The following is a 57,671-nucleotide window of genomic DNA, read 5'->3' as shown; positions in this document are numbered from 1 at the left end:
GCGTATTGGTACCACGACAAACCCATCGATGCTCTTCCCCCTCTCTTCCTTTGGTGCCGTATTTTATCGGGAGGTGAATGAGTTGCGTGAAGTCCAGCAAGAAATTAACCGCATTCAAGCCTTTTTGTTACAACGCCAACAAGAGGATGGCACTTGGCGCTTTTGTTTGGAAAGTTCACCGATGACAGATTCTCACATGATCATCCTATTGCGCACGCTGGGTATTCATGATGAGCGTTTAATGGAAAAGCTCACTGCTCACATCAGGTCTCTCCAACACGATAATGGGGCATGGAAGCTGTATCCTGACGAGCATGAAGGCCATCTATCTACGACAATTGATTCGTATTACGCCCTTCTGCTATCAGGCAAATACACGAAGGACGAACCGAGAATGGCTCTGGCTCGCTCGTTTATTTTGGAAAAGGGTGGGCTGACACAAGCGAACATGCTGACCAAATTCTCTACAGCCTTGACAGGCCAATACCAGTGGCCCTCGCATTTTCTTGTTCCCGTCGAGATTGCTCTATTGCCCCCGAGCTTCCCTGTCAGCTTTTACGATTTTGTTGGCTACGCACGTGTCCATCTTACCCCCATGATGCTTGTGGCTGATCGCCAATATGTAAAAAAGCCTGACGATGCGCCAGACTTGTCCGATTTATACGCAGATACACCAATCACTCGCGGGCTATATCCGCATCGCGTCCTAGATCATTTCCTCAAAGAGGGCCAATCCTTCCTCGCTACCATCCACGATTCCTTGCAGCGTCTCCCCTTTTTACCCGGACAACTACACAAGCTCGCCCTACGGCGCCTGGAACAATACATTCTGGCGCGAATCGAGCCGGACGGAACTCTGTACAATTATTCGACCTCTACCTTTTTCATGATATTTGCGCTGCTCGCTCGGGGGTATTCTCCGAAAGACCCACTCATCCAAAAAGCGATGCAGGGACTTACGAATAGTGTCTACGAATATAAAAACGGCGCACACTTGCAGCTAGCTACCTCAGCCGTCTGGGACACGGCGCTCTTGGCTTCTTCTCTGCAAAAAAGCGGACTTTCTACTACACATCCCGCGATTCAAAAAGCAAATCGTTACCTTCTCCAAAAGCAGCAGCATACGTACGGTGACTGGAAAATCCGCAATCCAAAAGGAAAGCCTGGCGGTTGGGGCTTTTCTGACTACAACACCATGAACCCGGATATTGATGATACGACGGCAGCTCTGCGCTCTCTGCGCCTGCTCGCCCGTACGGATATAACAACAGCAGCCGCTTGGAATCGCGGTCTCGAATGGCTATTATCCATGCAAAACGACGATGGGGGCTGGCCCGCTTTTGAACGAAATACAGATGCTGATTTCATTCGCCACCTGCCGATCGAAGGTGCCGATACCGTCAGTACAGATCCCTCCTCTGCCGATTTGACAGGGAGGACCTTAGAGTTCCTCGGAAACTATGCCGGACGAACATTGACTGACCCACATGTAGAAAAAGGAGTCCGCTGGCTTCTCAGACATCAAGAGTCCGACGGCTCCTGGTATGGACGTTGGGGAATTACTTACCTATACGGTACATGGGCTGCGATTACCGGGCTGATGGCGATTGGCTTTTCCCCTACTGATCCCGCCATTCAAAAAGCGGTTGCGTGGCTGGTTGCCATCCAAAATCCCGACGGAGGCTGGGGAGAATCTTGCCAAAGCGACCAGAAAAAAATGTACGTCCCCCTCGGAGCAAGCACTCCCTCGCAGACGGCATGGGCAATCGATGCACTGATAGCCGTGTCACCAATGCCGACAGCAGAGCTTCAACGAGGGATTCACTATTTGCTCACTCACAATCAAGCAAATGATTGGACGACTCGCTACCCGACTGGCGGGGGACGTCCTGGCGGCACTTACTTTGCTTATCACAGCTATCGTTGGATTTGGCCGTTGCTGGCTCTGAGCCACTATCAGACGAAATACGCGAACACGTAAAGAACACCTCTACCCTCTTCGCAAGCCAAGGTCTAACGGCTGGAGAGGAATCTGGGGGGAATAAATCACGGTGTGTGGCGGCGTATCAAATATAGAGTAGCAAGAAAGGACATCGGTGTCCCCAATCAGCACAATCGACGACTTCGTTACACCACCAAAGCTGAAATCACCGACGTCTATTTTTTTATTCGTCACCTTCATATTCATGGAACTTTATCTCCTTTTCCTAAAACTCGGGCCTATCCATACATCGTATGCTGCTTACATTGATTCGGTCGCAAAAACAGGTATGAACACCCAATGGCCTACGACATACAATACAGAGAGGATCTCTCCCAAAAGGATGTGCCGAACATGCCAGCATTCGTTGGAGTCATCAATGTAAACAACGTGGGCGGCGTTTTCAATGTCGGAGACGTCCGTAAAATCGCACCTACCACTTATGCCAAAACCTTCGCGGGTGGAGGATCATTCAATTCTGGTACCAATCTGTCCTTTAAAATTCCACGTAGCGTCGTCTACGTCAATGAACAATCCGATAATGATATCCCGCTTTTTGTAGAAGAAACGAACGATTTCAGGGCAAAGGGACGAGATTTCGCATGAATTTTTTTGTGACGCAACATATCGTAATCAATTCGCTCAAGATCGAAGGCATAAGCAACTCTTCGGTGTGCCAAATCGGAAGCGCAGGGATTATCAAGCCCGTTTCCAAGCTGTACAACACCGGCGGATTCACAGAACCAGCTCCACAGGTGGGGCCTCTGCCCACAAGCGGTTTGGAAGAATTCGTGCCCCTCATTCCATTGGTTCAGCCTTCACCTGTTCGCTCTGGCACTCTTAGATGAAGAAGGATGGTCGTCATGTACATGGATCCCGAAATGATGCAATATTTTCAACAGTTACATGACTATATACAATTGCAAAACGATAAGATCGAGAAATTGAAGCAAATGATTGAACAGCTGCAGCAAGATGTAAATGATCTCAAGGAAAAACAGATTCCTTCCGTCATCAAAAACGAGTACAAATTCGATCTGCTAAAAGTTGAGCGACTGGAAGGAACTCTCAATATCGGCTTAAACCCGAAAGGAAATGATGCAGGAATCGGTGATTTTTCCATCAATCAATCGATGGATGTCCCTAATCCGCACCAAAGCAATGCCCCACTTTTTGACCGTGTCCAGAGAGAAATTTATCAATACTTGGAGCAAGATGCCTACCTCGTTCTTGAAAGAATCGAAACTGAGTGCAACTATCCACTGGATAATAATTATCGTGCCTTTATCTTGGATGACATTAAAAAGCAGATCGACCAACGGATTAAGTATTACCTGAGCGAGCTCCCCACCGAAGAACTAGAACCAGAGCAGCTCGATGCTTTCGTGCAAAATACGGTCCAAAAAGTGAAACGGGATATCAACAAGACCTGCGAAACATTCGTGAAAAATTTGCCTCGTGAGGTGAACGAACCATGATGAGGTATCAAGTGATAAACGAAGCCATTTGTGTAAAGAAGGTCTCAATCAGTGCTCTCACTTCTGCCGCTTCCTTGTTTATTGGGGACACACAGACAGTAGACCTCAGAGCGATTTATGAAACGCCACCCGAAAAAATGATTGTCGGAGCCTCGATCCCGATTGCTACTGCGCTGCCTGCTTCATAAGGAGGGTTGTCACCATGTACCGAAGGACCAGTCATGTCCGTAAGCTGGATGTTCTCTCGGTCGATACCTCATCTGTTCTGCAAATAGGTGATTCCCGGCAGATTGATGCTGTCGCAAACATATTAGCCGTCCAACGTGAGCAGGCCATCTTCTATGAAAATGAATTTATGTTTGAGAATTACTCGGCCTTTTCCGTTCCTTTAACTCCTCCTAGTCTCTCAGATCCTATTTGCATCGATACGTTTCACGACTGCCCGTACATTTTCATTCGAAAAGTGGAAGTCCCTTTCTTAGCAGGATCCTCCGTTGTCCATGTTGGTTCGAACGAATCCATAAAACTCGAAACACGAGTCGTAAATATTCGTCACATTTTCCAAGAAGAGCCGAAAACTGGAGGGAGGGGGTAAGCTGTGCCTTCTGTCATTGGAGCTGTCAATATCAATAATAATTCGGGTACAGTTAACTTCGGAGATACGCTCAACATATCGCCAAAAACAGCCGCCAAGACATTCTCCGGTTCAGGAGGCGGCAACACAGGTAACGTCGTCAACACGCTCAATGGTGTCAACGCAACGAATACACTGGACCCCAATGTCGTCGATCAACCGATGTTTGGGAACATCTAATCCCTGCAGTGTTAATGGCTTTTCATTGACACTGTTTTTATTTTGGCTAAAAAACGAAACAAAAAAGGAGGCACAAGGCCCCCTGACTACAATATTTCAATATAACCTTCTGTTCCATGCACGCGAATTCGTTGCCCGTCTCTTATCAGAGTGGTAGCATTTTCCACACCAACAACTGCTGGCAAGCCATATTCACGCGCGATAACTGCCCCATGGGTCATCAGTCCACCCACTTCGGTGACAAGACCTTTTATGGATACAAACAACGGTGTCCAGCCAGGATCAGTAAAGGAGGTGACTAATATATCTCCATCTTCTAGATCAGCATCTTCCATGTTTAAGATGACTCGTGCTCGCCCCTCTATAATCCCGGAAGAAACAGGTAGACCTACAATCGCATTGGCTGGTATATTTTCCCGTTTATACTTACCTGCAATGATTTCACCATCAGACGTGATTACACGTGGGGGAGTCAGTTTTTCAAAAAACTTGTAATCGTCTTTTCGTTTGCTGATGATCTGAACATCCAAATTGTTTGTGCGTACAACCTCGTGAAGTTCTTCAAAAGTGAGGTAGTATATATCTTCTTTTTCATAAATAACGCTTGCTTGTACGAGTTGCTCGGCTTCTTTCAGTAAAGCCTGCTTATTAACGAAGTAGCGATTCACCATGCCGTATTTTGGATATTCTCGGTAGCCGATGAAATTCCGGATGAGGTCGATCATTTGTTTTGTTTCTTTGGCTTTTTGTTCACCATCCGGTAATTGCTTCAATCGATCTAATAGCTCTTGCTCTTTTTCCAAAGCTTCCCGTCGCCCTTGTTCGAATTTCCGATTTCCAGCATTCGGCTCAAAGTTTTTAATGTTACCTAGAATCATAGGGACAAGCGTCATTGGTTTTTCACTCCAACGCGTTTTCGTTATATCGATTTCTCCGGCACATCGCATTCCGTATTTCGTGAGATAAGCATAGATTGCGTCTTGTGTTTCCTGTCCACCTTCAAACTGAACCAGTTCATCCAAAAAGTTATCTTCTTTTACATGCTGTAAGAAATCAATTACTTCTGGATAAGGGCGAACGACATCTGCAACATCCATGAGTGCCAGCCCCATTTCCGAAGTAATATTGTGTGTCACAGATTGAGAAAGCGTGTCTGCTACGTTTTTTTCCCCCAACCACTCGTTCATTTTTTCGTTGATCCATTTTGAAGCATTCATAGCAGCCGTAATCACACCTATGTTTTGTGGATCAAATAAAATCTTCTTTAATTGCTGGATGTCTTCTCTAATAAAATCAAATAAATCCGGTCCTGATTTCGTTTGGATGTTATGCTTTACCTCTTCGATCGATGCTTGACTACGCTTAACCAAATCAGAAACAATTGTCGGATCGTTTTCGAATTGTTCTTGAAAACCCAAAGATGACATACCTTTCTTGCTTTTACCGGGACTCTGTTCTATTTTATCTATGGGTAACAATGGTATAAAATCTCCTCGCTCTAATACGGTCATAAGCGCGTCTTTTATAAGCGGATCGGATTGTCCCAGGGTATCTAATATGAGTTGTCTGCTGTCAGGTGAAGCTAGCATATTTGTAACATCAACAAACAGCCTTCCACCCGCTTTTCGCATAGGGGCAGGAGTCGTTAACAGGAAAAAAGACAGTCCCAATGGTTTCATGGGGTCAGTCATCATTTGTTGATGACCAACAGATACATAGACATGATTTTCTTGATCATTCGCTTCAGGGATGGGGTATAAAGTCGTGATGGGACGACTCTGGACAATAGAAAAAGTATCATCAACCAAACACCATTCGATATCTTGTGGGCAACCAAAATAAGCTTCGATCTGTCTTCCAATGCGTGCCAGTTGTAATATTTGTGGTTCAGTAAGTGTTTGGGTCTTTTGCTGATCAGGATCGATCTGCTGTGTCTCTGTTCCACCTTCTTTTCGTCCATAGATAGCCAATTTTTTGGTTGCTATCCTCTTATCGACGATTTCCCCTTCCTGCACTTTATAACAATCAGCAGATACCAGGCCAGAGACCAGTGCCTCTCCAAGTCCAAAACTGGCGTCGATTGATAGCAACTTCCGGTTGGAAGTAATGGGATCAGCGGTAAATAAAATACCGGAAGCCTGTGGGAAAACCATTTTTTGAACGATAACGGATAAATAAACGTGACGGTGGTCAAATCCATTTTGCATCCGGTAGATTACCGCGCGATCCGTAAATAGGGAAGCCCAACATTTGCTGATGTGCTGCAATATTGCTTCTTTGCCAATAATATTTAAATAGGTGTCTTGTTGACCTGCAAAAGAGGCATGTGGTAAATCTTCAGCAGTCGCACTGGAACGCACTGCATAAGCATGCTCCTTTCCGAATTGGGAGAGATAGTGAGTAACGGCTTTCACAACATCGGAAGGAATTTCTACTTCCATAATGATTTGTCGAATCTTCCTGCTGATTTCACCAATTTGATCTCGATCTTGTACTTTTAGCATGGCTAGTCGATCCAACAAAGCATGATACGTTTCGTTTTGTTCGATGGCCTTTTGATATCCCACTGTTGTCACACAAAATCCTTCCGGTACTTGTATTCCTTGAATTTTTGACAATTCCCCTAAATGTAACCCTTTTCCGCCAACGAGCAAAAGCTGCGTTTTTTCCATCTCCTGAAAACTGAGAACCAATGAACTCATTCAATATCTCTCCTAACCATTAAATTGAGAAAAAACATTTGACAAGAGTTCACCAGCATGGTACGATTATGGTGTAAGATGCTATATTTATGACTACATATACAAAAAACAGTCGTGATCTGATTATATCATCGTGTCTGTTTATGTGCAATAAAAAAGAACCTGGTAGACATATCCAGGTTCTTTTTTGATTTTTACACGCTCGCTTTAAATGTTGTTTTTCGTTCGTTCGCAGCTCCATCACGCATCAAATAGATTTCTAACACCCCGTCTTGATACTGGGCCTTCATCCCTTTTGAACTAACGGAAACCGGTAAAGCCAGCTTGCGATAAAAGGGGCCATAGCTTCTTTCCCCTTGTGTACGGAGACCCTGGTGCTCACTTTCTTTGATGATCCCCTTGACCTCCAGCAACCGTTGGTCGGAGAGGGTAATCTCCAGACTATCGCGATCGAAGCCCGGCAGTTCACAGGAAACAATGACCATTTGCTCTGATTGGAAAATATCCGAGGCTGGGGAAAAATGCGAATCGTCTACCTGCATGAAACGCATCGGTTTTTCCTTCGTCTTTTTTTTCCCCTTTTTCACGGGTGGTACATTTGGCGCGGCGGCGGTGGCCGTCTTTTGTGCTGCTTGCTTATTGAGCGTCGCGATATTCTCCCAAAAGTTCGTATCCAGCACCTGCCCCATCTGGCTCAATGCTTTCCACGGATGATCTGGGTCAATGCCGAGCTTGGACAAACTTTCGGATGCTTTTTGTAACTGTTTCATGGTCTCTTGCAGGTTTTTCATCACTTCCGCACTCCCTCCCCAGCAAAGGCAAGACTGTCTTGGTACGATAGAATATGTGCTTTTGCCTGGGGGGTGTGCTCAAGATCATCCAGTTTGCCCTACATCAGCGCTATCTGTAGCTGGTGTAGGCGGAGCCAAAATATCTGGTGGTGGCATATTACTATCCGTCGACTCAGGATTGGATTCGCCGCCATTTCCATCTGGTACAGTCGGCGGTGTTACAGGCTCCCGTGTTGATTCTGACGCCGGATTTGGTGGTGGTGTGGCTGGTTTTTGTGTTTTTGGCTGCTCTTTTGTACCTGTCGTGGGCTTGGGCTTTTGAGCTGGTGTTCTCTTCTCTGCTTTCATTTCGACCTTGGCTACTTCCGCTACAGCTGCATCACTGAGCTGTTCGCTTAGTCCAGCTACACCCACTTCTGTTTGCAAGGCAGTTCGAACAGCTTGCATGTTCTCCCTCGGCCACAAGGAATAAGGAGAGCTCCAGATCGCCCCATTATCCAAAGTAACCATGTTGCTTGACGAAAAGGTGGCAAAATCGAGTGCCAATCCTTTTATTTGGTTTTGTGAGAGATCGGTTTTGATATGTTGACCAACGGTATCCAATACGGCTGTCAAACTCGATATCCCATCCAGAGACATGCTCTTTTCTGCCACAGCTCGGATTACCTGCTGCTGTCTGCGATTGCGATCGAAGTCGCTCGAGTTGTAAGCGTCTCCACGTCTGTCGATGCGATGACGGACGAAGCCGAGTGCCTGCTCTCCGTTCAATACTTGTTTCCCTTTTTTCAAATTACGGTATACACCTTGCTTCGGCAATTCGTATACGAGATCGCGATCTACATCAACCGTAATCCCGCCCAGCTTGTCAATGACTGCTGTGAAGCCCTCAAAGTCAAGCTGCACGTAATGCTCAACCGATATTCCCAGCATGTGATTCAATGTTTTTTTGAGCATCGTCATGCCATTTTCTGTAACAGGTTTCCCTTTGATTTCCGCATCTTTCCTGATATTTTCCCCTAATGCAAATACTTCATTGACCTTGTGATAGCCTGGATATCCTGGGATTTGAACGCGGGTATCACGGGGCAACGATACCATGCTCAGCTTTTGCGTAACCGGATTGGCGACTGCGACGACGAGGACATCCGTGTTCAACATGCCGATGTTTTTGCGCGTATCCACCCCGACGATGACAAAGGCGATTGATTTCTTTTGTTCGTACGGCTTTTCTACTACAGGTTGATCCGGTAGCTTGTAAGGGTCTTGCGTTACGATGTCCAGTGTCTTGTTAAACTGGTTGAGGGCGAAGCCTGCTCCTACGGCCAACAAACAGAGGAATAAGCAACCCGCCAAGAGCAGATACATCCGCTTGCTTCGCTGGCCACGCTTGATTCGTTTACGCGGCTGTTTTGCAGGAGCTTTAGGCTTGTCATTCTTGGCTTGCACGTTCGGTTCACTCCTTTTTAAAATCACGGGGTCCATAGTGCTTTGGGCTTTTCATTTTTCAATATATTCTGGAAAACTTTTGTCCTATTTTACCACAATCTTCCGGCAAAATGTAGAATCCTGCCGATTCAACTCGATCGGTTTTCCCTGAGAGTTCTTGCACTTGCGAATCGAAACAGGTAGTCTAAAACTGAGGAAAATCAGATATGAATAAGGGAATCGGAGGGACTTGAGAGTGGAACACATACAGGTGCTGATCGCAGGTGGCGGCATCGCAGGGTTGTCCGCAGCAATATGGTGCCAACGATTAGGTCTTTCTTGTCTTCTTATCGAAAAAACGGATAGACTCGGCGGCCAATTGCATCACATTTACAACGAGATTACCGACTTTCCGCCCCTTGTATACGACCAGGGAGCTGCCCTTGTAAAGGTACTGATCGCACATCCTTTCATCCAGCAGCCAAACATACGATTGAACGAAGCCATACTTTCCATTGATCGGGAAACGAAACAGGTAATCACTTCGAAATCCGTTTATCGTGTCGACACTCTACTCATCGCCACAGGAGTTGGCTGGAATGAAATACCGGCCCTAGCTGATTGTCCGAGCGTCCTGACTCCTTGGTTTTCTACAACTGCCCAAGCGCACACCATCACCGGTCAAGATATCGCCGTTATTGGCGGCGGAGATCGAGCATTAGAGAGTGCAGCAAATTTGAGCTTCCATGCCCGACAAGTTTATCTGTTGGTTCGGAGCAGTGAGTGGCGTGCTCGTCCCGAATGGCAAAAGAAAATCACAGGCCTACCCAACATCCAAGTCCTGTGGGAAACACAAGTAACTGACTATCAGGACGAAGAGGCACGGACGGTTCTGACACTCACCTCTACGCGCACAGGCAATCCAGAGACGATCGTAGTCGATTGGATTCTGCCACGAATTGGTGTTCATGGAAACACAGCGGGTCTCGAAGGCTTAGACACGTTTGGTGATGACTATTTGCAAACAGATTCGTATCAACGAGTGAACTCTCCATGGATATACGCAGTCGGAGATGTGAGCAACGGAGCCGCTTATGCGAGTTTGGCACTGGCAGTTGGTCAAGCGATGAAGGCAGTCAAGCATATTTCCTTGCAAATTCAAAACAATAGATCAATGAGCCTGTAGAAGGAGAGCTTTGCATGTACGCTTTTTACGACGATTTCGGCTTACCTGTCAAGCTAACCTTTTCCCCCGAAGAGTATCGTAACCACCAAGCAGGTCACGTGCTGATCTTCGCTTTTTATCAGGGAAAGCTGTTATTTACTCGCCATCGTACACGCGGTGTAGAGCTACCAGGGGGAAAAGTAGAAGCGGGTGAAAACAGCCTGGCCGCAGCAGTTCGAGAGGTCTATGAAGAAACCGGCGCCATTCTAGAAGGGATTGAGCGCATCGGACAGTACACCATCGACAACTCGATGCGAAAAGACATTTATATCGCAAAGGCAGCGCATTATACGAACCAGCCAAGCGGCTCAGATGTGCTTGCCACCATTTTATTTGCGGATATCCCGCGAGATGTAAAAGGCAATCAAGAGTTTAGTCGCATTCTGCAAGATGATGTGTATCCACTCGCACTCGAACGAGCTTTACGTCATCCCTTTGCGGAGTCCTAGCCATCATAAACAGGTTCGTCCCTGTCGCTCCCCGGTATTGTACTCGGTGAGAATGACCGACAGAGACAGCCTGTTTATTGTTTTTCCTTTTCCTTCTTTCCCGACAACACACGCTTGACGAGCTCATTTGGATCAAAGCCATACTTTTCGATGGCTCTCTCACGTTGTACCTCGTGTACCGTTTCTGGTTCAATTCCCAGTACCTCTGATATTTGCCTCCACCCATTCGTCTCGCTGTCTTTTGTCCCTTGTCCTTGCTGCTCGACCTGCTTGGGCTTCAAGAAAAAGATCGCAAGCACGGCGAAAACGAGCGATAAACCTGCGATTGATAGAAACATGACTGTCCGAGAAATCCCGAGCAACCAGGTAAAAATAGGTGGGCCGATCGCAACACCGATAAAACGGACACCGCTATACAAAGAAGTAATCATGCCTCGCTCTGTTTTTTGTACGGCCCCAACGATCATGGAGTTCAAGCACGGTAAAATCATTCCCGTCCCCGCGCTGCCGATGACCAAAATGCCAATCAGGACATAAGCCCCTTTGACAAAGCTGGCCAGAATGTAAGACGTAGCCAGCAAAAACATACCGATAATCACAAACAGACGCATCAGCTTCAGCTTCTTTTTGATGATGATTCCTGTCACATATGCCGCGATACTCATCATAAGCAAGGGAATCGCCAAAAAGAAGCCTTTAATGACACCATCGATCTTGTATTTTTCCTCCAGTAAATCAGACAGGTAAAACAGGACACCAAACAACGTGAACAAGCAGATGCTCCCAATAAAAAACGCGGGGACAAGCCATTTTCCATGCTGTTTAAATACCTGCGCGATCGAATGCATGTACTGCTTGACGGGGAGCGGCTTCTTATCCTGTTTCTTTTCCTTGGTCAGAAATAAAAACATCAGGAGAACGACACCGCAAATAATTGGAAAAGCTAAAAAGACCATGTACCAAGAAATGAGAGCAAGCAAGGAGCCAAAAATCGGACTTAATACTTTTCCCATCCCGTTTGATGTCTCCAACAGCCCCAATGCCCTACTCTCCGAGGCACCATCGAACAGATCCCCTACCAATGCCATTGCAATGGGCGCTGTCCCGGCGGCCCCGATCCCCTGCAAGACTCGCCCTCCCATGATAGCCATATAGGGTTGATCTATCCACAACGCGGCAAGCCCTGCAAGCAAACCACCAAGACCGTACAAGGCAAGGGAGATGATAATGACAATTTTTCTCCCAAATCGATCTGACAAATAGCCGGCAAAAGGAATAACAATACCTGCTGCAATCGAAAAAGCAGTGATCAACAAGCTCGTCTGTAAGGCGGTGAGCTTCATTTCTGTTTTCATTGTAGGCAGTACAGGGATCAGCATCGAGTTGCCTAACACCATAACTAATGGAACCCCGACAAGCCCAATCAGGTTTTTCGCATTTTGTGCCATACGAAACTCCTTGTCTTACGCATAAGCGCTACCGTCCCAGCGCAACGCGTTAATAGTCTCCCAGTCAGGTTCAACGCCTATTCCCACGCCAGTAGGAAGCGTCACTTCGCCATTTATGGGTCGCAGCGGAAACAATTGTGAAAACGGGTTCTCCATGACATCCCATTCGACAGGCTCAATCGGATCGCTATCCATCTTGGTCCATGCCAGCAAGCACGCCTGTGCAAATAACGTATACAATCGTGCCAGTGATCCGTCAAAGGAATGTGGAGACACGCGATAGCCAAACTGACGGGCCATTTGTAGATGCGTTCGATAATCGTCAATGCCCCCCGTATGCATCAGGTCAGGCTGAGCAATATCGATGGCGCCCCCCTCATACAAGGGCAAAAACTGTGCGCAGCGAATCAAGTTTTCTCCACCAGCAAGCGGGATGGATAATGACGAACGAAGCTTGATATACTCGTTTGTACGATCCATGGGCATCGGCTCCTCCAGCCAAAGCCAATTTCCATAACGGGAAAAAAGCCCTTCCCACTTCCTTGCAGTCGCACTGTCGTAGCTCTGATTGGCATCTACCGCTACTTGAACTTGTTCGGGAAGCAAATTCATCAGTTTTTCGATGTGCGTCTGATCCTCTTGAACAGAGCGTCCGCCAATCTTTACTTTCACCATCTTGAAGCCGTCGTCGACTTGCTGGCTGACTTGCTTCCATGACTGCTGCATCCAGTCTTCTGTTTCACGGTAGGATTGGAGGGAGGCATAAACCGGAATACCAGAATGAATCTGGCCTCCCCACAGTTGACAAACAGATAGCCCCGCCGCTTTCGCCAAAATTTCCGTAAGTGCCATACTGACACCTGAAGCCGATCGCTGATGCCACTTTCCTATGACATCGACAATGGCTACTCTGTTGTCCACCTGCTTACCCAGCAAGTACGGAATGATGCGCTCACAAAAGCCCTTATGGAGCGTCGGCAGCCAGTCGATAATTTCTCCCCAGCCATCTATTCCAGCCCTTGTGATAATCCGAATGAGATAACTGGTTCGATAACGCTTATACCCATTCGCATCGCCGTAAGCTTGCGATAGACGATGCAGTAGCGGATACGTTTCCACTCGCTCAATTTGCAGGTCAATGACCGCTATCTGCTCATGAGTAGTCATCCAATCCCTCTCGTTCTGCTTGCTCTCCTTCGTAATCGTCATAGGAGAGGAAGTTTCCTTTCCCTTCTCCTTTTCTCATGTACTCCTCATACGTCCCGCTTCTCATAAAATGCACACTGTCCGGTCCATGATAGCCTTCAATATCGGTATAACCGATTTCCTCTACGGCTTCTACAAAGCCATCCGGCTCATTGCTCTCGATATACATTTCGTCGTAATCCGTTTTGTCGGGTTCCTGGTACGAGAAAGGCGTGCTGGATGTCCCCCATGACTCGACAATTTGCCAAGCATCCTCACCGTCGAATCCGTTCTGGCCTTCTTTTTCATCCAGAGATGTACGACCGAACGGCGGCTGCAAAAATTGTTCCTCAATCGGACGCGACTCGTTGATTGACGGCGCTGGTGCATGCTCCTTGCACGTTTGTGCCTGAGGCAGTGCTTCCAGTCGCTCCACAGGTATTTGCTCTCCACAGACCGTACACAGGCCGTAGGTGCCTTCCTCCATACGCAGTAGCGCCTGATCAATTTCTTTTAATGTCTCACGGTCGAGACTGTCTAGGGCCAAATCTTTTTCCCGTTCAAACATCTCACTGCCGATATCTGCCGGATGGTTATCGTACATGGCAAACTCCTGCAAAGAGGTTGTCATCGGTTCTCTCATGCCATAATGGTCCTGTACGCGGTCTTCCAGTTCTTTTTTCTGTTCCAGCAGCTTTTCCCGGAAGCTGGCCATCATCTTTTGGTCCACGCTGTACACCACCTTTGTTTGGTTTCCTCAACAGGTAGTATGTCTTGGTCCCGTAGGAAATATGACCAACAAAACAACCATATCCACCTTTATGAAAAGCATCATGATGTTTTTCACAGCAAAAAACCTGCCACCCCCAAAGGGAATGACAGGTTAATCAACCGATTTTTATTCTGTTACATGTGCGTAGTGTTGTTCTACGATATCTGCGCAACGTACGCAGAGCGACGCGTGTGACTCGCGAGTGCCAACATCCGGTTTCACTACGCGGCAACGCTCGCATTTTCCACCGTCTGCGGCAGAGACCACAGCAGCAATTCCTTCGAGTTGTACCGCTTCTGCCGGTGCAGAACCGCTGTGTACATCCACGTGAGCCACGATGAACAGGTCAGCCAGATCGTCCATTGCTGCCAATGTTTTCGCAACATCTTCCGTTTGTGGGTACAGAGCGAGCTTCGCATCAACGGAGTTACCGAACACCTTGTTGCGGCGCGCTTCTTCCATGGCTTTGAGAACCTCGTCTCGGATCGCCAGGAACGCATCCCATTTGCTCTCTGCTTCTGCTGCAAAGCTGAGATGTTGTTCGTCGCCTTCTGGCATATCCGTCAACTGCACACTCTTCTCTTCTACGCCTGGAATGAACGCCCACACCTCATCGGCTGTATGCGGCAACAGTGGAGCAACCAGCTTCACCAGACTGAGCAAGCAATCGTACATCACTGTCTGTGCAGCGCGTCGTTTCAAACTATCTGGCGCTTCTACATACAGGCGATCCTTACAAATGTCCAGATAGAACGCGGACAAATCAATAACGCAGAAGTTGTGAACGGCATGGAAAACGGTATGGAACTGATATTCATCGTACGCTTTGCGTGTACGCTTCGCTACTTTTGCCGCTTTCGCCAGAACATAACGGTCCAGCTCTCCCAGCTCTTCGTACGCTACGCGGTCTGTTGCTGGATTAAATCCATCCAGGTTACCCAACAGGAAGCGGAACGTATTGCGGATTTTGCGGTACACCTCAGCGATCTGATTCAGAATCGCATCGGAAATGCGCACATCAGCCTGATAATCAACAGAAGCTACCCACAGACGCAAGATGTCTGCACCCATCTTATCAATTACTTGTTGAGGCACGATGACGTTACCGAGGGATTTGGACATTTTGCGTCCTTCTCCATCCAAAGCAAAGCCATGGCTCAGAACGGATTTGTAAGGAGCTGTGCCATACACAGCAACACCCGTCGAGAGAGAAGAGTTGAACCAACCACGATACTGGTCAGAGCCTTCCAGGTACATGTCAGCTGGCCAAGCAATGCCTCTTTCGCGCAAAACAGCCTGGTGGCTGGAACCGGAGTCGAACCAAACGTCCATAATATCCGTTTCTTTGCGGAAATCATTGCAATCGCATTTGGTGCAAGAAAGCCCTTCTGGAACGAGCTCATTTGCTTCACGGGAGAACCATACTTTCGATCCTTCTTTACGGAACAGATCAGCAACATGGTTGATCGTCGTGTCGTTAATGATTGGTTCGTTACACGATTTGCAATAGAAGATGGGAATCGGTACACCCCATACACGCTGACGGGAAATGCACCAGTCGCCACGATCCGCAATCATGTTTGCCAGACGAGTTTCTCCCCAATGCGGAATCCATTTTACATTTTTAATCGCTTCGAGCATTTGCGCACGGAATCCGTCAATAGACGCGAACCATTGCTCTGTCGCGCGATAGATTACCGGTTTTTTCGTACGCCAGTCATGTGGGTAGGAGTGCGTGAAGAAACTGAGCTTCAAGAGTGCTCCGTTTTCTTTCAGCTTTTCTGTAATCACTTTGTTGGCATCTTCGTAGAACAGACCTTCAAAGCCTGGTGCCTCATTGGTCATTTTACCTTCGTGATCTACTGGGCAAAGGACACCCAAATTGTATTTTTGACCAACGTTAAAGTCATCTTCCCCGTGTCCTGGAGCAGTATGAACGCAACCAGTACCTGCATCCAAGGTTACATGCTCACCCAGGATGAGTGGAGACTTGCGATCGTAGAACGGATGCTGAGTTTCTACGCCTTCCAGATCTTGACCTTTAAAGGTTGCGAGAATCTCTACGCCTTCCCAGCCAATTTCTTTGCTCGCAGCTTCAATCAGACCGTTGGCTACCAGGAATTTGCGGCCATCTACCTTCACTACGTTGTACTCGAGTTCAGGGTGCAGGCTGATCGCAAGGTTTGCTGGCAATGTCCACGGAGTCGTTGTCCAGATAACAACGCCAGTTTCTGTGTCCAGCTTGCCTTTTCCATCTGCTACCTGGAAGCTGACGTATATAGAAGGAGAGCGCTTGTCTTTGTATTCGATTTCTGCGTCAGCCAAAGCAGTCTCAGAAGACGGAGACCAGTACACGCAGCGCAGACCTTTGTAAATATAACCCTTTTTCGCCATTTCACCGAATACACGAATTTGGTTGGCTTCATACTCAGGCAGGAGTGTCACATAAGGGTTTTCCCAATCTCCACGAACGCCCAGACGCTTGAATTGGTCGCGTTGCTTGTCGATGTAGGACCAAGCATACTCTTCACAGCGCTGGCGGAAATCGTTCACTTCGATGCTGCGGCGATCCAGCCCTTGTGCATTGATAATCGCTTGCTCAATCGGCAAACCATGTGTATCCCAGCCTGGGATGTACGGCGCATAAAAGCCTGCCATGGATTTGTAGCGAACGATGAAGTCCTTGAGGATTTTGTTCAGTGCGTGACCGATATGGATGTCTCCATTCGCATACGGAGGTCCATCATGTAAGACAAAAGACGGGCGGTCTTTCGTACGATCTAACACTTGTTGGTAAATATTTTGCTCTTCCCATGCCGCTTGCATCTGTGGCTCGCGGCTTGGTAAATTTCCGCGCATGGGGAAATCTGTTTTTGGTAGCGCTAAGGTTTTGCTGTAATCCATGGCCTGATTCACTCCTTAAATAAATAAAAGCTTTCACTCATCCCATAAAAGGGACGAGAGAAAGCTCCCGTGGTACCACCCTGATTGAACAAACCCGTACGACAAAAAAGCCTATATCGGATTCGTTCCACTTCACTCATTCGTAACGGGAATGACGCGCTCACTTACTCACCTGTTTCACCATCAAGGTTTTTCTGGGCTTTCGGATATTGAACTCCCGGGTGATTTTCTGCGAAAGCAACTGGCCGGGTTTTCACCTTTTCCCGACTCTCTAGGCAGTGCTGGCTCACGTACTCTTCCCGTTCATCGTCTATAATTTGTGTGAGTCTGTTCAACTACTATAAGTGCTTTATTTCGAAAAAGTTGTCTTTCATTATAATACCATCATTGCTCGAACGTCAATGATTTATTCAACTGTTACAGGCGAATCAACTTGTGGCTGTTCAATGCTATCCCAATCGCCATTCTCCAGCATTTCCAACTGCGCTTCCAAAAGCGTCCGAAAGCGCATGCGGTAAACCGAAGCACGTTTTTTTAATTCTTCGATTTCGATCGCGATTTTGCGCGACTTCGCCAGTGCTTCATTGACAATTCGGTCTGCATTTTTCTCGGCTTCTTTTAAGATGAGCTGTGCTTCTTTGCGGGCATTCGACTTCACGTCCTCCGCTGTCTCCTGCGCCACCAGAATCGACTTGCTCAAATTTTCTTCCAAGCTCTTATAGTAATCTACGCGCTCATTCAAAATGGCTACGCGCTCTTCCTGTTCTTTTTTCTCTTTTATCAAGAGCTCAAAATCTTTGATCACCTGATCGAGAAATTCATTCACTTCGTCAATGTTATACCCACGAAAGCCTGTGCTGAATTCCTTATTGTGTATATCCAACGGCGTTAATGGCACATGAACCCCCCACTTTTCCCGATAATTCGTCTTCAATCATTTCGACAGAATTAGCTGTGTTTCCTGCCGTATTTTACAAATTTTTGAGCCTTGGTCCATCTTATGTAACCAGTCCGACAATCATGCGAAGTCTTCCACTGCGTGTTGGACCTGCTACCTCAAGAATTTTGAACCGACCATAGCCTGCAAGAGATACCATATCACCCATCTGGAGTTGATAAGATGGGTCTTCGATTACTTTCCAGTTGATTTTTACTTTTCCCGCTCGAATTGGCACCAGTGCTTTTGCGCGAGACATATTGTGTACTTCTCCAATGATCGCGTCAATTCGCGGTGATGGCACGGTAATCGTTTTCTCTACAAACTTGGGTGCAGGCGGTGTAAACGCCTCCCATGCTACCCGCTCAAACTGAACAGATGTCCGATGAATTTGCGTCACCTGCGCACAAACAAAATCAGCGACTTCCTCTGCTACAATCGTGTAGCTGCCAGCTGAATCTGTCAGCATATCTCCGAATTTCTCCCGCTTCATCCCGACGCCCAGCATCGCCCCCATCACATCTCGATGCTCCAGCACATGAAAGCGCTGATCAGCCTTGATTGCCAATAAGGTAAGGCGATAATCCTCAGGCTCAACAGGGAGGTACTCCGGATGGATGATAATCCGAACACGCTCGGCACCCTCGTAGCCTCCATAGGGAGAAACCTTCACATCTCTTACTTGTGAAGATAGACTTTCAAAAATCATCAATTGCCTCGGGTCTACAAAATCAGTAAGGCGCATGGCCTGCGTCCGCTCTACTTGCGTCAGCATTTCCAGCGCCCGTTCAACAAAGGGACGTTCTTCTTTTGAAAAATGGTCAAATACGCTCATCGTATCACTCGCCTAGAACATGATTTGTTGCAAAATGGCGAATAGGCCAGATTGGGCAAAGCGCAGTGCAATCAATGCGACAATGGGGGAGATATCGATGAAGCCGAGCGATGGGATAAACCGGCGAAATGGAGCCAAATAAGGCTCAACCAGTTTTTCCAGTAACTGACCGATGCCTGTACCTCTCATTTGAGGAACCCATGACATCAAAATGTAAGCAATAATCATGTATTGATATACCGTAAAAGCAAAATTTAAAACCGAAAAGACAGCAATCATTTGCTCACCCTTTTAATTTCGTCTTAATTGGCTACTCTTCCAACACACTGGAGATCGTACCCTGAATATCTACATGGTCAGGCGTGCACACGAAGATCGTGTCTCCGACCTTTTGGATATCACCGTTCAGTGCGTAGACCGTCCCGCTCAAAAAGTCGATAATTCTTTTAGCTTGGTCTTTTTCCACACGATGGAGGTTGACCACAACCGGTCTACGATGACGCAGGTTGTCTGCGATATCCTGTGCATCGCTGTAATGACGGGGTTCACAGAGAATCAAACGGATTCCCTCCTTTTCCCGTGCTTGAAACGGTACCACGTTGTTAGCTCGGCCGATCGCTGGTTGGCGTTTGTGCGAGGACTCTTGCTCTTCTCTTTCCTCTTCCACCGTTGTTGTCTCTTCGATGTATTCCTCGTTTTCTAACCCCAGAAACCCCATCAATTTATTCATAACACCCATACTCTTCCTCCTCTCTTACTCCGTGGTTTGGTCTGTTTTCCTTTACTCCGGCTTGACCAATACCGATCCCAAACGAATATATGTAGCTCCCTCTTCAATGGCCACTTCAAAATCACTAGACATGCCCATGGACAGCTCTTTCACCTGTGCGTGTGGGAGTGCCATTTCGTTAATCCGTTGCTTCCACTCATAGAGGCCACGGAACACCTTCCTGGCTTCCTCTTGGTTTTCGACAACAGGCGCCATCGTCATTAATCCGACGATACTTATATGTTTCATATTACTGGTTTCGCGCAAAAAAGCCAATACGTCATTGGGACTAAGCCCAAATTTTGTCTCTTCGCCGGATATATTGACCTGCAAAAAGCATTTTACGACATGATCCAACGCTTCACCGCGTCGATTTAGCTCTTGTGCCAAAGAAAGTCGGTCTAGAGAATGGATGTACGGGAATCGTCCTACAACTTCTTTTGCCTTGTTCGTCTGGAGGTGCCCGATAAAATGCCAGATCCCTTTATCGCCGTGTAGCTCGTGCTTGGGCAGGGCATCCTGCACGCGATTTTCGCCGATATTCTCTACGCCTACCGCAAGCAAGTCCCCAATGGCATCTGCGTCGACATACTTGGTCACGGCAATAATTTTTACTTCCTCACGTTTGCGGTTCGCCCGATCGCAAGCAGCCTGAATTCTTGCTTCGATGGATTGTAGTCGTTCTTTTAACAATTCTTGTTCCTTGGTCATAACGAACCCTTCCCTTTCTTCTACAGGTTTTCCTTCCAACCGATATAGGAAGCCATGCGTCCAGTAGTCCCTTGTATCCCCGCTTCCTTGCGATGAGAGAAAAACAAGTCTGTTCTGCAGCTTGTACACCAATCCGTGGATAAAATATTGCCTGAAGAAATTCCTGCTTCGAGCAAAATCTCTGTGTTTAGCGAACGAAGGTCCAGCATGTATCGCTCCCCTGCGGAGGAGATGACTGCTTTTTCCCATTCGGCTGCACAAGTACGTACCTGCGTCATGATTCGCTCATCGACTTCATAGCAACAGCCGCCAATGGATGGGCCAATTGCGACGCGAATGTCCTCTGGCTTTGCCTGATAGTGCTTCGTCATGGCATTCACCATTTCCTCGGCAATACGGCCCACTGTCCCCTTCCAGCCTGCGTGAGCTAGTCCAATTGCTCCCGAATGGGGATCCAGAAAATAGAGGGGAACACAATCAGCATAAAACGAGGTCAGCATGACTCCTTTTTCAAGGGTAAACAAACCATCCGTTGCAGATATGACATCCTCTAGACTTTCTTTTCCCGCACCGCCTGCTGTGACCTGACATACCCGATTTCCGTGCACTTGATCGGCGCATGTCCACGCCGTAAAAGACATCCCGACTTGTTCTGCCAGCTTGCGTCTATTGGCTACTACGTTCGCAGATTCATCACCCACATGCAGCCCCATATTAAAAGACCCGTACGGTTGTTCACTTTCCCCGCCTGAGCGAATAGTAAACCCCGCCACTAATCCAGGAAATTGTTGCTCCCACACTGTTAACGATAAGATTGACTTATCCTCTACCCTGACAAAAGGTTCTCTCATGTTGTCACCTTCCTCATATGGCTAATCATACCATAGCCGAAAAGAAAAGAAAGGCTATCCGTGCCTTTCTCCCTTTACGCGTTAGTATTCTTCTCCACCAGAAGTTTTTACTTCAACTTTAAGTGCTTCTTCCATCCGAACAAGCACCACATCTTTCCCGATCTTCACAATATTGCGCCAGGGTATGACATAATCATTCCCGGCAGAAAAGAAGCCGAGAAACTTGCCTGGTCCCGGTACGACGATAGCCTCTACACGACCGTGACGCAGATCGATCTCCAAATCTGAAACTTGCCCAAGCCGCTTCCCATCGAGAATATTTACCACTTCTTTGGTCTGGAAGTCAGAGATTTTTACCATTCTTCCTCACCTTCTTTTCTCCGTTACTTTCAGTATATGAGTCCAATGAGGAATATGTCCGCTTCTTTGGCAAAAAGTAAGGCGATTGAAAACTAACTTTTCCGCTCGTACAAAAAACCCGAACGGTACAAGACCGCCGGGTCGCCTATTTGGTTTCTCCTTACGATTGAACGTGCTTTTGCATATGGGCAATTGCCGCTTTTTCTAAGCGGGATACCTGAGCCTGTGAGATACCGATTTCCTCTGCTACTTCCATCTGCGTTTTTCCTTCGTAAAAGCGCATGGATAATATCATTTTTTCTCGGTCACCTAGCCGCTGCATTCCCTCACGAAGCGCAATTTCCTCTACCCACGTGACATCTTTGTTCTTCTCGTCACTAATCTGATCCATGACGTAAATCGGATCCCCGCCATCCTGATAAATCGGTTCAAACAATGAAACCGGATCTTGGATCGCATCGAGTGCAAACACGACGTCTTCTTTGGCTACGTTCAATTCCTGAGAAATCTCGATAATGGTAGGCTCTCGCGAATGTTTGTTGGTCAGATTGTCACGCACCTGCAAGGCCTTGTACGCGATGTCTCGCAAAGAGCGGGAAACGCGAATCGGATTGTTGTCCCGTAAATAGCGTCGAATTTCTCCGATGATCATCGGTACGGCATACGTGGAAAACTTCACGTTTTGTCCGAGATCAAAGTTGTCGATCGCTTTCATCAATCCGATGCAGCCCACTTGAAACAAGTCATCCACGAACTCTCCGCGATTGTTGAACCGTTGGATTACGCTAAGCACCAGTCGCAAGTTGCCGTTGACCAGCTTCTCGCGGGCAGCCAGCTCCCCACTTTGCAGGCGCTCAAACAATTCCCGCATCTCTTTGTTTGTCAACACCGGAAGCTTGGAGGTATCTACCCCGCATATCTCTACCTTATTGCGCGTCACGTCTTTCCCTCCTCGAAGCAAGAAAAAAGTCCCTAACCCGGTTGTCTTGAAAGGCCGCGTAACTGACGCGTAGCCGACCAAGAAGGTGGCAAAAACCACCATCTGTTTCGGTTTAGGAACAGTATCCCCCCAAGCTGGGAAAATATGCGTTAGACCATCTTGTTGAATTCTTTTCGTAACCGTTTTATAATTCGCTTTTCCAAACGCGAAATATACGACTGTGAGATACCCAACAAATCCGCTACATCCTTCTGTGTCTTTTCCTCTTCTCCCGCTAAGCCGAAGCGCAGCTCCATGATAATTCTCTCGCGGTCAGACAGCTTATCCAGTGCTTTTTTCAGAAGCTTTCGATCCACTTGATCCTCAATGTTTTTATAGATCGTGTCATTCTCCGTACCCAAAACATCTGAGAGCAACAGCTCATTGCCATCCCAATCAATGTTAAGCGGTTCATCAAAAGATACCTCTGAACGAATTTTATTGTTGCGGCGAAGATACATGAGGATTTCGTTTTCGATACAACGAGATGCATACGTTGCCAGCTTGATGTTCTTGTCTGGATCAAAGGTGTTTACTGCCTTAATCAAGCCAATGGTGCCAATGCTGACCAAGTCTTCAATATTAATTCCCGTATTCTCAAACTTGCGGGCAATGTATACGACCAGACGAAGATTGCGTTCAATTAGCATACCGCGGACAGCCGGATCACCAGAAGGCAGTCGTCCGAGCAGTAGCTCCTCTTCTTCCCTGGTCAACGGTGGAGGCAATGCTTCACTCCCGCCAATATAATAGACTTCTTCGGCGCGTACACCAAGCCAGAGCAAGATTCGGTACCAGGTCAATTGGAGTTGTAGGCGAAGTTTTACATACATGATTAGCCCTCCTGTTTGAGAATAAAGGTTGATTCTTCTCTTATTTCCTGATTAAAGATGACTTTTTGAACATCCGCTTCATAAGCTTCCATCATGGCTGGGTGCACGATGGCCTGATACTTGCCGTCAGCGGCCAATGGGATCGGGTTAAGCCCGATTAACACCCGCTCTGTTTCAAAACGAATCCCGTCTTGCACGACCATGACATGGTCTGGTTTGATTGCGAGCAAAAAATCCATACCTCTTGACACGCTGCGATACGGGATCAAGCGTATCCGAGACTGCCATTCCAGCGGCAGATGGTCCCAAGATCCGTCTAGCTTCTCCCACACTCCACCGTTTTCATCGGCTTGTCGGAGAAGCGACGGCGGAAGCAAATGTGCGAACATACGATTCTCCATAATCATGACGGGTATGCGTGTAATCGGCTCATGGAGCTGGTTTCCTGTATCCACAAGTCCACGGCAAATGACTTTTTCCCCTGCCAACGTAGCGACGACATCGACGAGAAAGGTTTCGATTCTTCGCGGCTCCTGGATTGCGCGGTAGCTCTTTTTCCCAAGGAAAAAGATCAGGATAAAACCGATCAGGACAATCCCAAAGGTTGGCTTGAACCCAACACCAAACCCATCATTATGCGTGACAACCAGTCCATTCACAATTTCACTCTGCGGTGCCATAAAATACTGTAGACCAAGCACTCCCCCTCCGAACACAAATGCGACAAAGTAAAAAATGATCAAGTTTTGCGCAAAGGACAACAACCTCCTGTTCCCAAAAGCAATCCACAGCATGATGACAGAAAAGAGCAGTTTGACCCACCATTGATACATCGGAGAAAACACAGGAAAAAAGAAAAAGACCAGATACACGGAACCAAACAGGGAGGCAAGTATCATTCTCCACCACACCATGCGCTCTTTACGAAAATAAGCAGTAAACCAGAGTAACAAGGTATCAATAGCCACATTCAGGAGTAGAATGATATCAAGATACACAACCACTTGCTTTCCCCCTCATCTTTTGAGCGACTTGGCAGCAAGTATATGTCCTAGTAAAAATGGTAAATAGTAGGACGACTTCTATCAGTAAAAGCAGTATATATCAATGTGTATGTAAAGTCTGTCAATTCTTGACGGTGTTTTTTTGGTTTTTTTGTCTAACATTTTTTCATCCAATAAACGAAAAAAAGCCTTGTCCCCACTGACGGGAACAAGGCTTTTGACAGTCGTTTATCGCTTTAGTTTTTGTTGCGGCGGCGATTGCGCAGGAATGCTGGAATATCCAGATTATCCAGGTTGCCCATGGAGAAGAAGGACTTATCTTCCTCTTCTTCCTTCGCACGGCTGTTATTCGTATTGGAAACTGGTGTCGGACGATTGCCAGGCGTGTTGACCGCCTGTTGTTGACGGCGAGGAGCTTCCGGAGCCCGTTGAGCATGCTCGAAGCCTGTGGCAATAACTGTCACGACCAATTCATTTTTCAGATCCTCGTTAATAACCGCACCGAAAATCATGTTAACATCTGGGTCAGATGCAGAAGACACGATGTCGGCTGCTTCGTTTACTTCGTACAAGCTCAGGTTGGTACCGCCTGTGATATTCATCAGAACACCGCGCGCACCATCAATCGAAGTCTCAAGCAGTGGGCTGGAAATGGCACGGCGAGCTGCTTCAGCCGCACGATTTTCGCCGCTGCTTACACCGATTCCCATGAGAGCAGAACCGCGCTCAGTCATGATCGTCTTCACGTCAGCAAAGTCCAGGTTGATCAGTCCAGGTACAGCAATCAGGTCGGAAATACCTTGAACCCCTTGTCGCAGTACGTTGTCAACTTCGCGGAACGCTTCGAGCATTGGCGTGTTTTTGTCAACGATTTCCAACAGGCGGTCGTTAGGAATCACGATCAGTGTATCTACTTTTTCTTTCAGAGCAGCGATACCGATCTCACCGTGCTGGGAACGTCTGCGACCCTCGAAAGAGAATGGACGGGTTACTACACCAACGGTAAGAGCGCCCATTTCCTTAGCGATCTCTGCAACAACAGGTGCAGCACCAGTACCCGTACCTCCACCCATACCGGCTGTTACGAATACCATGTCTGCTCCACGTAGAGCGTTCTCAATCAGATCGCGGCTTTCTTCCGCCGCTTTTTTACCGATCTCAGGGTTCGCACCTGCTCCAAGTCCACGTGTTAGCTTTTCCCCGATTTGCAGCTTGATATCTGCACTAGAGAGCTGAAGTGCTTGCGCATCCGTATTCAAGGTGATGAACTCTACACCTTTCAATCCGCCTGCGATCATGCGGTTTACTGCGTTACTACCGCCGCCTCCGCAACCAATGACCTTAATTCGTGCAAAGGATTCCATATCCATATCAAATTCCAGCATATTGCTAGTCCTCCCCAATTCAACATAAGAAAAACTTCGTGGCTACAGAAGCCTGTCAACTGAACACAATGGAACGAATCAATACCCGACTTCGTCATTGTAGTTAAGCTCGGTAAAGCGAACTCCATTAGATAAATTCGCTGAACCAGTTTTTTACTTTTTCCATCAAACCGCCGCCTTCTTTTGGCTTGGACGAGACGGTTTGCTTCTGAGTGCCCTTGAATGAGGGGGTCACGCGAATGCTGCGGCGCTCCATCAACTGCAAGGCATATTGAATCAAACCTACCCCAGTGGTGTAGGCAGGATCTCTCACTCCGATGTAATCAGGAATCGCAATTCGAACAGGTGCGTCCAATTCTTCTTTTGCCAATTCCAACATGCCCGGCATGGCTACGGTACCACCCGTAAGAACATAGCCACCTGCAATTTCGTCGCGGTAGCCTAATTTGTATACAGCATCCTCGACTAATTGGAATATTTCCGCAGCGCGCGGCTCGATAATATTGGCCAAATCCACTTGCGTAAATTGCTTCTCGACTTCGCTGCCAATCCGGTTCACCTTGAACTTCACATCTTCGGATGCTTCGTCAATAAGGGCACAGCCGTTCTTGGTTTTCACACGATCTGCCACATCTGTATGCGTGCGCAGCCCCAGTGAGATATCGCTCGTAATGTGGTCGCCACCGATGCCGATCACGGTGGTCGCTGCCAGTTTCCCCTGCTCGAATACACCGATCGTGGTAGAACCCGCACCGATGTCGACAAGAACGACACCCATATTTTTGTCATCTTTGGATAGAGCAACAGTGCTAGCCGCAAGCGGTTGCAAGAATATTCCAGCTACACGCAGATTGGTTCGTTGAGCACAGCGAACGATGTTATGTACGACCGTTTTCAATCCGGTCACAATGGTCCCTTCCATTTCCAGTCGGACACCAATCATCCCACGCGGGTCCTTAATGCTCCCTTGTCCATCAACGATGTACTCCTTTGGGACTACCTCGATGATTTCACGGTCTGGAGGAATAGCCACGACCTTCGCTGCCTGAATTACGCGTTGAATATCTTCTTCTCGTATCTCACGGTCTTCGCTGGATACAGCGACAACCCCTTGGGTTTCATGCAGATCGATATGGTTTCCAGTGATCCCCACATACACTTCTTCGATTGAAACGCCAACCATGCGCTCGGCATGATCAACCGCTTCTCGGATGGCATGCACGGTTTGGTCGATGTCTACAATCACGCCCTTCTTGATGCCTTCCGAGTGTGATTGTCCGACGCCGATGATGTTGATGGAACCGTTGTTGATCTCTCCGATCATGACGCGTACTTTGGATGTTCCAATGTCTAGGCTGACGATGAATTCATTGCTTACCAAACCTGTGACACCTCCCCTGCTACGTCTTTTTTCTTGCTAAAGTGAGAACACCTGCATAAATTATTCCACACAGGACAACCATTCCCTTTTTTTCTTATTGATTTTTTGTAAAAAAATGACCATCTTCCCATTTTTCTTTGCGTTATTCTTGCTGATTGATCCATTTGGATAGAACAATTCTCCTAATGACAGCGAGATTGTTGAACAAGCGGACCCCGAAAGCCACGATCGCAGCCAAATACAAATCAATCCCCAAGAACCCTCCGATGAAGGCCAAGCCTGCTGCAAAAAGTGTGTTGAAAAAGAATCCAGACATGAAAATACGAACGTTAAAAGTACGTTCTAAAAACGAACGAATCCCCCCAAAGATCGTATCCAATCCAGCCAAGAGGGCTATTGATAGATAGCTGCTATACTCCTGGGGCACACGCCAATCCAGCAGGAAGCCGACAACAAGACCGACAATCAGTCCGATAAGCGGGAGCCACATGGTTACGAATCTCCTTTTTCTTTCACAGGTTTCATAAATTGAATGACACGTGTTTCGTTATTCGCTGAGATCATCAGCTTGTCCCGTTTTTCGGCCAGCACCTTCTTATTCGCCAGCTGAAAGTTCTCCTCTACGCCCTCCAGCTTCAATGCGGACAACAATACTTCAGGTTCCCCCAATGCTTTTATCTCATACGGAGCCCTAATCGTCCTGGTATCGATTTGGATGACGTCTCCCACATTGCGGATCGCAGTGGTAGCAATCAGTCGATGACCATTAATGGAAACTCCTTGTGCTCCGTTTGCAAACAGGATATTTACCAACCAGCGCAAATCTTCATCGTCAATCGTATAGTCACCTACAACTGGCACAGGCATATGTTCATCCATTGCTGGTTCTTCAGGCGTATGGGCATCGACAACATCAATAACGATGCCTTCTCCCTCCATCCCTACCATACCAGCCATTCGGCGAGTCCGTGCCAACTCCTCTTTCATAACGGAGATACTTTCATCTTCACTGAGTGAGGTTTCGTATTGGTAGTACAGCTGATTATACTTTGAAATGTCTGCGAGCAGGTTTTTGTGTTTCTCCAGTTCTTTTTGCAACGTGGTCCGAAGTTCCGCGATGCTGCGAGACTCTTTATGAATAGGATGAAGACTGCTTCGTAATTGCACAGTCAACATCACACCTATGATAGCACTAATAATGGCAAGAATAAATGTGATTTTACGGCTTTTTTGTAACATAGGTAAACGCATCCTTTTATTTAGGAGTGTTTCGTTTTCGCGTCACCAACAAAGGCAGGCAGCTCGACTCGCTCTTTTTTGGCTACGCTTATTTGGACAAAATCTTGCAAGGAGTGCAAAACACCTCCCGGCAAGTTCAACGCACTGTCTAGTGTGTCGGGATTTCCGATCGCTGTTACTACGAATGGAGCGGCCGACTTGATGCCGTTTACAATGATCGTCGGTCCAATGCAACGGATCTCGGAATTACTCACCACTCGCTGGCCGTTAATGCTGATCGCCTCTGCTCCTGCTGCACGCAGTTCATTGACGACCAGGCGGACATCCTGCTCATGTACGATGTAGTTCGCGATGTCTGCGCTGTTCGCTGCATTCTGGCTATCCTGCATCGTTATGACGATACCTGGCCCTTGGACAGCGACTACCCCTGCCAGCATCCGCGCTGCATCCAGTTGACTGAGTGTCTCGGCAGCCTCCGATTTACGCTCCGCCATCGCTTCTTCCACTTTTCCCACCTGACGCTGCAAATCGAGCAGTTGATTTTCCAGATGCCGATTTTGCTCCTTCTCAGCCAAAATTCGGTCATTCAATTGCGTTTCCTGTTGGAACAGCTGATCATTCAGCCGTTCTTTGCGCGTAAGCTTGTTCGTTTCGAAGGAAGTGGCCACTAGAAAGCCGGTAGAAAACGTCACGATGGTTAAATACAAATGAAATTTGCGACGACGACTCATTGTCTACTTTCCCCTTTTTCATTTACTGCTGTGGTTGCTCTTGCCCTTCCTGAATAGGAATAGCCCCTTGAGCCCCGTACGGAATAAACCATGGCTGCTCAAACAAAGAGAGCACCCCTTTTGTATCTGGCGGCAATTCTTTCACGATCGTCGGATACCAGTTCATCATCTTGTCCAGCTTGTAGATAACGCTTCTTACTTCATTCCCGTCTCGCATGTACAGCGTGACGCGTTGCTTGTCGTATACCGTTGGCGTCAGTGTAATATCCGAAATCTCGGCGAGTACATCTGGCGATAATTTCGATAGCGACTTGGCGAGATGGGGAAGGAGCTCAGGTGAGGCCCACGAGCTAATCAATGGCCTGTCCACTACGCGCTTAGCAAAATTAACCTGTTTGAGCACATAGCCATTGTCCAGTAAAGCATAGCGGCTTCCGTCCTGCCCACTCCAAAAAGCGACGCGCTTTTGTTCAGTTATATGTAGCGTGATCAATCCGGGGAAAGAGCGGCTCACCGTCACATCTTTAATGGCCTCTAGTGGTTTCAAGTTATTTCGTACACTGTTCTCCCATACGTTTAGAAACTGCATGTCCTTGTTTAATCCAGATTGTGTAATGATTTGCTCCGTCGTATAAATATCATTACCAATCACTCGAATCTCTTGCACCTTACTGTAAGGGGAACGGATAAAAACGATGATGAGAATGGTAAGAAAAAACAATACCAATAGAATGACCAGCTTGCGGTTGCCCCTTCTTCTGGGGCGTTGTTGCTTGACTTGCGGAATGCGTTCCTCATATACCGCCATGGCCGTACCCTTCCTCATGTTTTTTAGGCTCATTGCCCAGAGCAAAGTAAATTACTGGATGTCTTTCGAATAAATGTCATTTAACAAAACAGGGAAAGCGGCATAACATTATGCCGCCCACTCTCCCTCGGTTAAATCGATACTCGTGATATATCGGCTCCTAATTGACGCAACTGCTCTTCCAGCCGATCGTATCCGCGATCGATATGATGGATCTGGTTCACCGTGGTAATACCTTCTGCAGCAAGCCCTGCGAGGACTAAGGCAGCACCTGCTCGAAGATCAGTAGCTTCGACATTCGTAGCGGTCAATTTGTTGACACCCCGAATGATTGCGGAGCCAAGATCAACGTATATAGAGGCGCCCATTCGCGCCAATTCATTCACATGTTTGAATCTTCCTTCGAAAATGGTCTCTTTGATAACACTCGTTCCCCTAGCCTGTGACAGAAACACCATCAGCTGCGCCTGCAAATCGGTTGGAAACCCAGGATATGGCGAGGTGATAATCCGGTCGTAGGCACGTGGACGGGAGGTGCTTTTGATTTCCATTATATCATGGCGGGTCTTGATTTCAACACCACAGCTACGGGCGACCTCAATCAATGCTGTCAATTGCTCAGGCAGAGTATTGGTCAATTCGATATGTCCCTGTGAAATACCGACAGCCAGCATATAGGTTCCTGTCACAATCCTGTCCGGTATGATCCGGTAACTGACGGAACGCAAGCGAGGTACACCACTGATTTCAATCGTATCGGTGCCTGCCCCTCTGATCCGCGCCCCCATTGCATTCAGGAAATTTTGGAGGTCGATGATTTCCGGTTCTCGTGCTGCATTACAAATTCGGGTCGTGCCTTTTGCCAGCACAGCTGCCATCATGATATTTTCCGTCGCGCCCACACTGGGGAAGGAAAGAAAGATATTGGACCCACGTAATTGTTTGGCCCGAAATGTAATGTAACCTTCCGTTTCTTCGATTTTGGCTCCTAGCGCAGTCAAACCAGCTAAGTGCAAGTCAATCCTGCGCTCTCCAATGTCACATCCACCTGGCCTGGAAATCGTGACCTCACCTAGACGTGCCAGGAGTGGTCCCGCCAAAAAAATCGAAGATCGCATCTGGCTCATTAAATCATCCGGCACCTGCGGGACACAGACAGACGTTGTATCCAGATCGACACATCCGTCCTCATGCTTCGTATTCGCCCCAAGCAACGTCAAGATTTCGAGCATGACTTTAATGTCTTTTAGATGGGGGACGTCATAGATATAGAATTGCCCTTCCGCGAGCACAGCAGCGGCAAGAATGGGAAGAGCAGCGTTCTTAGCACCTTGGATCCGAAGCGAACCGGACAGAGGTCTTCCGCCTTTGATCGCAAAAGTCTCCAAACTTTCACCTCCGTGTTACCCCTCGCCCACCACCAGGACTTCCGGATGCAGGTCAATCCCATTTTTCTCGAGAATGGTGCTCCGAACGTGATCAATCAAGGTGAGGACGTCGGCAGCCGTTGCTCCTCCGCAATTCACGATGAAGTTGGAGTGTTTTTCTGAAATCTGAGCTCCTCCGACCCGATAGCCCTTCAGCCCAGCAGCCTCAATCAGGCGACCTGCGTGGTCATTTGGCGGATTTCGGAACACGCTGCCGGCACACGGCATCTGCAGTGGCTGCGTATTGCGCCGTCGTTCCTTATTGGCAGCGAGCGTGGCCGCAATCTCTTTGCGGTCGCCCATCCTCAATTGAAAACGGGCTTCTAGCACAATCCCTTTTTGCTTTTGCAAAAGAGAAGTCCGATAACTAAAGCTCAGTTCCTCGTTACTCAACACTTTACTTTCGCCGTTTTCGAAAAGGATCTCGGCATCAATAAGAATACGTGAAAGATCAGATCCGTGTGCCCCCGCATTCATATAGACGGCGCCGCCTACCGTACCAGGAATCCCTCCTGCAAACTCCATACCTGTTAATCCCACCTTGCCTGTCTCCACCGCCAGGCGGATCATGGAATATCCGGCACCCACACACACCTCTTCGCCCTTGAACTCACAGTGGCTCAAGCCCTCGGCCACTTTAAGCACGGCTCCACGTATCCCTCTGTCCCTCACCAGAAGGTTTGAACCGCGCCCGATTACACTCCAAGGAATTTCATGACGATGGATGATCTGCAAGGCTTTTTGCAAGGATGCTTTATCCTTGGGTTGGATTAACAAATCAGCAGGACCCCCGATCCGCCACGTTGTATGATTAGCAAGGGGTTCATCGGTCCACACTTTTTCGATTCCTGCTTGCATGAGTTCATCTGCGATCTTTTTCATTTGTGAACCTCCTGATACGTTTGCTAGGTCGGACCTAGTCTTCTCACGTGTTTGCTCCATACTATGCGTTCGCCCAGATCGGCGTGACAATCGCCCATCTGATCATTTTTTTCGTGTAATCGCCTCTAATTGACGGACAATCTCCGTCGCAGCTTGCGGCATTCCCAATGAAAGAGAACTGTTTTTCATCTCTTCCCATTTCGCTGGATTGGCAAGGATATTTTCCAAGGAAAGTAGCAAGCTCTCTCCGGTGAGCTCCCGCTCTACGATGACTTGAGCTGCCCCTGCGCGCTCCAATCCCCTTGCATTTTTCTCTTGATGGTTGTTCGTTACATACGGGGACGGAATCAAGATCGCAGGCACACCTAGTGCCGTTATTTCTGCCAGGGTAGATGCCCCTGCACGACCAACCAATACATGCGTCGCCGCCAAAACATCCGGCATATTATGGACGAAAGGAAGCACAGAAATGTTACTTGGAAGTGTTCCCAGTTCACGAAGCTGTGCAGAAATTGTTTCAAAATGAACGTCGCCCGTCACATATACAAAATGAGTATCGGCATATTTGCCCAACTGCGTAACAACGGAAAGCACTGCCTCATTTATTGCGCGCGCTCCCCTGCTGCCACCAAAGATCAGGACGATTTTTTTATTGTTGTCCACGCCCAAAAAGCTACGCCCCGCCTCTGCATTACCGTGCATGACTTCCGTAGCACGCGGGTTGCCGGTCAGTACTGTTTTAGAAGGCGGGAAATGGGCAAGCGATTCTTTGAACGAAACGGCCACACTTGTAGCTGATCGAGAAAGAAACTTGTTGGTCAAGCCTGGCACTACGTTTTGCTCATGGATGAGAGTCGGGATTCCCAATCGAGAAGCTGCATATACGACTGGACCACATACGTAGCCACCAGTCCCAATTACGACATCCGGTTTGAATTCGCGCAACATTTTCTTGGCATCACCAACGGCCCGGACGAATTTCCACAAGGTCTTCAGGTTGTCCAACGACAGCTTGCGCTTCAACCCGCTAATTTCCACGGATTGGAAAGGAATATTGGATTTCGGAACCAAACCAGCTTCCAAGCCTTTTTTACTGCCAATATACAAAAAGGCAGCCTGCGGATTTTGGCGAGAAACTTCCCTCGCCACCGCAAGCGCCGGATAAATATGTCCACCTGTGCCACCGCCTGTTAAGACGACACGCATACGTTCACACCCTTTTTTTGTGAAGGAGTAGCAATAGGCTGATTTACTTGCTTATTGCTTACTCCCTGTTGAGGTTTCTATTATCGAGAAAAACGAGAGATGTTCAACAAAACACCTACACCAGTGAGCATTAGTGTCAACGATGAACCACCGTAGCTTAAGAACGGCAACGTGATTCCTGTCACTGGAAACATCCCTGTCACAACACCAATATTGATGACCACCTGGATGGCAATCATGCCGATGATCCCTAGCGCAAGCAGACTTCCGAACAAATCTGGAGCCGTAATCGCCGTCCGCATCCCCCTCCACAACAAGAGGAGGAAAAGCAAGAGAATGAGCGTGCCTCCGATAAAGCCAAGCTCCTCCGCGACAATCGAGAAAATAAAATCATTGTAAGGCTCAGGCAGATACAGATGCTTCTGTCTGCTTTGCCCTAGACCAAGACCCAACAAACCGCCGGGACCTATTGCGTAAAGGGATTGGATGATTTGATAGCCGGTATTAAGCGGGTCAGACCACGGATCGAGGAAGGACGTAATCCTTTTGATTCGGTAAGGTGCTGACAATACCAAGCCGATGAAGCCAACAACTCCGATCATTCCCAATCCGACAAAATGACTGATCCGCGCACCTGACGCAAAAATCATGACAACTGCTGTTCCCATCAAAACCGTTCCTGTGCCCAAATCCGGTTGCAGCATGATCAAACCAAAACAAAGAACTGGGATTCCCAAGGCAGGCATAAGACCTTTTCGGAACAAGACAATTTGCTTCTGATTATCTGAGAGCCACCTCGCCAAGAATGCAACGACGCCAAGCTTTGCAAATTCACCTGGTTGAATTCCAAAAGCTCCAAAACCAAGCCAGCTTTTCGAGCCATTTACTTCAATCCCGATGATCAGAACCAGAATCAACAAACCGATACTCATCAAATACCCTGGCTTGGCCCAGTGCTTCCACACCCAGTAGTCGATATTCATCGTAATGTACATGGATGTAATCCCTAACAAAGCGAAGATCAGTTGCCGCTTGGCAAAAAAATACGGATCAGAAAATGGCGGCTTTTGCGCCACGATCGCGCTGGCGCTATACACCATCACGATGCCAATTCCCAATAAAAAAAGTGTTGCAAAAATAATTACGAAGTCGGGGGCAGAGCGTACCTTGCTCATCGTGCCAGGTCATCCTTTCTCATGCCGTCCCGCTTTTGTCATATTCTTGATGGTGCAGTGGGACGTTATGCTAGGCTTGTTTTAAGTCTATGCACGCCGTCCTTAAACATGCTCCCCCTTGTCTCAAACGAAGGAAACATGTCCCAACTCGCACAAGCAGGGCTCAGTAGGACCACATCACCTGATTCGGCCAACTGGGAAGCAGCAAGAACGGCTTTTTCCACAGTATCGACATGGATACGCTCATTAATCCCTGCTTCCTGAGCACGTTCCAGTAAAATCGGAGCCGTTTGCCCGAGAGCGATGACTGCTTTTACTCGACCTTGGATCACAGGTAGCAGTTCCCGAAAATCAACACCACGATCCAATCCGCCGCAAATCCATACGACTGGCTCCTTGCATGCTTGCAAGGCGCGCGATGCCGCCTCCGGATTGGTAGCTTTTGAATCATTGAAGTATTTGACACCGCGGATTGAATCCACGAACTCCATCCGGTGCTCTACCCCTGGGAAGGTAGTAAGAACTTGAATAATCGATTGCTTGTCCGCGCCCGCGAGCTTCGCAACTAGAATCGCTGCCAATGCGTTGTCCAGATGAGGAACAGTAATGTCCGCTATCGCAACGATTGGCTCTGTATTCCCATTCCCATCCGCAAACAGGATCAAACCATCCTTGATAAAAGCTCCCTTTGGCACCTCTTGACTCTTGCTAAAGTAGTAGATAGCTGAAGGAAGGTCTTTGCATTTTTCTACGATCTCTGGTTGGTCATATGGCAAAATAGCTGCGTCATCTGCCGTTTGGTTCGCAAACATTTTCAGTTTGGCGGCCAAATACTCTTCCATTGTGTGATGGTAATCCAGATGTGCAGGATACAGATTGAGCAAAACACCGATATGCGGGCGGAATTCCCTCGTCCCCATCAACTGGAAGCTACTCAATTCGGCAACGAGCCATTCGTCGGGACCAGCTTCCTCTGCTAGCCCGCACAACACGGTACCAATGTTTCCTCCTACCTTCGCATCCAAACCCACTTCTTTAAAAATCAGTCCGACGAGCGTAGTAGTCGTGGTCTTGCCATTGGAGCCTGTAATGCCGATAATCGGTGCCTTGGCAATCTGGGAGGCCAGCTCCACTTCCGTCACAACAGGAATGCCTAGTGCCTGCGCCTGCTTGATGGGTGCTGCTTCATACGGAATCCCTGGATTTTTGACCACCAGGGATACACCTTCATGAATCAGATCATCTGGGTGATAGCCGCAAATGACCGGAATCCCCAACGATTCCAGCTCTTCTATCCCCACCGCTTCTTCACGTGGCTTTTTATCATTTACAACGACATGAGCACCAAAGCGGTGTAGCAGTTTTGCCACTGCGACACCGCTCTTTGCCATACCAATAACGACGACATGCTTATCTTGAAAACGCATCATCTGATTGTCACCACCTCAAGGTATACACCCAATCCAGCAAAGAACATACCAACGAGCCAGAACGTGACAACCACGCGCCACTCTGACCAGCCTGTTAATTCAAAATGATGATGCAGGGGACTCATACGGAAAATGCGCTTTCCACGTGTCTTAAAGGAGACTACCTGCATAATAACAGAGAGCGTCTCGACAACAAATACCCCACCGATAATAGCCAAGAGCAATTCCGTCTTGGTCATGATTGCAATTCCCGCTAGCGCTCCACCAAGTCCGAGTGAACCGGTATCACCCATGAACACGCGTGCCGGATGTGCATTGAAGACGAGGAAGCCAAGTAGCGCACCTACAACAGCCGCACTAAAAATAGCGGTGTCATAATCTTGACCAAACCACGCGATGATCGCATAAGCACCAAAAGCAATGGCTCCCGTCCCTGCCAATAGTCCATCCACTCCATCTGTGATGTTAACGGCATTCGTTGTACCTACCAAGAGGAACAACAGGAATGGGAAGTAGAAATAGCCGAGCTCCAGCTTCCACGGTGTACCTGGCAGATGAATAGACGTGTCATGCCCCATCATGAGCAGTAAAATATAAGCGCCGATTGCCAAGACAATCTGACCAGCAAACTTCTGTTTGGCGGTCAACCCGAGGTTGCGTTTTTTCTTGATTTTGATGAAATCATCCAGAAACCCGATTAAACCGTATCCGAGAGTCACCAATAACAGGAAGTAAATTTCCATTTTCGCATTGGCAAACTTCAACACGGTAAATATGAGTGCCAAAAGAATGATGGTGCCTCCCATGGTGGGAGTTCCAGCCTTCTTATAATGGGATTGCGGTCCTTCCTCACGAATTGCCTGCCCAAATTTCAGGCGGCGAAGGAATGGAATAAACAATGGGCCAATGAGTACGGCGATGAGAAACGCAGCGACGATCGTGACGATTAGGACGTTGTCAACGAACATGCCCGAGCCTCCTTTCTTTCGATGCAGTGTGTGGCATCTGTTTTATTCTTGGTTGTACCGGGCAATCGCTTCGCGCGCAACTTCACGGTCATCGAAGGGCAACACCTGGTCTTTAATAATTTGATACGTTTCGTGTCCTTTTCCGGCGATCAAGATCACATCGTCCGGCTTTGCAAGCGAAACTGCATGCGCAATTGCTTCACGTCGGTCTGCCAGTGCCGTATAACGATCTGATGCCACTTCTGACAAGCCAGCCAGCATGTCATCAAGAATCGCCTGCGGCTCCTCCGAGCGCGGATTATCTGATGTTAAGACGGTCAGATCAGCATATTTCGTTGCAATTTGCGCCATGATTGGGCGTTTGGTTCGATCCCTGTCGCCTCCGCAGCCAACGATGCAAAATACGTTGCCACGAGCAAATTCCTTGACGGTCATCAACGCGTTTTCCAAGCTGTCTGGCGTGTGGGAGTAGTCGACGAGTACCGCAAACGGCTGACCAGCATCTACTGCTTCGAATCGCCCATTTACGCCCGCTACCTCTTCCAGGCTCGCTTTGATTTCTTCTAGTGGAATACCTTCTGCGAGTGTAACCGCGATGGCTGCCAATGCGTTATACACATTGAACTTTCCCATCAGCTTCAAGTTCAGACGCGCACTGCCAGCGAAGCTTTCGACTGTAAAAGAAGTTCCTTTACTGGTGATTTCGATTTGCTTTGCCCTTACATCTGCTGGTTGATCAATGCCGTATGTAATGACTCGCGCCGGTGTAACGGTAGCATATAATTCGGACGCCTCATCATCCGCATTCAGTACAGCCGTTTTTAAACGGTCTGTGTCATAGCTGTTGCCCAGCTGGGAAAACAACAATGATTTGGCGTAGCGATAGTTTTCCATCGTTTTATGATAGTCGAGGTGATCCTGCGTCAGGTTGGTGAAAACCGCTGTATGGATTTCGCAACCGCGGACCCTTCCCAACTCCAGTGCATGAGAAGAAACCTCAATAATCGCATAGTCTGTGTTTACATCGCACATGCGACGAAAGCTTCTTTGCAAATCTATGGCATCCGGAGTCGTATTTTTGACTTCCTCCGTTACGTCTCCAATTCTCATATGGATCGTCCCGATTAAGCCTGTTTGCTTGCTTTGATCGCATAAAATTTTGTCGATCAGATGCGTAGTGGTCGTCTTGCCATTTGTCCCCGTTACGCCAATGACTTTTACTTCTTTCGTAGGAGATCCGAAAATACGATCAGCCAGCATAGCCATTGCCCGCCGGGTATCCGGTACTTTGACAATAGTCGCTGGCACGTCCAGATCTTGTTCGGATAACACGGCAACGGCACCATCCTTCACCGCCTGGGCCGCGAACGTATGTCCATCCACGGTATATCCAGTCAGACAGACAAACAAGTAGCCGGGCTTTACCTGGCGCGAGTCTGCTGTCAAACCCGTAATCTCCATGCTGTCATCCCCCGAAACCGTTACTGGCAACAAAGGCATGAGCAGATCCCGTAGAAACATGAAACAGGCACCCCATTCTCCAACTAGTATAGACAGAAATTTGAACATTTGTACTTGGCTACGCCGTACATTTAGGCGCAGTCTTGACGAACAAAGGCAGAGCGAACGTAGACAAGCCTACTCCCCTCCGCCTTCGAAATCTCATTTTATAGCTAATTGGTCAATTTGTCACCAAGGTATATGCGAATTTTTCCGCCCTCATCAATTTTTACTCCGGGAGCAGGGGACTGCTGGATGACGTACTGACCTTTACCTGAAACGACTAGCGGCAGAGTATCATATGTTGTCACTACGTCTCTCATGGATTGTCCGACCATGTTTGGTACTTCGATTGGCGCCCTTTCTCCAAGTGCTTTGTTAATTTCCTTAGGGATGCCATCTTTTCGTTTCGGTACATTCAAATGTTGAAGGGAGGATTCCATGATACTTTTTACACTCGGAGCGGCAATCAATCCACCAAACGCCAGTGCTTTCGGATTGTCTACGGCGAAATATACGACGATCTGTGGATCATCAGCCGGCGCAAAGCCGATAAACGACACGATGTATTCCCCATCCATGTAACGGCCATTTTTTACTTTTTGCGCGGTTCCCGTCTTTCCTCCTACCCGATACCCTTCAATATATGCCTTATTACCCGTTCCTTGAGCGACCACACTTTCCAACGCATGCCGAACCTTCGCTGAGGTCTCCGCGGTAATCACCTGTCGAACTTCTGTCGGCAAGGTCCTCGCTACGACATCGTGTGTCACACTATCCCGCCATTCTTTGGCGACAAACGGCTTCATAAGTTTGCCCCCATTGATAGCGGCTGAGACTGCAGCCATTTGTTGAATGGGCGTTACAGATACCCCTTGACCGAAAGAAGTCGTCCCCAGCTCTACCGGTCCCACTTTATTCAAGTTGAATAACAGCCCGTTTTCTTCGCCAATCAAATCGATCCCTGTCTTTTGTCCGAAGCCAAATTTTTTGATGTAGTCAAAAAGTCGTTCTTTTTGCAGTCGCTGGCCCATTGTAACGAAGCCAGGGTTACAAGAATTCTCTACCACTTCCAGCATCGTTTCCTGTCCATGCCCCTGCCGCTTCCAGCAACGCAATCGTTTACCGGCCACGTTTATGAATCCCGGATCGTAAAAGCCTTCGTTCAGATTGATGACTCCTTCGTTTAAAGCGGCAGCCAGTGTCACAATCTTGAATGTGGAACCAGGCTCGTATGTTTTCCAGATAGGGAGATTTCTATTGTACACCTCTGAAGGATAGTCTCTGTACGCATCCGGTTGAAAAGTCGGGCGACTTCCCATTCCCAATATTTCTCCTGTCTTTGGATTCATAGCGATCGCTAGAACATCATCTGGCTGATACGCGACCACCGCCTGATCCAGCTCACGTTCGATAAACGATTGGATGGTACTGTCGAGTGTTAAATACATGTCCATGCCATTCACGGGTGCTACGTAGTCTTCGGTTCCACCTGGTAGTACGCGCCCTTTGGCATCTGACGGAAATGAGATATGCCCCTCGGTACCCATCAAGAAGGGATCATAAATCTTTTCAAGCCCTGTCAACCCTTGATTGTCAATGCCTGTGAAGCCAAGAATATGGGCTGCCATATTACCGTTCGGGTAAAAGCGCTTCGTATCCCCTGCCAAGTATATCCCTGGCAAATTCAACTCTTGTATTTTTCTTGCCTTTTCAACAGACAGTTTTCTTCCACCTGGAATCTGGTTGTTGCTCATTTCTTTTTTCGTAATGGCACGAAATACATCTTCTTCTTTTCGCTCCAAAATGACGGCGAGCTGTCTCGCTGTTTCTTTAGGGTCTTTGATTTGCGCCCCTACCGATACCAGTGTGGGGACGGTCATATTCGTCACGAGCTCATTGCCGCTTCTGTCTAGAATGCGACCGCGATTGGGTTGAAATTTAATTTCCCGCTTGAGCAGTTCATCTGACATTTGCGAGAGTTTCGGTCCTTCTATCAATTGAACATAACCCAAACGGGTGACAAGTGCCGAATACAAAACGACTCCTACAATCAAGATGATAAAAATGCGACGGCGTACAGTAGCATTGGATACCCGCAAAGCGAGTCCCCCCTCAAATAGGTTGTCTCTTCTTAACCTTATTCGCAGGGGGGACTAGTTAGAACTATGGAGTTGTAGGTGTTTGTGTTGTTTGGTCTCCTGGTTTGTCAGGAGGAGGTACCTGTCCAGATGCTGGCGGCTGTGCTGCTCCACCTTGCCCAGTTTGCTGACCAGAAGATGGCGGAGCCGTATTATTTCCACCTGTTGGATTTGTAGTAGTATCCGCTGCCGTATTGCTTGGCGTCGTTGTAGTAGGCACTGTGCTGCCCTCCTGACCTGGAGGAGGTGTTGTCGGTACAGCTGGAGTTGGTTCCGACACGGATTGCAGCGTCACCTGAAGCAACTCTGTACCCTGGAGCACCGTTCCCGGAGGAATACTTTGTTGGGTGACGAAGCCTGTTCCAGTCGATTTCATTGCGAGATTGATCAAAGAGCTGAACTCCATGACGTCCCGCAATGATTTTCCTTTGAAATCAGGCATCTTTGTTCCTTTGACCCTGTCAGTTACTAGGATGATCTGTTCACCTGGAACGACCTGATCATAGGCTTCCGGATACTGTTTGACGATCTTCGTACCTGTCCCGGCTACCGTGACCGTCAAATTGTCCTGCTTCGCTCGCAATTGCGCAGCTGTCGTGGACATGCCTTCAAACTTTGGCAATGTCTTCGGTGTAGCAGGTGAAGATGTAAGTGCTGCCTGTGCTTCTTTTTTCGTCGTCGCCTTTTCAGGCTGTTTATCCTTGACTAACGACAGATCGGGCTGCTGCTGCAAATATTGCAGGCTGCGTTCCATAATGGATGTAAACATAGGAGCGAGCATCATTTTACCCCACAATGCATACCAAGCATCTGTTTGCGGATCATCAATAACCACATAGACCAACAGCTTTGGATTGTCTTTTGGCGCAAAACCGATGAAGGAAACTACATAACGTCCATCCATAATTTTTCCTGTGTTGGGATCATATTTTTGTGCAGTTCCCGTTTTTCCCGCTACTTGGTACCCTTCGATCTGATATTGTAAACCGGTTCCGGGCTTCTCTGAGACAACCTTACCCAAAATGTCACGTGTCTGTTTCGCAGTCGCTTCACTTACAACCCTCTCCACAGCCTCACGTTGCGTGCGATTGACGACTGCTCCCGTGTGAGGATCGCGCATTTCTTTTACAATATGAGGTTTTAGAAGCTCTCCTCCATTCGCGATCGCCCCCACAGCGGCAACCTGCTGGATCGCCGTAACCGTCGCTGCTTGTCCATACGTTGTTGCAGCCCAGTCACGTGGTGACCGAGGTTTTTCCAGGTTGATCAGACTTCCTTTTTTCTCGTAGGGAAGCTCAATTCCGGTTACTTCACCCATCCCGAATTTTTTGAAGTATTTCTTCAAACCCTCCAGCTTCAACCGTTCATACCCCAACTTCGCGAACAATACGTTACTGGATCGCTGAACCCCTTCCAAAAAGCTGATAGTCCCCCAACCAGCACCATTGTTGTGGTCACGGATCGGAATCTGCCCCTTGATGGTATAAGCACCTGATTGATAGGTTTCATTCTGATTAAACATTTTTTCTTCAATCGCTGCCGCAAGAGTAATAATCTTAAACGTAGAGCCCGGCTCAAACATTGTGGTGACAGCATGATTATTGTAATTCTCAATCCCGTTGTAGTACGTATTCGGATTAAACTGCGAGCGGTTGCCCATCGCCAATACCTCACCCGATTGCGGGTCGGCTACAATGACCGTCATGCCCTGCGGCTTGTACTGCTGTTCCACCGTGTCAAGCGCTTGTTCTACATAATCCTGTATCTGGCGATCAATGGTGAGATATACATCTAAGCCGTCTTCTGCCGGAATGTACTCCCCTTCTCCGTCTGGCAGCTGGTAGCCAGCACGATCCCTTTGGTACGCAATATGTCCCTTTTTGCCAGCCAATTGTTCGTTCAATTGTAGCTCAATTCCCATTTTCGGTTCATCGTATAAATCCAAATAACCGATCACATGGGAGGCGAAGGCATTATTCGGATAAACTCTGCGAGTCGTTTCAGTCAAATAGATGCCTGGGAGCTGGTTCTTTTTGACTTGCTCTCCACTTGGCAACTTGGGATATTGCAATTGCAGAATGCGATTCCTCTGCTCTTCACTGATCTTTTGCCCGTAGCGTCCCAATTCCACTACTTTACTCGATTTGGTCAAATTCTTCACCAATTCTGGAACAGGCGCATTCAAAATAGGAGCCAGCATATTCGCTGTGTAGTAAGGATCTTTCACCACATCTTCGTCTCTTGCATCAAGTGGCTTCAGCCTTGCATTTACCGTGTATGCCTTACCCTCATACGCCAAAATCTCTCCATTTCGATCATAGATCGCTCCACGCTTCGGCTTCAAAACATGTTCTCTGTCCCACTGCTTTTGTGCAGTTTCCATAATTCTGGCAGCCTCTGCCGTTTGGATCCAATAAATTCGAAAGCTCAACGTCGAAAAGGTCAAGATCAGGCATAAGGCTACCACGAGAATTCGCCAATTTACTTTTCGTTTCCATTCCATCTCCATTCAACTCCGTCGCATCAAAGATCGCCCGCTTCCCAAGAAAGGCAGATGGGGGAGACGAACGCAACCTAGCCGAGTCAGGAGCAGACTCGGGTTCATTTAAGAAAAAATGTTACCGCATGTAAGAGCAGTAACATTTAAGGTTTTTTGGGTTGTGTTTGTGGCAGAGAACTCGCCTGTACTTCTGGTTTCCCAATCGTATGTACAGCTGCTGGATTGTATACCATCCCCTGCTTCTCTGCTTCTTTTTGCAGGCGATCCCGGTTAGTCATTTGCTCAATTTGTAATTTCATCGTTGCATTATTTTCTGTCGTCACACGGTTTTCATGTTTAGTGCTTTGGATTTCGTAATTCAACTGGGAAATTTGCGAGTAGCGGACACCCACTAGACCCAAGCCGACGACGGTTAACGAGATAAATAAGAGATACAGCAATTTTTCTCCGGTCGGAATCGTTGGCTTGATCCGAACCGTTCGCTTTGTTGTCTTCGTTACAGATTTGGATTGTTGTTCCAACTCCATAGCTAAATTTCCTCGGTAGTAATAACTCATCGCTTCTCCCTCTCCTTTCTCGTTGTTTCCGTTCTACAGCTTCTCCGCTACCCGTAGCTTAGCTGATCGTGCACGCTTATTCGCTTCCAATTCTTCTTCAGATGGCAAAATCGGCTTCTTTGTAATGACTTTTACGACAGCTTTATTCCCACATGTGCAAATTGGAAAGGCTGGCGGGCATGTGCACCCTTTTGAAAAGTCTTGATAAATTTGTTTGCAGATTCTGTCCTCTAAGGAATGAAACGTGATGACGCTTACCCGACCTTCTGGATTCAAGACAGTAATAGCATCGACGACGGCCTCTTTGAATGCATCCAGCTCATCATTGACTGCGATTCGAATTGCCTGAAATGTGCGTTTTGCCGGATGGGGTCCGGTACGGCGCGCAGCGGCAGGAATTCCTTCCTTAATCAATTCAACCAGCTCACCTGTTGTTTGGATCGGCTGCTTCTTTCGTTGTTGAACGATTTGCCGGGCAATTCTCCGGGAAAACTTCTCTTCTCCGTACAGCCAGATGATCTTGGCAATCTCTTCTTCTTCCCACTCATTGATAATGTCATAGGCTGACAATGACGCTTGTTGGTCCATTCTCATATCCAGAGGCGCATCAGCATTGTAGCTGAAGCCACGCTCTCCCTCATCCAACTGTGGAGAAGATACCCCAAGGTCAAACAAAATTCCGTCTACGCCAGACAAGCCTAAATCGCTTACAATGTCTTTGATATGGCGGAAGTTGCTCTTTACCAGCGTGACTCTATCCATATAGGAAGCGAGTCTTTCGCGGGCATTATCCAGCGCCCAGTCATCCTGATCGATGGCGATAAGTCGACCGCCCTCCGTCAGCTTGGAAGCAATCAAACTGCTATGCCCAGCTCCACCGAGTGTACAGTCTACATAAATGCCTCCAGGACGAATATTTAGCCCTTGGACAGCCTCATCCATTAAAACGGTTACGTGATGAAACGACAATGTCGTCACTCCTGTTCTTCTCGCTGCTACAAATTAAAATCAACCAGTTTTTCGGCAATTTCTCCAAAAGAGCCTTCTGACTGGGCAAAGTAATCTTCCCAGCGTTCCTTGCTCCATACCTCTACACGGTTTGACACCCCGATGATCACACATTCTTTTTGCATGCCTGCATGCTCACGTAAATTGGGTGGTATGTTTACCCTTCCCTGCTTGTCCCACTCGCATTCGGTGGCACCTGAAAAGAAAAATCGTGTAAATGCGCGAGCATCTGCTTTTGTAAATGGGAGAGACTTGAGTCTTTCCTCTAGTTGTTTCCACTCATCTTGCGGATAAGCAAACAAACATTGGTCCAGCCCGCGGGTAATAACAAAGGAAGTGCCTAGCCCTTCACGGAATTTGGCTGGGATCGTCAGGCGGCCTTTTTCGTCGATGCTGTGCTGATATTCCCCCATGAACACGCCCTGGTCCCCCACTTTCCTGTCGGTTGGCTCCACTTTCCCCCACTTTTCCCCACCTAGTACCTATTTGTTATTATAAAAAAAAATCCTGCGTTTGTATGCAGGATTTTTTCGCATATTTTTTTGCCGGGAAAAGACGGGATTCGAGGGACTATTCGACCCAGCTTTCCAGGTAGGATTTTTGCTCATTTGTCAATTTGTCGATTCCGATGTTCAGAGCTTCCAACTTGTACTGAGCAACCATTTGATCCAACTCGAATGGTACGTTCAGCACTGTTTTGCCAATGTTTTTGTACTGTTCATTGACATAAGCCAAGGATACTGCTTGCAGAGCAAATGTCATATCCATGATTTCAGCCGGATGTCCGTCGCCAGCAGCCAAGTTCACGAGGCGGCCTTCTGCGAGCAGATACACTTTTCGACCATCAGTCAAGACAAATTCTTCAATATCTTTACGCACAATACGGGAAGATGTCGACATTGCATTCAGATCGACCTTGTTTACTTCGACATCGAAGTGACCCGCGTTGGACAAGATTGCGCCATCTTTCATCACTGCAAAATGCTCTTTGCTGATGATATCGCGGTTACCTGTCACTGTTACGAAGTAGTCACCATGCTTCGCAGCTTCGAGCATTGGCATTACTTCAAATCCATCCATGTAAGCTTCTACCGCTTTGATTGGGTCGATTTCGGTTACGATTACTTTTGCGCCCAAACCTTTTGCACGCATCGCTACACCTTTACCGCACCAGCCATAGCCAGCTACCACAACAGTTTTACCAGCTACTACGAGGTTCGTTGTACGGTTGATACCATCCCATACGGATTGACCTGTACCATAGCGGTTATCGAACAAGTATTTGCAGAATGCATCGTTTACGGCAACCATCGGGAACTCCAGCTTGCCTTCTTTCTCCAACGCTTTCAGACGCAGAATACCTGTTGTCGTTTCTTCTGCACCACCACGTACTTGAGACAACAGATCACGGCGCTCGCTGTGCAAAATAGTAATCAGGTCGCCACCGTCGTCAATGATCAGGTCAGGACGAGTTTCCAGTGTTTTGATCAGGTGCTCTTTGTATTCAGCAGGATCTGGGTTGTATTTCGCAAATACGCGAATACCATCTTCTACCAATGCTGCGCAAATGTCATCCTGCGTGGACAGCGGGTTGGAACCGGTAATGGTTACTTCAGCGCCACCAGCTTGAACTACTTTTGCCAGATAAGCTGTTTTCGCTTCCAAGTGCAAGGAGATCGCAACTTTCAGGCCTGCAAACGGCTGCTCTTTTTCAAAGCGCTCACGAATGCGGTTAAGGACAGGCATGTGTTCTTTTACCCAATCAATCTTCAGATGGCCGTTGTGCGCCAACGCCATATCTTTTACGATGCTTTCAGATACTGTGTTCATGTACGGATGGACCTCCTTTTATCTCATAAAGCAACCTTGTCTATCATATCATACGCCAGTTCAACCATCATCAGTTTTTCCAATTACTTTCCTGTTATCGGCAGTTGACACTTTGCGGTTTCTACCGTGAGCATCTCCAAAAAGCGTAACAAAGCCTGTGGCATCCATTTCTTTTTATGGTAGACCAACTGTCGGAAAACACGGATATCCGGATGGGAAAACGGGAGTATCACAAGTGTACCATTTTTCACTTCTTCTTGTACGACAATTTTCGGAAGCAACGCAATTCCTAAATCATATGTAACACATTGTTTTATCGCTTCCAGACTGCCGAATTCAAAAGAAGATTCCACGGTGGCCCCTGCTTCACGCAACACCGATTCCATCATTCCTCGGTAACTGCATCCCTTTTCTGTAAAAATCCAGGTTTCCCCGGTAAAATCATGAGTTTCTACCTTCTCTTTTTTTACCAGCGGATGGGTAGGGGCAGCAACAACAACTAGTTTTTCTTCACCTAAAACGACATTGGTCAGCTCAGATTGATCTTGGAGCCAATCGAGCACAAAGGCGAAATCGAACTTCCCTTCCTTTACCCCCTGTCTCAAATCTTGGCAGATGCCCGGCGCAAGCATGATCCGCATACGTGGCTGCTCCATGCGAAATTTTTGCAAATAAGGTGGTAAATAAAAGGCTGCCAGGGACTCCACTGTTCCGATACTCAATGTTCCCGCCAAATGTGCCTGCTCTGACAGATTCGCTTTTGCTTCATCTAATACGGCTTGTAGCTGTTCGCTGTAGCCGAGAAGCACTTCTCCTGCATGTGTAAGCCTGATTTTTTTGCCCCAACGCTCGAATAGGCTGACACCGAACTCCGATTCCAGATTTTGAATTTGGGCCGTCACACTAGACTGTGCGTAGCCTAAAATTTCTGCTGCACGTGTAAAGCTCTGGCATTTTGCTACTTCACGGAATGTTTGCAAATAACGAGTATCCAGATTTCCCCCTCTTTTCATCGGAAAAATCGATTCCAATTATCTAATATTATAGATAACTCCGATGATTAAGTCTATGCTACACTTCAGTTACCAACGACAAGGTAAGTAAAAAAAGTGAGGGATCTACCTATGGGGAATTTATCCAACCAAGCCCCCGGACTAGCCAAAACACTGCGACTTCCGCAGATCGTCGCCTTATACATCGGGGCGGTGATCGGTTCCGGCGTACTGCTCATCCCCGGACTCGCAGCTGAGAAGGCTGGCCCTGCTTCCATTTTAGCTTGGCTCGTCATGTCTATTCTCGTCCTGCCTATGGCCATTACGATGGGGCTGTTATCTGCTCGTTATCCGAGCTCAGGTGGAGTCTCTACATTTGTACGGACGGCGTACGGAGATCGATTCGGAAACATGGTAGGCTGGTTCTTTCTCTTGTCTGTCCCGATTGGCGCACCGATCCTGAGTGTGACAGGGGCCAACTACATTGCGATCCTGCTGAACTGGAGCGAGTCGCAAGTATATGCGACTGCTGCTCTGCTTCTGCTCGCTGTCCTTATGATGAATGGTGTAGGCTTGCATGTAGCTGCACGTGTCCAAACGATTGTCGTTTCGCTGATTATCACGATTTTGATTTTGGCCGTTGTCGCAAGCATTCCGCATGCATCTGTCACTCACTTTACCCCTTTTATGCCAAACGGATGGTTGAGTGTCGTGCAAGCAGCAGGTCTGATGTTCTGGTGCTTCATTGGGTGGGAAGCCGTAACGCATCTCTCAGAGGAATTCGTCGATCCTGCGAAAAACGCGATTCGCGGTGTTTTGTGGAGTGCGGGAATCGTTGCTCTCTTGTATTTTGCCGTGGCCTTTATGACTGTGGCTACGCATAGCTACGGGGTCAGCATCTCTGCTGCATCGCTCAGTGTCATGGTTCAACTCTCCCTGGGTCCGATCGGCGGATGGATTGTAGCCGTAACCGCCTTGTTCATTTGTATCGCAACAGCCAACGCCTACATTGGAGCTGCGTCACGCATCGCCTATTCGTTGGCGCAAGAAAAGATCGCTCCTCGCTGGTTTGGCACCCTCCACGCCAAGTACCGGACTCCAACCGGCGGACTTCTGTTTCTCTCGCTTTGTTTTGTCGTCGTTCTCGGCGTACTCTATTTCGACGTAATCGACTTGTCCAGACTCATCGAGCTACCCAATGCAACCTTTTTTGCGACTTACATCGGCGGGTGTCTAGCTGGGGTCCGACTCTTGCACAATAGTCGCGTAGGACGAATCGCTTCCTGGACTTCTCTCGTCTGTACAGTAGGACTCTATCCATTTTTGGGGTGGTCCGCTCTCTATCCCCTCGTGATCGCACTCGTCCTTTTTATCTGGCAAAAACGTCATGCCTGACACAAAAAAAAGGCTGGGGTCTTGTCCCAGCCTTTTTTCTTATTCATCTTTTCCAATCAGTCGAAACGTTTTGCCATCGCTTGAGTAAAGGTAAAACGTGCGATCGACGCTTCCACCCAAATCTCCAGCGTAATATTGAACCGTCATTCTATATTTATTCATTCCGATTTTTGCAAAGTACATCAGCTCATTAAACTGCGGAAACCGGACATAATCATACACTTCATACTGCATAAACGAAAAATTCTCGCGTAAAAACGATTCACTCACAGGCAGATTATTTTTCTTTACATACGCGACCAAGTCATCAAAGCGACGAATCTTTTGCTTATCCATCACGTCTCCTACAAATGACGAGACAGCTTGTGTCATTGCCTTTTTCTCGCTCTCTGTTACATTGCCAGGGTACAGCTCGCCGATTTTTGTTTCCAAACGATTTAACAGGACGACTGCCTGTGCTCTGTTAATTTTGTCATCAGGACGAAAGCTTCCATCTGGAAAGCCAGCCAAAATCCCCATTTTGTAGGCAGGGTAGACCGTCATCACCTGTGTTTCATTTTCGACCGAAAGATCCGTGAAAAATTTCGCTGTCGTTCCCCGATATTTTTCCCCTTCTGATTGATGCCCGATGGCTGCCAGCAAGGTTCTTGCCGCTTCCAACCGCGTCATGCTATCCGTCGGTTTCCCGGATGGCATGATACCCGCTGAAGCCAAATGGTGATAGGTTTTTTCCGACCAACGTCCCGCCGCAGCTTGCAAGTAGGTCTCTTTGATAAAGCTCTCAGGCTCATGACCTGTAAAGGAAGGAATGACGCGTTCAATCAGGGATAAAAACTGTTCTTGCGTCACCGTTTGCTCTGGTTTAAAGGTTCCGTCGGGAAAGCCTTTAATCAATCCTTTTTTGGTAGCAATCCCTATTTCTTTTGCTGCCCAATGTCCATTTGTGTCGATAAATGCAGGGGAATTGGCTACGTATTCTTCCCGTGCGTCGGCCTTTTTCAATCCTGCGGTTGCGATGCCCGTCAATAAAACCGACAAGCTTACAACTAGTAGAGTGGCTTTTTTCCCGATTTGTTGTAATGTAATCTGCATCCCGAGTACCACCTTTCCCCAAAAACAATCCATTACTACTAATACGCATAATTTGTCGGAAAAGTTTCGGCATAATTTGAAGAAAAGTTTACCATGTGCGTAAACAACAAAAAAATAGCCGGGTCCACTTCTAGGACGATCCGACTATTTTGCTTTGTATTTTACAGGTAATAAAGTTGATGAGTACCATCATGCGCGAATGGCGCGTCTACTAAACGGTCAACCAAGCCAAGCCCATACTTATTTGCAAACGGGAAAAACGAATGCTTTCTTTCTTGCAGCCCACCTTCGGGCAACAATGCGGTCTCAATTCGTTGGACGCGTACATACTCCACGTCATCTTTTTGCTGTAGCGAACGAATCAGACGCTCTTCCAAAAAGGATACTTGCTCTAACAGTAGCTTACTATTTTTCTCAGCCAGACCACGCAATCCGCCATCCAGAGTAACGACCTCCTCTACCAGCGGACGATAGATAGACAAGATCGACTCCCGTGCCGATGCGAATTGCTGCTCCAACGGATGTGGCGCCTGGTTTTTGGACCACTCGGTTTTCCAAGCGGTGAAATCAGTCAAGACTTGTTCAATAGAAAGCCCCAAGCTATCCAGCAGTCTCAGTTGAGCACCTTCCACAAGGGTAATGGACATACGAGGCAATACGATCGGCATCTGCATCCCGAATAGCTCGAATATCTCCCGATAATATGCCCAATAAGCAATCTCGCCCGGCCCTCCAATGAAGGCAAGCGTAGGAAACAGATGCTCCTGCATCAACCCACGAGTAACAACATTTGTGCTAAAACGCTCCGGGGAATCTGCAACCTGCTTGAGCAGTTCATCGCGACTGTAAGAACGTCTCCGATTGATAAAGCGCTCCCCGTGACGTTCTAGCAGCAATCGATCATCGCCCTCATAGACGAATAGATTGGCTTGATGCTCTTCCACTTGCAATTGAAGCGGATAGCCAGCCGTTGAAATCCGATCCGCTGCCCGTAGCAACACCTTCGTCAATTGCTCATTGTTCTCAATGATCTGTGAAAAGATGGGTTGCTGCAGTTCACGAACAATCGGCAACGAGGATTCAACCAGAACCAGACCGTGCTTGCCAAACAGTTTTGCCATCAAGCGGGCAAACCACTCTGCGACTGTACGCGAATCTGCTGCAGTCTGCGTCAGCAACTCACGAATCTGTTTGGTTTCGGTAGTCTCTGTCTGTCCCTGGAGAAACTTTTCCAGGAACTGCGTACACAGTTCAGGGTCCAAGGGTAGCGTACTTGCGGATTGGCGGCCCTTTTTATTCAGAGCCAGTCGCTCTTTGTGTAGGCGCTTCCCATCGTCCGCTCCCCAGTACACATGATCGATCTCATCGATATCATGGTCTTCGCCAGCAATCCAGAACACCGGAATGACGTTTGCCTGAAGCTCGGCAGACAGCCTCTTCGCTGCCTGGATTAAATGAACAGCTTTGTTGACCGTATAGAGAGGTCCACCCAGAACTCCTGCTTGCTGACCGCCAATGACCACATAAGTGTCTGGCTGTTTGAGCAACTCGATATTTTTCAGTGCTTCAAGGTGAGTACCCATCTCTTTATTAAAATGATATAAGCCTTCCACGAGCTGGTTCCGGTGAGGATAGGATTGACTTTGAAGCCATTCCACGCGTTCTCGGTAGGACTGTTCACGGTAGGGATTATGCGCAAAAAACTGTAACGCAGAGGCATTTTGCTGCTGGTACTCCTGTGCCAGCGGATTCGCCAATGGAAGCGCGAGACATTCAACATTCATGCTAGCTCACCTTTCTTACGGGCCATGGTCAACCAAAATTATAACATGCTCCACGGCCACAAAAAACAAGACAACCCACTTTAATGGGTTGTCAAAGTGTAATACAGGCTCGTTTGCGCTTGTATTAAAATTGCGGAGGGGTGACGGACCAGATTAACAACGCTTCCGTTTCTCCTGTATTTTCGATTGAGTGTGTTTTGCTGCTGTCAAATGAAATACTGTCTCCTGCTTCCAATACATGCTCTTCATCGTTGAAGCGCGCTGTCACACTACCGGTAATGACAGTGAAGCACTCTTCTCCCTCTGACTGCACGAACTTGTCGACAGCCATTTCTCCAGGCATCAGTCGTACTTCCAGCATCCCTAGCTTGGCGCTACCTCCCATCGAGAGCAGCGAATAAGTGCCCGTCGATTCAGGAAAGACCAGTTGTCTGCGTTTTTGCAAGCGAGTCACATGCACCTGCTTTTGATCAATATCTTCGAAAAAATGAATGATGGGTGACTCCAGAGCTTTGGTGATTTTCCACAGCGAATCAAGCGACGGCTGCGAAATTCCACGCTCTACTTGGCTCAGCAAACCTTTGCTTAACCCTGTCTTGCCTGCCATAATTTCCAAGGTAAAGCCGCGTTCTTTCCGAATCATTCGAATCTTGTGACCGATGGTCTCGATGGGAAGTCGCATATTTCCAACCTTCTTTCTTATCGGAATAAATACGATATGTATCAACAGTGCTTTACACGACACCCATCGTTTTGATAATTCCGGTCGTAAACAGCACTATGTAGACGATTCCAAACCAGAGAAACGACAAACGCCAAGCCGAAAATCCTACCTTTTTGAGGGAGAGCCGTCCCTTCCACTTCATCTGTACCCACCCAAGGAACACGGTTACCACCAGGTAAAAGCAGAATACCCACCACCAAGCGGAAAAAGCCTCGGGCCAGATCAGTTCGTATGTGGAAACGGCAGAACGAATCACCAAAAGATTCGTGATATTTATCGCGAAGCGGCCTGCCAATTTCTTGTTCCGCGTCGTCGCATACAAGATGAAATAAACGAGCGGAAACCCGAGAAACGGCACAACCGTCAGCGTACCCCACAAATAGGCCCAGACATTCGCCAAAAAGGTCATCTACTGTCGCCTCCCTCCTTCCGTATTCCCATGTCTGACTTCAGAAGGATAACGCGAAGCAAGGTTTCGTGCAGCGGAGTCGGAATCCCAGCCTTTTGTCCTACTTGGACGAGATAGCCGTTGATAGACTGCACTTCCGTCGGTCTGCGCTTCTTAATATCCTGCAGCATGGAGGAAAGATTACGGGAAGTATTTCGGCAAATGGAGACAATTTCCTGCAAGTCTGCATCCTCGATTTTTTGTCCGGCATACGCAGCCACTGCAGCTGCTTCCACAAATAAAGCACGCATGAGCTGTTGCGTATGTGAATTTTCGAGAAGAGCACCATTTGGGATTTCAAAAAGCGCGGTTAACGGATTGATCAGCGCATTTGCGATGAGCTTGCGCCAAGCGAAGGGCTGTATTGCCTTTTCATAGACAGCCTCCATGCCTGTTGATAACGCCCATTCAACAAATGTACGAATCAGTGGATCATTGCAATCGGATGTCTCCCAAGAACCTACGCGCAAAGTACCTGTACCGGTATGCACGACTTCTGTCGGCGACAATCTCCTTGCTCCTTCCGTATTAATCGCAAAGAAGCACTGTGTCTCAGTTAAAACGGTTCGAAGCAATTCGTAATGACCCATGCCATTTTGCAAAGCGATCACTCTTGCCTCAAGGTCTACCCCTTGTAAGGCTGGAAGCACGCTGTGCAAATCTGGCTGCTTTACAGTTAACAGATACAGATTCCCTTCAGGCAATCCTTCTTCAATGGGGCTGGCGGCGACGGGAACAGTGACTGTTTCGCCATTTAGCTTTTGAAAGCTGAGCCCGCGTTCATTTAGCTGATTCGCCTGGAGTGAACTGCGTGTAACAATCGTAACAGGTTGTCCAGCGAGTGCGAGCCTTGCTGCATACAGCAGCCCGACAGACCCTCCACCTATGACTACCACCTGATACTTCCTTGGTTCTAGCAGCATTTGTTCACCCACATTAATCAATGCTTATTTTTCAAGAATAACAGAGTTTTCGGGATTGTTCAATTGATTGCCACAAAAAAAGATCGAAATTATCGAAATATTCCTAGGTTATTACACATTTTCTGTAAAAAAAATCAGGCTATCGCCTTTTGACGACAGCCTGAACCCTGATTTATACAGGATAAACTGCATGCTTTCTGTCCGAAAAAACGTGACGCTTTTCCTTGTAAACCTCGTAGCGCTGGATTAATTCTCGTCTCAGCTCGCTTGGAGGCACAACAGCATCAACAATCAAGTTGGATGCCAGTAAGTACAGATCGATGTCTTCCTGATACTCTCTGCGTTTTTCCTGAATAAACGCTTGACGCTCTGCCGGGTCCTCAATCGCCTGAATTTTGTTACTGTAGACGGCATTGACCGCCGCTTCTGGTCCCATCACGGCGATTTGGGCACCTGGAAGTGCGAGGCAAGCATCTGGTTCAAACGCAGCGCTGGCCATTGCATACAAGCCGGCACCATACGCTTTGCGTACAATGACGGATATTTTCGGTACCGTCGCTTCCGCCATGGCGGAGATCATTTTGGCCCCGTGTCTGATAATGCCTGCCCGCTCTACTGCTGTCCCGATCATAAAGCCAGGAACATCTGCCAAGAACAGGAGTGGGATCGAAAACGCATCGCACAACGTGATGAATCGAGCCGCCTTGTCAGCCGAGTCGACAAACAGGACTCCTCCCTTCACACGCGGTTGGTTGGCAATGATTCCAACAGGCTTGCCATCTAGTCTCGCCAATCCGGTAATCAGCTCTTGGGCAAATAATTTTTTGATTTCAAAGAACGAATTCTCGTCGACCAATGCTGTAATGACATCATGCATATTGAAAGCTGCATTTTGGTTCTCCGGCACGATACTCGTGATTTCCTTCGCTGTAGGCACAGGGGCTTTCGCCAGTGTAGTCGGCGGCGTCAACGTATAGTTCGCCGGGAAGAAACGCAGATAGCTGCGCGCTGCTTGAATCGCTTCTTCTTCATTGGCAGCCAGTACGTCGCCGCATCCGCTGACGGAGCAATGCATGCGTGCGCCTCCCAACTCTTCCAAGCTCACTTTTTCTCCAATCACCATTTCCGCCATACGCGGAGAGCCCAAGTACATGCTCGCGTTTTTGTCGACCATGATGACAATGTCACAAAAAGCCGGGATATAAGCGCCACCAGCAGCAGAAGGTCCAAACAAAATGCACACTTGTGGAATTTTGCCGGAAAGCTTCACTTGGTTGTAAAAGATTCGCCCTGCACCCCGTCGGCCTGGGAACATCTCTAATTGGTCAGTGATACGTGCTCCTGCTGAATCGACGAGATACAGAAGAGGAACACGCATTTTTTCAGCTGTCTCTTGAATGCGAATAATTTTTTCGACGGTCCGCGATCCCCAAGACCCTGCTTTCACTGTCGAATCATTGGCCATCACGCAGACAGTTTGACCATTTACCTTGCCGATTGCGGTTACAACTCCATCCGCTGGCAGATCACCTGCCATGACATTCGCGAACAGCCCATCCTCGACCATGAACTCGTCATCGAACAATAGCTTGAGGCGATCGCGGACGAACAGCTTGTTTTGCTCCTTGAGCTTGTCATGATACTTGGCATCGCCCCCTTGCACTACTTGGGCGATTTTTCCATGCAATGTGTCTTCCAAATGTTTGGTCATCAGCGTAATCCCCCTCGTCACTCACCGCGGTATATCGGTTTTCGTTTTTCTTGAAAGGCTGCGAGTCCTTCTAAGCGGTCTTTCGTCGGGACGAGCAGCTTGTACGCATTGCTCTCAATCTGAAGTCCGCTAGCTAGCTCGACCTCTACTCCACAATCGATGGCAAACTTGGCTTGGGCTAAGGCAAGTGGAGCATTCTCTGAAATTTGCTCGGCCAAAGAAATTGCTGTCGCCATGAGTTGATCAGCGGGAACAATCCGATTGATCAACCCAATGGACAGTGCCTCCTCTGGAAATACACGCCTTGCCGTAAAGATCAGTTCCTTGGCGACGCCTTTTCCAACCAGCCGAGGTAAACGCTGTGTTCCGCCAGCACCCGGGATGATCCCAAGCGATGTCTCCGTTAATCCCATCTGGGCATGTTCACTCATGATCCGCAGATCGCACGCCAATGCCAATTCTGTACCGCCCCCCAGGGCCAGCCCGTTAATCGCCGCGATGACTGGTTTCGGTAGCTTTTCCAGCTCTGTGAACGTATCTCGAATCGTTTGGATATATACATCAACCTGTTGTGGTGACATTGAGCGTCGCTCTCTTAAATCCGCGCCAGAGCAAAACGCCTTGTCACCAGCACCTGTCACAATGACTGTCCGGATGTCACGATCATGGCTGATTTCACTGATCAAGCCGCGCAGTGTCACGAGCGTTTCAAGATTGAGGCAATTAAAAACTTCTGGCCGTTGCAGCGTTAGTACGCCGATTGCGCCCTCTCTTTGCAGGGAAACCGTCATATTCTATCCCCTCTTTGCGAATGTGTGGAAAATACAGATCATCCAGCTGGTTTGCTTGCGAGCGATGCCCGCAGCACTTTTGAGGGGAGCTCTTTGTCCAACTGCTGCCCAATATACGCACCAGCCTCAATCAACTTCTCGAGATCGACACCCGTGTCATAGTCCATTCCATGCAACATGTAGACCAAATCTTCAGTCGAAATGTTGCCGGCAGCTCCTGGGGCATACGGGCATCCACCAAGGCCGCCGATCGAGCTGTCAAAGATCCGGATTCCTTCATCCAGCGCTACTACTACATTCGCCAATCCAGTTCCTCTCGTATCGTGGAAATGGGCGGCTAAGCGCTCGTTCGTAACATCTTTCACAAGTTCGCCAAAAACCTCGTGAACCTGCTTCGGTGTTGCAACCCCTATCGTATCCCCGAGAGAAATCTCATACACTCCCATTTCCAAAAGCGCCTCTGTCACCCTGCGGCTATTGTCCAACGGAACGTTTCCCTCGTACGGACAACCGAACACCGTTGAGATATATCCGCGAACTTTCATCCCGAGAGCTCGTGCTTCCTGGGCAGCCTCTCGCAGGATCGGAAACGTATCTTCTATCCGTTTATTGATGTTTTTTTGATTATGCGTTTCAGAGGCAGACATGAACAGGGCAATCTCTGTCAGTCCGCATTGACGCGCCCGCTCCAGGCCGCGAATATTTGGAACCAATGCGCTAAGCGTTACCTCTTGGCTGCGATTGATTCCCTGCAAGACCTCATCTGCATCCGCCAATTGCGGTATCCATTTCGGATTCACAAACGAACTTGCTTCTATTCGCTTCAAGCCTGCTGCCATCAGCTTATGAATCAGCGCGATTTTTGCTGCTGCCGGAACGATCGCGCTCTCATTTTGCAGTCCGTCACGAGGACCGACCTCCACGATTTGCACACGCACAACAAGTCACCTCCTCGCCTAGCGGTCGCTCAGTTTAGAAGCATTCTAATCCTATTCCAAAACGACAATGATATCGCCATCGTTGACAAAATCGCCAATATTCGCTTTTACTTCCACAACCTTGCCAGAGGCTTGAGCCTGTACAGGAACTTCCATTTTCATCGATTCCAGTACAAGAACATCTTGTCCTTCATTGATCTCGTCACCTGGCTGCACCAGTACATTAATAACGGTTCCTGCCATATTGGCTGG

58 protein-coding genes and 1 other annotated feature (2 of these 59 only partly in view) are annotated in these 57,671 nt (G+C 48.0%); of the genes, 10 read left to right on the top strand and 48 right to left on the bottom strand.

Features of this window, described 5'->3' with window-relative positions; all coding sequences use genetic code 11:
* On the bottom strand, positions 1 to 26 hold the start of the coding sequence (locus PMI05_RS04555) for a DUF2515 domain-containing protein (RefSeq protein WP_007717773.1). Its footprint begins 1,108 nt before the window's first position; the window shows 26 of its 1,134 coding nt (coding positions 1-26); it begins with the start codon at positions 24 to 26; its stop codon lies off the left edge, out of view.
* Between PMI05_RS04555 and shc the strand changes: the two genes are divergently transcribed.
* Positions 1 to 1,981, top strand: the 3' portion of a protein-coding gene (shc, locus tag PMI05_RS04550) for a squalene--hopene cyclase (protein WP_039960242.1). 2 nt of this gene lie to the left of the window's left edge; only the last 1,981 of its 1,983 coding nucleotides appear in the window; only part of the start codon is in view: it crosses the left edge, with 1 base visible at position 1; the stop codon is at positions 1,979 to 1,981. The two genes, PMI05_RS04555 and shc, sit on opposite strands and share 28 nt — an antisense overlap.
* A 9-nt stretch (positions 1,982 to 1,990) precedes the next feature.
* Here shc and PMI05_RS04545 read toward each other — a convergent pair whose 3' ends face one another.
* Positions 1,991 to 2,188, bottom strand: a complete 198-nt coding sequence (locus PMI05_RS04545; RefSeq protein WP_007717771.1) for a hypothetical protein — start codon at positions 2,186 to 2,188, stop codon at positions 1,991 to 1,993.
* A 147-nt stretch (positions 2,189 to 2,335) separates the two neighbouring features.
* Between PMI05_RS04545 and PMI05_RS04540 the strand changes: the two genes are divergently transcribed.
* From PMI05_RS04540 to PMI05_RS04515, 6 genes are read left to right on the top strand one after another with little or no spacing between them, the layout of a single operon-like run.
* Positions 2,336 to 2,587, top strand: a complete 252-nt coding sequence (locus PMI05_RS04540) for a spore germination protein (RefSeq protein ID WP_016740748.1) — start codon at positions 2,336 to 2,338, stop codon at positions 2,585 to 2,587.
* Entirely contained in the window at positions 2,584 to 2,829 is a 246-nt protein-coding gene (locus tag PMI05_RS04535; RefSeq protein ID WP_007717769.1) for a spore germination protein GerPB, read from the top strand. Before PMI05_RS04540 ends, PMI05_RS04535 begins: the two co-directional genes overlap by 4 nt.
* Before the next feature lie 15 nt (positions 2,830 to 2,844).
* Positions 2,845 to 3,459, top strand: coding sequence for a spore germination protein GerPC (locus PMI05_RS04530; protein ID WP_007717768.1), 615 nt, complete (start codon positions 2,845 to 2,847; stop codon positions 3,457 to 3,459).
* Positions 3,456 to 3,647 carry a hypothetical protein gene (locus PMI05_RS04525; RefSeq protein ID WP_007717767.1) on the top strand — a complete coding sequence of 64 codons (192 nt, stop codon included), beginning with the start codon at positions 3,456 to 3,458 and terminating at the stop codon, positions 3,645 to 3,647. The genes PMI05_RS04530 and PMI05_RS04525 overlap by 4 nt, the downstream gene beginning before the upstream one ends.
* 14 nt (positions 3,648 to 3,661) lie before the next feature.
* Entirely contained in the window at positions 3,662 to 4,054 is a 393-nt protein-coding gene (locus PMI05_RS04520) for a spore germination protein GerPE (RefSeq protein ID WP_007717766.1), read from the top strand.
* 3 nt (positions 4,055 to 4,057) lie between these two features.
* Positions 4,058 to 4,273, top strand: coding sequence for a spore germination protein (locus tag PMI05_RS04515; protein WP_007717765.1), 216 nt, complete (start codon positions 4,058 to 4,060; stop codon positions 4,271 to 4,273).
* 86 nt (positions 4,274 to 4,359) lie between these two features.
* On the opposite strand, the gene ppsA is transcribed toward PMI05_RS04515, so the two are convergent.
* The 3 genes from ppsA to PMI05_RS04500 all read right to left on the bottom strand — a co-directional run bounded on the left by ppsA (position 4,360) and on the right by PMI05_RS04500 (position 9,212).
* Positions 4,360 to 6,975 (bottom strand): phosphoenolpyruvate synthase, encoded by a 2,616-nt coding sequence (gene ppsA, locus PMI05_RS04510; protein WP_007717764.1) that lies wholly within the window; start codon positions 6,973 to 6,975, stop codon positions 4,360 to 4,362.
* Positions 6,976 to 7,169: 194 nt separating this feature from the next.
* Positions 7,170 to 7,766 carry an Hsp20/alpha crystallin family protein gene (locus tag PMI05_RS04505; protein WP_039960238.1) on the bottom strand — a complete coding sequence of 199 codons (597 nt, stop codon included), beginning with the start codon at positions 7,764 to 7,766 and terminating at the stop codon, positions 7,170 to 7,172.
* An 84-nt stretch (positions 7,767 to 7,850) separates the two neighbouring features.
* Positions 7,851 to 9,212, bottom strand: a complete 1,362-nt coding sequence (locus PMI05_RS04500; protein ID WP_007717762.1) for an LCP family protein — start codon at positions 9,210 to 9,212, stop codon at positions 7,851 to 7,853.
* A 235-nt stretch (positions 9,213 to 9,447) separates the two neighbouring features.
* On the opposite strand from PMI05_RS04500, the gene PMI05_RS04495 reads away from it, so the two are divergent.
* Positions 9,448 to 10,377: an NAD(P)/FAD-dependent oxidoreductase gene (locus PMI05_RS04495; RefSeq protein WP_007717761.1), complete on the top strand. Its 930-nt coding sequence runs from the start codon at positions 9,448 to 9,450 to the stop codon at positions 10,375 to 10,377.
* 14 nt (positions 10,378 to 10,391) lie between these two features.
* Positions 10,392 to 10,865: an NUDIX domain-containing protein gene (locus PMI05_RS04490; RefSeq protein WP_007717758.1), complete on the top strand. Its 474-nt coding sequence runs from the start codon at positions 10,392 to 10,394 to the stop codon at positions 10,863 to 10,865.
* 74 nt (positions 10,866 to 10,939) lie between these two features.
* Here the strand turns inward: PMI05_RS04490 and PMI05_RS04485 are convergent, their stop codons facing one another.
* The 34 genes from PMI05_RS04485 to PMI05_RS04320 form a co-directional block, all read right to left on the bottom strand.
* Positions 10,940 to 12,313: an MFS transporter gene (locus tag PMI05_RS04485; RefSeq protein WP_007717756.1), complete on the bottom strand. Its 1,374-nt coding sequence runs from the start codon at positions 12,311 to 12,313 to the stop codon at positions 10,940 to 10,942.
* A 15-nt stretch (positions 12,314 to 12,328) separates the two neighbouring features.
* Positions 12,329 to 13,447: a mandelate racemase/muconate lactonizing enzyme family protein gene (locus PMI05_RS04480; RefSeq protein ID WP_369751192.1), complete on the bottom strand. Its 1,119-nt coding sequence runs from the start codon at positions 13,445 to 13,447 to the stop codon at positions 12,329 to 12,331.
* 19 nt (positions 13,448 to 13,466) lie between these two features.
* A complete protein-coding gene (locus tag PMI05_RS04475; protein WP_039960230.1) occupies positions 13,467 to 14,240 on the bottom strand; it encodes a TraR/DksA C4-type zinc finger protein in 774 nt (257 codons plus the stop codon).
* Between the two features lie 156 nt (positions 14,241 to 14,396).
* Complete coding sequence (ileS, locus tag PMI05_RS04470; protein ID WP_007717750.1) at positions 14,397 to 17,174, bottom strand: isoleucine--tRNA ligase; 2,778 nt, start codon at positions 17,172 to 17,174, stop codon at positions 14,397 to 14,399.
* Positions 17,175 to 17,220: 46 nt separating this feature from the next.
* Positions 17,221 to 17,490: a binding site (T-box leader), on the bottom strand.
* Between the two features lie 90 nt (positions 17,491 to 17,580).
* Positions 17,581 to 18,072, bottom strand: coding sequence for a DivIVA domain-containing protein (locus PMI05_RS04465; RefSeq protein ID WP_007717747.1), 492 nt, complete (start codon positions 18,070 to 18,072; stop codon positions 17,581 to 17,583).
* 100 nt (positions 18,073 to 18,172) lie between these two features.
* Positions 18,173 to 18,946, bottom strand: coding sequence for an RNA-binding protein (locus PMI05_RS04460; protein WP_007717742.1), 774 nt, complete (start codon positions 18,944 to 18,946; stop codon positions 18,173 to 18,175).
* 12 nt (positions 18,947 to 18,958) lie between these two features.
* The gene (locus PMI05_RS04455) at positions 18,959 to 19,225 is read right to left on the bottom strand and encodes a YggT family protein (RefSeq protein ID WP_007717740.1); all 267 of its coding nucleotides are present in this window, start codon (positions 19,223 to 19,225) and stop codon (positions 18,959 to 18,961) included.
* Between the two features lie 31 nt (positions 19,226 to 19,256).
* Positions 19,257 to 19,685, bottom strand: a complete 429-nt coding sequence (locus PMI05_RS04450) for a cell division protein SepF (RefSeq protein WP_007717736.1) — start codon at positions 19,683 to 19,685, stop codon at positions 19,257 to 19,259.
* A gap of 42 nt (positions 19,686 to 19,727) precedes the next feature.
* Positions 19,728 to 20,426, bottom strand: a complete 699-nt coding sequence (locus PMI05_RS04445; protein ID WP_007717734.1) for a YggS family pyridoxal phosphate-dependent enzyme — start codon at positions 20,424 to 20,426, stop codon at positions 19,728 to 19,730.
* A 20-nt stretch (positions 20,427 to 20,446) separates the two neighbouring features.
* Complete coding sequence (gene pgeF, locus PMI05_RS04440; protein ID WP_007717733.1) at positions 20,447 to 21,277, bottom strand: peptidoglycan editing factor PgeF; 831 nt, start codon at positions 21,275 to 21,277, stop codon at positions 20,447 to 20,449.
* Between the two features lie 81 nt (positions 21,278 to 21,358).
* Positions 21,359 to 21,637 (bottom strand): YlmC/YmxH family sporulation protein, encoded by a 279-nt coding sequence (locus tag PMI05_RS04435; protein ID WP_007717731.1) that lies wholly within the window; start codon positions 21,635 to 21,637, stop codon positions 21,359 to 21,361.
* A gap of 160 nt (positions 21,638 to 21,797) precedes the next feature.
* Entirely contained in the window at positions 21,798 to 22,577 is a 780-nt protein-coding gene (gene sigG, locus PMI05_RS04430; protein ID WP_007717728.1) for an RNA polymerase sporulation sigma factor SigG, read from the bottom strand.
* A 149-nt stretch (positions 22,578 to 22,726) separates the two neighbouring features.
* The gene (gene sigE / locus PMI05_RS04425; protein ID WP_007717727.1) at positions 22,727 to 23,449 is read right to left on the bottom strand and encodes an RNA polymerase sporulation sigma factor SigE; all 723 of its coding nucleotides are present in this window, start codon (positions 23,447 to 23,449) and stop codon (positions 22,727 to 22,729) included.
* 2 nt (positions 23,450 to 23,451) lie between these two features.
* Positions 23,452 to 24,453 (bottom strand): sigma-E processing peptidase SpoIIGA, encoded by a 1,002-nt coding sequence (gene spoIIGA / locus PMI05_RS04420; RefSeq protein ID WP_007717726.1) that lies wholly within the window; start codon positions 24,451 to 24,453, stop codon positions 23,452 to 23,454.
* Positions 24,454 to 24,689: 236 nt separating this feature from the next.
* Positions 24,690 to 25,838, bottom strand: coding sequence for a cell division protein FtsZ (gene ftsZ, locus PMI05_RS04415; protein ID WP_007717724.1), 1,149 nt, complete (start codon positions 25,836 to 25,838; stop codon positions 24,690 to 24,692).
* Positions 25,839 to 25,965: 127 nt separating this feature from the next.
* Positions 25,966 to 27,219: a cell division protein FtsA gene (gene ftsA, locus PMI05_RS04410; RefSeq protein WP_007717723.1), complete on the bottom strand. Its 1,254-nt coding sequence runs from the start codon at positions 27,217 to 27,219 to the stop codon at positions 25,966 to 25,968.
* A gap of 142 nt (positions 27,220 to 27,361) precedes the next feature.
* Entirely contained in the window at positions 27,362 to 27,709 is a 348-nt protein-coding gene (locus tag PMI05_RS04405; RefSeq protein WP_007717721.1) for a small basic family protein, read from the bottom strand.
* Positions 27,710 to 27,711: 2 nt separating this feature from the next.
* On the bottom strand, positions 27,712 to 28,458 hold the full coding sequence (locus PMI05_RS04400; protein WP_007717719.1) for a DUF881 domain-containing protein: 747 nt from the start codon (positions 28,456 to 28,458) through the stop codon (positions 27,712 to 27,714).
* A 20-nt stretch (positions 28,459 to 28,478) separates the two neighbouring features.
* A complete protein-coding gene (locus tag PMI05_RS04395) occupies positions 28,479 to 29,189 on the bottom strand; it encodes a DUF881 domain-containing protein (RefSeq protein WP_007717717.1) in 711 nt (236 codons plus the stop codon).
* A gap of 22 nt (positions 29,190 to 29,211) precedes the next feature.
* Positions 29,212 to 29,997: a cell division protein FtsQ/DivIB gene (locus PMI05_RS04390; RefSeq protein WP_007717715.1), complete on the bottom strand. Its 786-nt coding sequence runs from the start codon at positions 29,995 to 29,997 to the stop codon at positions 29,212 to 29,214.
* Positions 29,998 to 30,128: 131 nt separating this feature from the next.
* Positions 30,129 to 31,385: a UDP-N-acetylglucosamine 1-carboxyvinyltransferase gene (gene murA / locus PMI05_RS04385; RefSeq protein WP_007717713.1), complete on the bottom strand. Its 1,257-nt coding sequence runs from the start codon at positions 31,383 to 31,385 to the stop codon at positions 30,129 to 30,131.
* A gap of 15 nt (positions 31,386 to 31,400) precedes the next feature.
* Positions 31,401 to 32,306, bottom strand: coding sequence for a UDP-N-acetylmuramate dehydrogenase (gene murB / locus PMI05_RS04380; RefSeq protein WP_007717711.1), 906 nt, complete (start codon positions 32,304 to 32,306; stop codon positions 31,401 to 31,403).
* Between the two features lie 102 nt (positions 32,307 to 32,408).
* Positions 32,409 to 33,512 (bottom strand): undecaprenyldiphospho-muramoylpentapeptide beta-N-acetylglucosaminyltransferase, encoded by a 1,104-nt coding sequence (murG, locus tag PMI05_RS04375; RefSeq protein ID WP_007717708.1) that lies wholly within the window; start codon positions 33,510 to 33,512, stop codon positions 32,409 to 32,411.
* Between the two features lie 80 nt (positions 33,513 to 33,592).
* Positions 33,593 to 34,687, bottom strand: a complete 1,095-nt coding sequence (gene spoVE, locus PMI05_RS04370) for a stage V sporulation protein E (RefSeq protein WP_007717705.1) — start codon at positions 34,685 to 34,687, stop codon at positions 33,593 to 33,595.
* A gap of 65 nt (positions 34,688 to 34,752) precedes the next feature.
* The gene (murD, locus tag PMI05_RS04365; RefSeq protein WP_007717702.1) at positions 34,753 to 36,117 is read right to left on the bottom strand and encodes a UDP-N-acetylmuramoyl-L-alanine--D-glutamate ligase; all 1,365 of its coding nucleotides are present in this window, start codon (positions 36,115 to 36,117) and stop codon (positions 34,753 to 34,755) included.
* On the bottom strand, positions 36,114 to 37,085 hold the full coding sequence (mraY, locus tag PMI05_RS04360; RefSeq protein ID WP_007717699.1) for a phospho-N-acetylmuramoyl-pentapeptide-transferase: 972 nt from the start codon (positions 37,083 to 37,085) through the stop codon (positions 36,114 to 36,116). Before mraY ends, murD begins: the two co-directional genes overlap by 4 nt.
* Before the next feature lie 42 nt (positions 37,086 to 37,127).
* A complete protein-coding gene (locus PMI05_RS04355) occupies positions 37,128 to 38,606 on the bottom strand; it encodes a UDP-N-acetylmuramoyl-L-alanyl-D-glutamate--2,6-diaminopimelate ligase (RefSeq protein ID WP_039960225.1) in 1,479 nt (492 codons plus the stop codon).
* A gap of 152 nt (positions 38,607 to 38,758) precedes the next feature.
* Positions 38,759 to 40,687 carry a stage V sporulation protein D gene (locus tag PMI05_RS04350; protein ID WP_007717697.1) on the bottom strand — a complete coding sequence of 643 codons (1,929 nt, stop codon included), beginning with the start codon at positions 40,685 to 40,687 and terminating at the stop codon, positions 38,759 to 38,761.
* Between the two features lie 64 nt (positions 40,688 to 40,751).
* Complete coding sequence (locus PMI05_RS04345; protein WP_007717696.1) at positions 40,752 to 43,229, bottom strand: penicillin-binding protein; 2,478 nt, start codon at positions 43,227 to 43,229, stop codon at positions 40,752 to 40,754.
* 140 nt (positions 43,230 to 43,369) lie between these two features.
* Positions 43,370 to 43,783, bottom strand: coding sequence for a cell division protein FtsL (locus PMI05_RS04340; protein ID WP_007717695.1), 414 nt, complete (start codon positions 43,781 to 43,783; stop codon positions 43,370 to 43,372).
* A 33-nt stretch (positions 43,784 to 43,816) separates the two neighbouring features.
* Positions 43,817 to 44,761, bottom strand: a complete 945-nt coding sequence (rsmH, locus tag PMI05_RS04335) for a 16S rRNA (cytosine(1402)-N(4))-methyltransferase RsmH (protein ID WP_039960221.1) — start codon at positions 44,759 to 44,761, stop codon at positions 43,817 to 43,819.
* A gap of 17 nt (positions 44,762 to 44,778) precedes the next feature.
* Positions 44,779 to 45,210: a division/cell wall cluster transcriptional repressor MraZ gene (gene mraZ / locus PMI05_RS04330; protein WP_007717680.1), complete on the bottom strand. Its 432-nt coding sequence runs from the start codon at positions 45,208 to 45,210 to the stop codon at positions 44,779 to 44,781.
* Between the two features lie 151 nt (positions 45,211 to 45,361).
* Entirely contained in the window at positions 45,362 to 46,621 is a 1,260-nt protein-coding gene (locus tag PMI05_RS04325; protein ID WP_007717670.1) for an adenosylhomocysteinase, read from the bottom strand.
* Positions 46,622 to 46,704: 83 nt separating this feature from the next.
* Positions 46,705 to 47,634 carry a LysR family transcriptional regulator gene (locus tag PMI05_RS04320; RefSeq protein WP_007717668.1) on the bottom strand — a complete coding sequence of 310 codons (930 nt, stop codon included), beginning with the start codon at positions 47,632 to 47,634 and terminating at the stop codon, positions 46,705 to 46,707.
* 111 nt (positions 47,635 to 47,745) lie between these two features.
* Between PMI05_RS04320 and PMI05_RS04315 the strand changes: the two genes are divergently transcribed.
* The gene (locus PMI05_RS04315; RefSeq protein ID WP_007717666.1) at positions 47,746 to 49,008 is read left to right on the top strand and encodes an APC family permease; all 1,263 of its coding nucleotides are present in this window, start codon (positions 47,746 to 47,748) and stop codon (positions 49,006 to 49,008) included.
* A 39-nt stretch (positions 49,009 to 49,047) separates the two neighbouring features.
* Here PMI05_RS04315 and PMI05_RS04310 read toward each other — a convergent pair whose 3' ends face one another.
* From PMI05_RS04310 to PMI05_RS04270, 9 genes are all read right to left on the bottom strand, one after another.
* Positions 49,048 to 50,100 carry an S-layer homology domain-containing protein gene (locus PMI05_RS04310; protein WP_007717663.1) on the bottom strand — a complete coding sequence of 351 codons (1,053 nt, stop codon included), beginning with the start codon at positions 50,098 to 50,100 and terminating at the stop codon, positions 49,048 to 49,050.
* Positions 50,101 to 50,261: 161 nt separating this feature from the next.
* The gene (gene bshC, locus PMI05_RS04305) at positions 50,262 to 51,884 is read right to left on the bottom strand and encodes a bacillithiol biosynthesis cysteine-adding enzyme BshC (protein ID WP_007717660.1); all 1,623 of its coding nucleotides are present in this window, start codon (positions 51,882 to 51,884) and stop codon (positions 50,262 to 50,264) included.
* Between the two features lie 124 nt (positions 51,885 to 52,008).
* Complete coding sequence (locus tag PMI05_RS04300) at positions 52,009 to 52,566, bottom strand: cupin domain-containing protein (protein WP_007717657.1); 558 nt, start codon at positions 52,564 to 52,566, stop codon at positions 52,009 to 52,011.
* 52 nt (positions 52,567 to 52,618) lie between these two features.
* On the bottom strand, positions 52,619 to 53,017 hold the full coding sequence (locus PMI05_RS04295; RefSeq protein WP_007717653.1) for a DUF3397 domain-containing protein: 399 nt from the start codon (positions 53,015 to 53,017) through the stop codon (positions 52,619 to 52,621).
* Positions 53,014 to 53,979, bottom strand: a complete 966-nt coding sequence (locus PMI05_RS04290) for a ketopantoate reductase family protein (RefSeq protein WP_039960218.1) — start codon at positions 53,977 to 53,979, stop codon at positions 53,014 to 53,016. The genes PMI05_RS04295 and PMI05_RS04290 overlap by 4 nt, the downstream gene beginning before the upstream one ends.
* A gap of 172 nt (positions 53,980 to 54,151) precedes the next feature.
* On the bottom strand, positions 54,152 to 55,690 hold the full coding sequence (locus PMI05_RS04285) for an acyl-CoA carboxylase subunit beta (protein ID WP_007717633.1): 1,539 nt from the start codon (positions 55,688 to 55,690) through the stop codon (positions 54,152 to 54,154).
* A 17-nt stretch (positions 55,691 to 55,707) separates the two neighbouring features.
* On the bottom strand, positions 55,708 to 56,481 hold the full coding sequence (locus PMI05_RS04280) for an enoyl-CoA hydratase-related protein (RefSeq protein ID WP_007717631.1): 774 nt from the start codon (positions 56,479 to 56,481) through the stop codon (positions 55,708 to 55,710).
* Positions 56,482 to 56,519: 38 nt separating this feature from the next.
* Positions 56,520 to 57,419 (bottom strand): hydroxymethylglutaryl-CoA lyase, encoded by a 900-nt coding sequence (locus PMI05_RS04275; RefSeq protein ID WP_007717628.1) that lies wholly within the window; start codon positions 57,417 to 57,419, stop codon positions 56,520 to 56,522.
* A 51-nt stretch (positions 57,420 to 57,470) separates the two neighbouring features.
* On the bottom strand, positions 57,471 to 57,671 hold a 201-nt coding region (locus tag PMI05_RS04270; protein WP_007717626.1), incomplete at its 5' end, for a biotin/lipoyl-containing protein.

The organism is Brevibacillus sp. BC25, from assembly GCF_000282075.1.
GTDB lineage: Bacteria > Bacillota > Bacilli > Brevibacillales > Brevibacillaceae > Brevibacillus.
This window is presented reverse-complemented; position numbering and strand designations above follow the sequence as displayed.

Coding starts and splice junctions, on each gene's coding strand:
- PMI05_RS04520 (WP_007717766.1), top strand. CDS start 3,662: ATGTACCGAAGGACCAGTCATGTCCGTAAGCTGGATGTTCTCTCGGTC.
- PMI05_RS04290 (WP_039960218.1), bottom strand. CDS start 53,979: ATGCTGCTAGAACCAAGGAAGTATCAGGTGGTAGTCATAGGTGGAGGG.
- PMI05_RS04345 (WP_007717696.1), bottom strand. CDS start 43,229: ATGGAATGGAAACGAAAAGTAAATTGGCGAATTCTCGTGGTAGCCTTA.
- PMI05_RS04490 (WP_007717758.1), top strand. CDS start 10,392: ATGTACGCTTTTTACGACGATTTCGGCTTACCTGTCAAGCTAACCTTT.
- PMI05_RS04390 (WP_007717715.1), bottom strand. CDS start 29,997: ATGGCGGTATATGAGGAACGCATTCCGCAAGTCAAGCAACAACGCCCC.
- PMI05_RS04400 (WP_007717719.1), bottom strand. CDS start 28,458: ATGTTACAAAAAAGCCGTAAAATCACATTTATTCTTGCCATTATTAGT.
- PMI05_RS04450 (WP_007717736.1), bottom strand. CDS start 19,685: ATGGGTGTTATGAATAAATTGATGGGGTTTCTGGGGTTAGAAAACGAG.
- PMI05_RS04540 (WP_016740748.1), top strand. CDS start 2,336: ATGCCAGCATTCGTTGGAGTCATCAATGTAAACAACGTGGGCGGCGTT.
- PMI05_RS04445 (WP_007717734.1), bottom strand. CDS start 20,426: ATGACCAAGGAACAAGAATTGTTAAAAGAACGACTACAATCCATCGAA.
- sigE (WP_007717727.1), bottom strand. CDS start 23,449: ATGTATGTAAAACTTCGCCTACAACTCCAATTGACCTGGTACCGAATC.
- PMI05_RS04485 (WP_007717756.1), bottom strand. CDS start 12,313: ATGGCACAAAATGCGAAAAACCTGATTGGGCTTGTCGGGGTTCCATTA.
- PMI05_RS04300 (WP_007717657.1), bottom strand. CDS start 52,566: ATGCGACTTCCCATCGAGACCATCGGTCACAAGATTCGAATGATTCGG.
- PMI05_RS04455 (WP_007717740.1), bottom strand. CDS start 19,225: ATGATTGCTGTCTTTTCGGTTTTAAATTTTGCTTTTACGGTATATCAA.
- mraY (WP_007717699.1), bottom strand. CDS start 37,085: ATGTTCGTTGACAACGTCCTAATCGTCACGATCGTCGCTGCGTTTCTC.
- bshC (WP_007717660.1), bottom strand. CDS start 51,884: ATGAATGTTGAATGTCTCGCGCTTCCATTGGCGAATCCGCTGGCACAG.
- PMI05_RS04505 (WP_039960238.1), bottom strand. CDS start 7,766: ATGAAAAACCTGCAAGAGACCATGAAACAGTTACAAAAAGCATCCGAA.
- murD (WP_007717702.1), bottom strand. CDS start 36,117: ATGATGCGTTTTCAAGATAAGCATGTCGTCGTTATTGGTATGGCAAAG.
- PMI05_RS04525 (WP_007717767.1), top strand. CDS start 3,456: ATGATGAGGTATCAAGTGATAAACGAAGCCATTTGTGTAAAGAAGGTC.
- ppsA (WP_007717764.1), bottom strand. CDS start 6,975: ATGAGTTCATTGGTTCTCAGTTTTCAGGAGATGGAAAAAACGCAGCTT.
- pgeF (WP_007717733.1), bottom strand. CDS start 21,277: ATGAGAGAACCTTTTGTCAGGGTAGAGGATAAGTCAATCTTATCGTTA.
- PMI05_RS04340 (WP_007717695.1), bottom strand. CDS start 43,783: ATGAGTTATTACTACCGAGGAAATTTAGCTATGGAGTTGGAACAACAA.
- PMI05_RS04315 (WP_007717666.1), top strand. CDS start 47,746: ATGGGGAATTTATCCAACCAAGCCCCCGGACTAGCCAAAACACTGCGA.
- PMI05_RS04325 (WP_007717670.1), bottom strand. CDS start 46,621: ATGAACACAGTATCTGAAAGCATCGTAAAAGATATGGCGTTGGCGCAC.
- PMI05_RS04405 (WP_007717721.1), bottom strand. CDS start 27,709: ATGTGGCTCCCGCTTATCGGACTGATTGTCGGTCTTGTTGTCGGCTTC.
- murG (WP_007717708.1), bottom strand. CDS start 33,512: ATGCGTGTCGTCTTAACAGGCGGTGGCACAGGTGGACATATTTATCCG.
- PMI05_RS04535 (WP_007717769.1), top strand. CDS start 2,584: ATGAATTTTTTTGTGACGCAACATATCGTAATCAATTCGCTCAAGATC.
- PMI05_RS04320 (WP_007717668.1), bottom strand. CDS start 47,634: ATGAAAAGAGGGGGAAATCTGGATACTCGTTATTTGCAAACATTCCGT.
- PMI05_RS04545 (WP_007717771.1), bottom strand. CDS start 2,188: ATGAATATGAAGGTGACGAATAAAAAAATAGACGTCGGTGATTTCAGC.
- PMI05_RS04435 (WP_007717731.1), bottom strand. CDS start 21,637: ATGGTAAAAATCTCTGACTTCCAGACCAAAGAAGTGGTAAATATTCTC.
- PMI05_RS04530 (WP_007717768.1), top strand. CDS start 2,845: ATGTACATGGATCCCGAAATGATGCAATATTTTCAACAGTTACATGAC.
- PMI05_RS04310 (WP_007717663.1), bottom strand. CDS start 50,100: ATGCAGATTACATTACAACAAATCGGGAAAAAAGCCACTCTACTAGTT.
- ftsZ (WP_007717724.1), bottom strand. CDS start 25,838: ATGCTGGAATTTGATATGGATATGGAATCCTTTGCACGAATTAAGGTC.
- murB (WP_007717711.1), bottom strand. CDS start 32,306: ATGAAAAAGATCGCAGATGAACTCATGCAAGCAGGAATCGAAAAAGTG.
- PMI05_RS04395 (WP_007717717.1), bottom strand. CDS start 29,189: ATGAGTCGTCGTCGCAAATTTCATTTGTATTTAACCATCGTGACGTTT.
- PMI05_RS04355 (WP_039960225.1), bottom strand. CDS start 38,606: ATGTTTCTACGGGATCTGCTCATGCCTTTGTTGCCAGTAACGGTTTCG.
- PMI05_RS04460 (WP_007717742.1), bottom strand. CDS start 18,946: ATGAGCGTATTTGACCATTTTTCAAAAGAAGAACGTCCCTTTGTTGAA.
- ileS (WP_007717750.1), bottom strand. CDS start 17,174: ATGGATTACAGCAAAACCTTAGCGCTACCAAAAACAGATTTCCCCATG.
- PMI05_RS04280 (WP_007717631.1), bottom strand. CDS start 56,481: ATGACGGTTTCCCTGCAAAGAGAGGGCGCAATCGGCGTACTAACGCTG.
- PMI05_RS04285 (WP_007717633.1), bottom strand. CDS start 55,690: ATGACCAAACATTTGGAAGACACATTGCATGGAAAAATCGCCCAAGTA.
- spoVE (WP_007717705.1), bottom strand. CDS start 34,687: ATGAGCAAGGTACGCTCTGCCCCCGACTTCGTAATTATTTTTGCAACA.
- PMI05_RS04295 (WP_007717653.1), bottom strand. CDS start 53,017: ATGACCTTTTTGGCGAATGTCTGGGCCTATTTGTGGGGTACGCTGACG.